At 59.5% G+C, this 56,037-nt stretch carries 58 protein-coding genes and 1 tRNA gene (2 of these 59 running past the window's edge); 30 read left to right on the forward strand and 29 right to left on the reverse strand.

Features of this window, described 5'->3' with window-relative positions; genetic code table 11:
• Together B8783_RS10765 and dapD are read right to left on the reverse strand one after the other, a co-directional pair.
• On the reverse strand, positions 1-135 hold the start of the coding sequence (locus B8783_RS10765; RefSeq protein WP_084420128.1) for a LytTR family DNA-binding domain-containing protein. It extends 669 nt beyond the left edge of the window; the window shows 135 of its 804 coding nt (coding positions 1-135); it begins with the start codon at positions 133-135; the stop codon falls past the left edge of the window.
• A gap of 12 nt (positions 136-147) precedes the next feature.
• On the reverse strand, positions 148-975 hold the full coding sequence (dapD, locus tag B8783_RS10770) for a 2,3,4,5-tetrahydropyridine-2,6-dicarboxylate N-succinyltransferase (RefSeq protein WP_084420129.1): 828 nt from the start codon (positions 973-975) through the stop codon (positions 148-150).
• Positions 976-1,136: 161 nt separating this feature from the next.
• Between dapD and B8783_RS10775 the strand changes: the two genes are divergently transcribed.
• The 3 genes from B8783_RS10775 (at position 1,137) to B8783_RS10785 (ending at position 5,006) form a co-directional block, all read left to right on the forward strand.
• On the forward strand, positions 1,137-1,796 hold the full coding sequence (locus B8783_RS10775; protein WP_084420130.1) for a potassium channel family protein: 660 nt from the start codon (positions 1,137-1,139) through the stop codon (positions 1,794-1,796).
• Between the two features lie 6 nt (positions 1,797-1,802).
• Positions 1,803-3,125 (forward strand): TrkH family potassium uptake protein, encoded by a 1,323-nt coding sequence (locus tag B8783_RS10780; protein ID WP_084420131.1) that lies wholly within the window; start codon positions 1,803-1,805, stop codon positions 3,123-3,125.
• Positions 3,126-3,251: 126 nt separating this feature from the next.
• Positions 3,252-5,006 carry a hypothetical protein gene (locus B8783_RS10785; protein WP_084420132.1) on the forward strand — a complete coding sequence of 585 codons (1,755 nt, stop codon included), beginning with the start codon at positions 3,252-3,254 and terminating at the stop codon, positions 5,004-5,006.
• Positions 5,007-5,041: 35 nt separating this feature from the next.
• Here B8783_RS10785 and B8783_RS10790 read toward each other — a convergent pair whose 3' ends face one another.
• The 5 genes from B8783_RS10790 to B8783_RS10810 all read right to left on the reverse strand — a co-directional run bounded on the left by B8783_RS10790 (position 5,042) and on the right by B8783_RS10810 (position 12,046).
• A complete protein-coding gene (locus B8783_RS10790) occupies positions 5,042-7,591 on the reverse strand; it encodes an alpha/beta hydrolase fold domain-containing protein (RefSeq protein WP_084420133.1) in 2,550 nt (849 codons plus the stop codon).
• A 130-nt stretch (positions 7,592-7,721) separates the two neighbouring features.
• Positions 7,722-8,111: a VOC family protein gene (locus B8783_RS10795; protein WP_084420134.1), complete on the reverse strand. Its 390-nt coding sequence runs from the start codon at positions 8,109-8,111 to the stop codon at positions 7,722-7,724.
• Between the two features lie 13 nt (positions 8,112-8,124).
• Complete coding sequence (locus tag B8783_RS10800; RefSeq protein ID WP_084420135.1) at positions 8,125-8,727, reverse strand: sigma factor; 603 nt, start codon at positions 8,725-8,727, stop codon at positions 8,125-8,127.
• Between the two features lie 31 nt (positions 8,728-8,758).
• A complete protein-coding gene (locus B8783_RS10805; RefSeq protein WP_084420136.1) occupies positions 8,759-10,744 on the reverse strand; it encodes a hypothetical protein in 1,986 nt (661 codons plus the stop codon).
• 75 nt (positions 10,745-10,819) lie between these two features.
• Complete coding sequence (locus tag B8783_RS10810; protein WP_084420137.1) at positions 10,820-12,046, reverse strand: ATP-grasp domain-containing protein; 1,227 nt, start codon at positions 12,044-12,046, stop codon at positions 10,820-10,822.
• A gap of 241 nt (positions 12,047-12,287) precedes the next feature.
• Between B8783_RS10810 and B8783_RS10815 the strand changes: the two genes are divergently transcribed.
• Positions 12,288-13,190 carry a phosphotransferase family protein gene (locus tag B8783_RS10815; protein ID WP_084420138.1) on the forward strand — a complete coding sequence of 301 codons (903 nt, stop codon included), beginning with the start codon at positions 12,288-12,290 and terminating at the stop codon, positions 13,188-13,190.
• A gap of 74 nt (positions 13,191-13,264) precedes the next feature.
• A complete protein-coding gene (locus B8783_RS10820; protein WP_084420139.1) occupies positions 13,265-13,438 on the forward strand; it encodes a DUF1328 domain-containing protein in 174 nt (57 codons plus the stop codon).
• 12 nt (positions 13,439-13,450) lie between these two features.
• Here B8783_RS10820 and B8783_RS10825 read toward each other — a convergent pair whose 3' ends face one another.
• The 3 genes from B8783_RS10825 to argB are packed head-to-tail and all read right to left on the reverse strand — an operon-like array spanning position 13,451 to position 16,111.
• Entirely contained in the window at positions 13,451-14,173 is a 723-nt protein-coding gene (locus tag B8783_RS10825; protein WP_084420140.1) for a pyrimidine 5'-nucleotidase, read from the reverse strand.
• Entirely contained in the window at positions 14,170-15,237 is a 1,068-nt protein-coding gene (locus tag B8783_RS10830) for a DUF1036 domain-containing protein (RefSeq protein ID WP_084420141.1), read from the reverse strand. The genes B8783_RS10825 and B8783_RS10830 overlap by 4 nt, the downstream gene beginning before the upstream one ends.
• Entirely contained in the window at positions 15,212-16,111 is a 900-nt protein-coding gene (argB, locus tag B8783_RS10835; RefSeq protein ID WP_084420142.1) for an acetylglutamate kinase, read from the reverse strand. The genes B8783_RS10830 and argB overlap by 26 nt, the downstream gene beginning before the upstream one ends.
• A gap of 212 nt (positions 16,112-16,323) precedes the next feature.
• On the opposite strand from argB, the gene B8783_RS10840 reads away from it, so the two are divergent.
• From B8783_RS10840 to B8783_RS10850, 3 genes are all read left to right on the forward strand, one after another.
• Complete coding sequence (locus B8783_RS10840; protein ID WP_084420143.1) at positions 16,324-18,768, forward strand: TIR domain-containing protein; 2,445 nt, start codon at positions 16,324-16,326, stop codon at positions 18,766-18,768.
• Positions 18,769-19,142: 374 nt separating this feature from the next.
• Positions 19,143-19,529, forward strand: a complete 387-nt coding sequence (locus B8783_RS10845) for a hypothetical protein (RefSeq protein WP_139792332.1) — start codon at positions 19,143-19,145, stop codon at positions 19,527-19,529.
• Between the two features lie 160 nt (positions 19,530-19,689).
• Positions 19,690-20,241 (forward strand): lipocalin family protein, encoded by a 552-nt coding sequence (locus B8783_RS10850; RefSeq protein WP_084420145.1) that lies wholly within the window; start codon positions 19,690-19,692, stop codon positions 20,239-20,241.
• Between the two features lie 17 nt (positions 20,242-20,258).
• Here B8783_RS10850 and B8783_RS10855 read toward each other — a convergent pair whose 3' ends face one another.
• Positions 20,259-20,732 (reverse strand): GNAT family N-acetyltransferase, encoded by a 474-nt coding sequence (locus tag B8783_RS10855; protein ID WP_084420146.1) that lies wholly within the window; start codon positions 20,730-20,732, stop codon positions 20,259-20,261.
• 174 nt (positions 20,733-20,906) lie between these two features.
• Between B8783_RS10855 and B8783_RS10860 the strand changes: the two genes are divergently transcribed.
• The 3 genes from B8783_RS10860 to B8783_RS10870 all read left to right on the forward strand — a co-directional run bounded on the left by B8783_RS10860 (position 20,907) and on the right by B8783_RS10870 (position 23,162).
• Positions 20,907-21,836, forward strand: coding sequence for a hypothetical protein (locus B8783_RS10860; protein ID WP_139792333.1), 930 nt, complete (start codon positions 20,907-20,909; stop codon positions 21,834-21,836).
• A 241-nt stretch (positions 21,837-22,077) separates the two neighbouring features.
• Positions 22,078-22,563, forward strand: coding sequence for a hypothetical protein (locus B8783_RS10865; protein ID WP_084420148.1), 486 nt, complete (start codon positions 22,078-22,080; stop codon positions 22,561-22,563).
• Positions 22,564-22,667: 104 nt separating this feature from the next.
• Entirely contained in the window at positions 22,668-23,162 is a 495-nt protein-coding gene (locus tag B8783_RS10870; protein WP_084420149.1) for a hypothetical protein, read from the forward strand.
• Positions 23,163-23,181: 19 nt separating this feature from the next.
• On the opposite strand, the gene B8783_RS10875 is transcribed toward B8783_RS10870, so the two are convergent.
• From B8783_RS10875 to rpmH, 5 genes are all read right to left on the reverse strand, one after another.
• The gene (locus tag B8783_RS10875) at positions 23,182-23,559 is read right to left on the reverse strand and encodes a glutaredoxin domain-containing protein (RefSeq protein ID WP_084420150.1); all 378 of its coding nucleotides are present in this window, start codon (positions 23,557-23,559) and stop codon (positions 23,182-23,184) included.
• 61 nt (positions 23,560-23,620) lie between these two features.
• Positions 23,621-24,265, reverse strand: a complete 645-nt coding sequence (gene yihA / locus B8783_RS10880; RefSeq protein ID WP_084420151.1) for a ribosome biogenesis GTP-binding protein YihA/YsxC — start codon at positions 24,263-24,265, stop codon at positions 23,621-23,623.
• On the reverse strand, positions 24,262-26,103 hold the full coding sequence (yidC, locus tag B8783_RS10885; protein WP_233355752.1) for a membrane protein insertase YidC: 1,842 nt from the start codon (positions 26,101-26,103) through the stop codon (positions 24,262-24,264). Before yidC ends, yihA begins: the two co-directional genes overlap by 4 nt.
• 36 nt (positions 26,104-26,139) lie before the next feature.
• Complete coding sequence (gene rnpA, locus B8783_RS10890) at positions 26,140-26,532, reverse strand: ribonuclease P protein component (protein WP_084420153.1); 393 nt, start codon at positions 26,530-26,532, stop codon at positions 26,140-26,142.
• A gap of 32 nt (positions 26,533-26,564) precedes the next feature.
• A complete protein-coding gene (gene rpmH / locus B8783_RS10895; protein WP_018148127.1) occupies positions 26,565-26,699 on the reverse strand; it encodes a 50S ribosomal protein L34 in 135 nt (44 codons plus the stop codon).
• 236 nt (positions 26,700-26,935) lie between these two features.
• On the opposite strand from rpmH, the gene B8783_RS10900 reads away from it, so the two are divergent.
• The 4 genes from B8783_RS10900 to B8783_RS10915 are packed head-to-tail and all read left to right on the forward strand — an operon-like array spanning position 26,936 to position 31,317.
• Positions 26,936-27,670 carry a DUF547 domain-containing protein gene (locus B8783_RS10900; protein WP_233355753.1) on the forward strand — a complete coding sequence of 245 codons (735 nt, stop codon included), beginning with the start codon at positions 26,936-26,938 and terminating at the stop codon, positions 27,668-27,670.
• Positions 27,671-27,712: 42 nt separating this feature from the next.
• Positions 27,713-28,462, forward strand: a complete 750-nt coding sequence (locus tag B8783_RS10905) for a TVP38/TMEM64 family protein (RefSeq protein ID WP_084420155.1) — start codon at positions 27,713-27,715, stop codon at positions 28,460-28,462.
• Entirely contained in the window at positions 28,459-29,895 is a 1,437-nt protein-coding gene (locus B8783_RS10910) for a dihydrolipoyl dehydrogenase family protein (protein WP_084420156.1), read from the forward strand. The genes B8783_RS10905 and B8783_RS10910 overlap by 4 nt, the downstream gene beginning before the upstream one ends.
• A 15-nt stretch (positions 29,896-29,910) precedes the next feature.
• Positions 29,911-31,317 (forward strand): sensor histidine kinase, encoded by a 1,407-nt coding sequence (locus B8783_RS10915; protein ID WP_233355754.1) that lies wholly within the window; start codon positions 29,911-29,913, stop codon positions 31,315-31,317.
• Here B8783_RS10915 and ggt read toward each other — a convergent pair.
• On the reverse strand, positions 31,314-33,089 hold the full coding sequence (gene ggt, locus B8783_RS10920; RefSeq protein ID WP_084420157.1) for a gamma-glutamyltransferase: 1,776 nt from the start codon (positions 33,087-33,089) through the stop codon (positions 31,314-31,316). The two genes, B8783_RS10915 and ggt, sit on opposite strands and share 4 nt — an antisense overlap.
• Positions 33,089-33,370: a hypothetical protein gene (locus B8783_RS10925; RefSeq protein WP_084420158.1), complete on the reverse strand. Its 282-nt coding sequence runs from the start codon at positions 33,368-33,370 to the stop codon at positions 33,089-33,091. Before B8783_RS10925 ends, ggt begins: the two co-directional genes overlap by 1 nt.
• 80 nt (positions 33,371-33,450) lie before the next feature.
• On the opposite strand from B8783_RS10925, the gene B8783_RS10930 reads away from it, so the two are divergent.
• On the forward strand, positions 33,451-34,443 hold the full coding sequence (locus B8783_RS10930) for a P1 family peptidase (protein WP_084420159.1): 993 nt from the start codon (positions 33,451-33,453) through the stop codon (positions 34,441-34,443).
• Positions 34,444-34,493: 50 nt separating this feature from the next.
• Positions 34,494-34,570 (forward strand) — tRNA-Arg (locus tag B8783_RS10935).
• Here B8783_RS10935 and B8783_RS10940 read toward each other — a convergent pair.
• On the reverse strand, positions 34,541-34,894 hold the full coding sequence (locus tag B8783_RS10940) for a hypothetical protein (protein ID WP_139792335.1): 354 nt from the start codon (positions 34,892-34,894) through the stop codon (positions 34,541-34,543). The genes B8783_RS10935 and B8783_RS10940 overlap by 30 nt on opposite strands.
• Before the next feature lie 88 nt (positions 34,895-34,982).
• The gene (locus tag B8783_RS10945; protein ID WP_084420161.1) at positions 34,983-35,471 is read right to left on the reverse strand and encodes a hypothetical protein; all 489 of its coding nucleotides are present in this window, start codon (positions 35,469-35,471) and stop codon (positions 34,983-34,985) included.
• Between the two features lie 328 nt (positions 35,472-35,799).
• On the opposite strand from B8783_RS10945, the gene B8783_RS10950 reads away from it, so the two are divergent.
• Complete coding sequence (locus B8783_RS10950) at positions 35,800-36,882, forward strand: hypothetical protein (protein WP_084420162.1); 1,083 nt, start codon at positions 35,800-35,802, stop codon at positions 36,880-36,882.
• Positions 36,883-36,968: 86 nt separating this feature from the next.
• Positions 36,969-38,150: a vWA domain-containing protein gene (locus B8783_RS10955; RefSeq protein WP_084420163.1), complete on the forward strand. Its 1,182-nt coding sequence runs from the start codon at positions 36,969-36,971 to the stop codon at positions 38,148-38,150.
• A gap of 32 nt (positions 38,151-38,182) precedes the next feature.
• Here the strand turns inward: B8783_RS10955 and B8783_RS10960 are convergent, their stop codons facing one another.
• Complete coding sequence (locus B8783_RS10960) at positions 38,183-38,542, reverse strand: hypothetical protein (RefSeq protein ID WP_233355756.1); 360 nt, start codon at positions 38,540-38,542, stop codon at positions 38,183-38,185.
• Between the two features lie 168 nt (positions 38,543-38,710).
• On the opposite strand from B8783_RS10960, the gene B8783_RS10965 reads away from it, so the two are divergent.
• Positions 38,711-39,649 carry an alpha/beta fold hydrolase gene (locus B8783_RS10965; RefSeq protein WP_084420164.1) on the forward strand — a complete coding sequence of 313 codons (939 nt, stop codon included), beginning with the start codon at positions 38,711-38,713 and terminating at the stop codon, positions 39,647-39,649.
• Positions 39,639-40,346, forward strand: a complete 708-nt coding sequence (locus B8783_RS10970) for a DUF4336 domain-containing protein (RefSeq protein WP_084420165.1) — start codon at positions 39,639-39,641, stop codon at positions 40,344-40,346. Before B8783_RS10965 ends, B8783_RS10970 begins: the two co-directional genes overlap by 11 nt.
• Positions 40,347-40,371: 25 nt before the next feature.
• Here the strand turns inward: B8783_RS10970 and B8783_RS10975 are convergent, their stop codons facing one another.
• Together B8783_RS10975 and B8783_RS10980 are read right to left on the reverse strand one after the other, a co-directional pair.
• On the reverse strand, positions 40,372-42,066 hold the full coding sequence (locus B8783_RS10975) for a DUF2207 domain-containing protein (RefSeq protein ID WP_084420166.1): 1,695 nt from the start codon (positions 42,064-42,066) through the stop codon (positions 40,372-40,374).
• On the reverse strand, positions 42,066-42,632 hold the full coding sequence (locus B8783_RS10980; RefSeq protein WP_084420167.1) for a LemA family protein: 567 nt from the start codon (positions 42,630-42,632) through the stop codon (positions 42,066-42,068). The genes B8783_RS10975 and B8783_RS10980 overlap by 1 nt, the downstream gene beginning before the upstream one ends.
• Before the next feature lie 106 nt (positions 42,633-42,738).
• Between B8783_RS10980 and B8783_RS10985 the strand changes: the two genes are divergently transcribed.
• The 6 genes from B8783_RS10985 (at position 42,739) to B8783_RS11010 (ending at position 48,696) form a co-directional block, all read left to right on the forward strand.
• A complete protein-coding gene (locus B8783_RS10985; protein ID WP_084420168.1) occupies positions 42,739-43,593 on the forward strand; it encodes a DMT family transporter in 855 nt (284 codons plus the stop codon).
• A 59-nt stretch (positions 43,594-43,652) separates the two neighbouring features.
• Complete coding sequence (locus B8783_RS10990) at positions 43,653-45,626, forward strand: S9 family peptidase (protein WP_084420169.1); 1,974 nt, start codon at positions 43,653-43,655, stop codon at positions 45,624-45,626.
• A 54-nt stretch (positions 45,627-45,680) separates the two neighbouring features.
• A complete protein-coding gene (locus B8783_RS10995) occupies positions 45,681-46,940 on the forward strand; it encodes a TCR/Tet family MFS transporter (RefSeq protein WP_084420170.1) in 1,260 nt (419 codons plus the stop codon).
• Positions 46,941-47,014: 74 nt separating this feature from the next.
• Positions 47,015-47,545: a D-glycero-alpha-D-manno-heptose-1,7-bisphosphate 7-phosphatase gene (locus B8783_RS11000; protein WP_084420171.1), complete on the forward strand. Its 531-nt coding sequence runs from the start codon at positions 47,015-47,017 to the stop codon at positions 47,543-47,545.
• Positions 47,542-47,982 carry a GNAT family N-acetyltransferase gene (locus tag B8783_RS11005; protein ID WP_084420172.1) on the forward strand — a complete coding sequence of 147 codons (441 nt, stop codon included), beginning with the start codon at positions 47,542-47,544 and terminating at the stop codon, positions 47,980-47,982. The genes B8783_RS11000 and B8783_RS11005 overlap by 4 nt, the downstream gene beginning before the upstream one ends.
• A gap of 12 nt (positions 47,983-47,994) precedes the next feature.
• Entirely contained in the window at positions 47,995-48,696 is a 702-nt protein-coding gene (locus B8783_RS11010; RefSeq protein WP_084420173.1) for an aspartate/glutamate racemase family protein, read from the forward strand.
• Here the strand turns inward: B8783_RS11010 and B8783_RS11015 are convergent.
• The 5 genes from B8783_RS11015 to B8783_RS11035 form a co-directional block, all read right to left on the reverse strand.
• Entirely contained in the window at positions 48,683-49,120 is a 438-nt protein-coding gene (locus tag B8783_RS11015) for an EVE domain-containing protein (RefSeq protein WP_084420174.1), read from the reverse strand. The two genes, B8783_RS11010 and B8783_RS11015, sit on opposite strands and share 14 nt — an antisense overlap.
• Positions 49,121-49,202: 82 nt before the next feature.
• A complete protein-coding gene (locus B8783_RS11020; RefSeq protein WP_084420175.1) occupies positions 49,203-49,706 on the reverse strand; it encodes a DUF4188 domain-containing protein in 504 nt (167 codons plus the stop codon).
• Positions 49,707-49,732: 26 nt separating this feature from the next.
• A complete protein-coding gene (locus tag B8783_RS11025) occupies positions 49,733-50,545 on the reverse strand; it encodes a heme-dependent oxidative N-demethylase family protein (RefSeq protein WP_139792336.1) in 813 nt (270 codons plus the stop codon).
• Positions 50,535-51,161 carry a class I SAM-dependent methyltransferase gene (locus B8783_RS11030; protein ID WP_084420177.1) on the reverse strand — a complete coding sequence of 209 codons (627 nt, stop codon included), beginning with the start codon at positions 51,159-51,161 and terminating at the stop codon, positions 50,535-50,537. Before B8783_RS11030 ends, B8783_RS11025 begins: the two co-directional genes overlap by 11 nt.
• A 3-nt stretch (positions 51,162-51,164) precedes the next feature.
• A complete protein-coding gene (locus B8783_RS11035; protein WP_084420178.1) occupies positions 51,165-51,866 on the reverse strand; it encodes a hypothetical protein in 702 nt (233 codons plus the stop codon).
• Positions 51,867-52,052: 186 nt separating this feature from the next.
• Here B8783_RS11035 and B8783_RS11040 point away from each other — a divergent pair, with 186 nt between their 5' ends.
• Genes B8783_RS11040 through B8783_RS11050 form a run of 3 tightly spaced genes read left to right on the forward strand, consistent with a single transcriptional unit; the run spans position 52,053 to position 55,556 of the window.
• The gene (locus B8783_RS11040) at positions 52,053-54,134 is read left to right on the forward strand and encodes a S9 family peptidase (RefSeq protein ID WP_084420179.1); all 2,082 of its coding nucleotides are present in this window, start codon (positions 52,053-52,055) and stop codon (positions 54,132-54,134) included.
• Positions 54,131-55,144 carry an adenosine deaminase gene (locus B8783_RS11045; protein ID WP_084420180.1) on the forward strand — a complete coding sequence of 338 codons (1,014 nt, stop codon included), beginning with the start codon at positions 54,131-54,133 and terminating at the stop codon, positions 55,142-55,144. Before B8783_RS11040 ends, B8783_RS11045 begins: the two co-directional genes overlap by 4 nt.
• Before the next feature lie 16 nt (positions 55,145-55,160).
• Complete coding sequence (locus B8783_RS11050; protein ID WP_084420181.1) at positions 55,161-55,556, forward strand: DUF1622 domain-containing protein; 396 nt, start codon at positions 55,161-55,163, stop codon at positions 55,554-55,556.
• Here the strand turns inward: B8783_RS11050 and B8783_RS11055 are convergent.
• Positions 55,553-56,037, reverse strand: partial view of a GNAT family N-acetyltransferase gene (locus B8783_RS11055; protein ID WP_169711780.1) — the 3' portion only. It continues 16 nt past the right edge of the window; only the last 485 of its 501 coding nucleotides appear in the window; its start codon lies off the right edge, out of view; its stop codon occupies positions 55,553-55,555. The two genes, B8783_RS11050 and B8783_RS11055, sit on opposite strands and share 4 nt — an antisense overlap.

Here is a 56,037-nt window from a genome sequence, read left to right on the forward strand (position 1 = left end):
GCCAAGCGTATTGCAGAGCGCGGCTGCGAAACATGCCAGTATTGGCTGATCAAGCGTGAGCAGGAAGGAAGCGAAATATCCCGCGAAAAGCGCTGCGAACGCCGCCAGGCCGAAGAAACGATCCTTTGACGACACCCAGGTGCGCCCCTAAGGCCGCAGAAGCTCGTTAACCCCGGTCTTCTCACGCGTGCGCGCATCGACCGTTTTCACGATCACGGCGCAGGCGAGCGATGGGCCGCCATTCTTGTCGGGCAGTGTGCCCGGCACGACGACCGAATAAGGCGGCACCTTGCCATAGGTGACCTCGCCGGTCTCGCGGTAGACAATCTTCGTCGATTGGGTGATGAACACCCCCATCGCGATGACAGAACCTTCGCCGACGATCACGCCTTCGACGACTTCAGAGCGCGCGCCGATAAAGCAATTGTCTTCGATGATCGTCGGGTTTGCCTGCAGCGGTTCCAGCACGCCGCCAATGCCTGTGCCGGCAGAGATGTGGCAGTTCGCGCCAACTTGCGCGCAAGAGCCGACCGACGCCCAGGTATCGATCATCGTGCCTTCACCGACATGCGCGCCGATATTTACGTAAGACGGCATCAGCACCGCATTCTTCGCGACATAGGCGCCCCGGCGCACAGCCGCCGGCGGCACAGCGCGGAAGCCTGCCGCTTCAAACTCAGCCTCGCCCCAGCCTTCAAACTTTGACGGCACCTTGTCCCACCAATTGCCTTGACCCGGCACGCCGGAAATCATGCCATTGGCGTTGAGGCGGAACGACAGCAGCACCGCCTTCTTGAGCCACTGGTTCACCGTCCAGCCGCCCTTGCCATCAGGCTCGGCCACCCGGCCCTTGCCGCTGTCGAGCAGCTCGATGGCCGCGTCCACCGCATCACGCACATCGCCCATGGTCGAAGTCGAAAGCTCGGCGCGGTCTTCCCAGGCCTGATTGATGGTGGTCTCAAGGTTCGCAGTCATGGCGCGCTCTCCGTCTGGTCTCGGTTCAAATCTCTGCCCTCCCATATAAGCTGAAGGCGTCTGGTCAATCCATAAGACGGGTCGCAAACTTCGCCGGGCACCTTTTCATCGCTCGAAGCGTTATGTCGTTTCAGTGCAGGGCATAGGGAAACCTTTCAGACATGGCCAATAAGCGCAGAACCGTCGCCATCATTGGGCTTGGCGCGTTCGGAACCGTCCTCGCGCGTGAACTGACGCGTATGGGGGACATCGTCATCGGGCTCGATCGCGACGAAAGCCGCGTCAGTCAGATTTGTGATGAAATCGAGTCGGCGATGCAGGTCGATGCGAGCGATATGAAATCACTGAAACAATGCGGCCTCGATGTCTGCGACTGCATCATGGTTTCGATCGGCGAAGACATGCAGGCAAGCATCCTCACCGCCATGAATGTGCAAGAGCTCGGCTGCCCGATCTTATGGGTCAAGGCGCAAAGCCTTGAGCACATCAAGATCCTGAAAGCCCTGGGGATCACGAATATCGTTCACGCCGAACAGGATTATGGGCTTCGTGTTGCCCAGGTGATTCATAACCCCCGCGTTTCTGATTATCTCTCGCTCGGCAAGGGCAAGTATATCGCGGAAATCAAAGTGCCAGAGCAGCTGACCTCCACGAAAATTGGCGATCTGCGCCTCGATCCGCACGGCCTTCGCTGCCTCGGCGTTTTCCGCGAGGGCGCCTTGCTGGAAACCGAGATTGCCAAAATCACACTCGTCGCAGATGACAGTCTCCTGATCTATGGAGAACGACCGGACCTTCGCCGGTTTGCGGACGAGTTTTAGACCATCATGCCGTTCCTGAAGGACCTTCCAGCACCAGCGCTTCTGGTCCTGGTCTATCTTAGCTGGATTGTGATCGGGACGGGGCTCCTCCTCCTGCCGGTCGCGTCAACGCAAGGCATCAGCCTGTCTGACGCCCTCTTCACATCAACCTCCGCCGTCACAGTGACCGGGCTGGCCGTTGTCGATACCGGCACGGCGTTCACGCCATTCGGCCAGGGCGTGCTGATGCTGCTGATCCAGCTTGGCGGCATGGGTCTGATGACATTCGCAGTCATGGTGCTGTCCTCGCTGGGCCTGAAGATCGGCATGGCGCACCGCCGATATCTGCGCGAGGAGATGGGCCTTGCGTCCATGGGCGGGGTGCTTGATCTGGTCTGGATCATCTTCCGCATCGTGCTCGTCTGCGAACTGCTCGGCATGTTCTTGATGGCGACCGTCTTCGTGCCGGAGTTCGGTTGGAAGCAAGGGCTCTGGCAAGCGGCATTTCATTCCATTTCGGCCTTCAACAATGCCGGTTTCTCGCTCTTCCCGGACAGCCTGATGGGCTATGTCGACAACCCGGTCATCATCTTCACCGTCTCTATCCAGTTCATGATTGGCGGCCTCGGCTTTGCCGTCCTCTCAGACATCATGGTGTTTCGCAAATGGAGCCGCTTTTCGCTTCATACCCGCCTGATGCTGGCTGGTACGCTCGCCATCGTCGCGGTGTCCTGCCTCACCTATGGCCTGCTCGAATGGACCAATCCTGAAACGCTGGGCGGTCTTCACTCATTGCAAGCCAAGCTTCAGGCCGTCTGGTTTGAAAGCGTTACACCGCGCACGGCGGGCTTCAATTCTATGAATACCGCCGGCATCCATGACAGTACCGCCCTCTTCACGATGATCCTGATGGTCATTGGCGGCGGCAGCACGTCCACCGCAGGCGGCATCAAGGTGACAACTGCCGTCGTGCTTTTTCTGGCCACGATTGCTTTCTTCAGGAAAACCGGCCGCATGCGCGCCTTCGGCTACAGCATCGGGCTCGAACAGGGCCTTAAAGTGATGGCGCTGCTCACTGTCAGCCTGTTTCTCATCCTGATCGGCCTCTTCATTCTGGTCGGTACGCACCATCATCTGGACTTCATCGACGCCGCCTTCGAAGTGACCTCCGCCTTTGGCACGGTAGGCCTCAGCCGCGGCGCGACCGGCGAGCTCAACGACATTGGCCGCCTCGTCATCTGCGCCATCATGTTCCTCGGCCGGCTTGGCCCGCTAACGCTCGGCTTCTTCCTCGCCTCAAAGACCCCGCCGCGCGTCAAATACCCCGAAGGACAGGTCTTCCTCGGCTAGTCTGTCTCGCAGAGGCGCTGCGCGTAGAGCATCATCATCCCCCTTGGGGGCTATGTCGCTTTTCGAAAGCGTCGGTATGATCGACAAGTCCAATGCGTTCTGACCGCGCGATTGAGGAATGTCCGAATGTCAAATCAAATCCGCAAGCTGGTACCAGCCCTCTTCCTTCTCGCAACGCTCGGCACCGCGATGCCTGCCAGTGCAGGCGGGCCCGGCGTCCAGTCATGGAACCCGCACGCCGAGCCCGGGCAGTGCGTCCCTATCGAACGCACGAAAGCCTGTGAGCGGACCGATCTTGTCTATCTCGTCAACAAGGCCGACGGATCCGGCACGACAAAAGTCGCGCTGATCGAAGACAAATCGCTTTCCTTCTCCAAGATTTCGAAGATGGCCAAGGCGATGGGCGAACCGTTTGACCGGAAAATAGGGTCTGAACAAAAGAAGGTTTTTGAGCGCAGATCCTGGCGCGGCGCCCGCCTGCCGGATGAAGGCAGGACAATCGAGCCAGCGCTTTACGAATATATGTTCCCGGTCTCCGACAAGGTCGCGCTTATCGAGCCTCATGACCTGGCCCCCAAACCGGACGACGACCTGCTCTATTTCGTCGCCCTCGACGGCAAGCTCGACGCACCCGTGCGGCCGGGCATCCCGAGGGACCGGCTCTACTATATTGGCGGCTATTACGGGAACATGCCCGCCCAGGTCTTTGAGCTTGTCAGCACGGATGAGGCGCGTGGCACGGCCACGCTCCGCCAGTTTGATGGGTATGGCAACGAGCGCGCCATCTTCGACAATATCGTCCTGCATCAGCGAAGGGACGATTTCGACTCCTTTGAGCTCGATTTTTTCGTCATCGGTCCACAGCATTTCGTCGTGTCCGCCCAGCATCCGATAACGGGCGAGCCCGCCTCTTTATGGTTTTCAGCGGATGGTTCGGTCATGGGCTATGGCGACCCCACCGAGCCGCGCACCATCACCCTGGCCGGCACGAAAGACCGTGAATGGACGAACCTTTTCTCCTTCGTCGGCGAGCTGCCCGTTTTCACCGGCCTCAAGGATAACCGGCTCTATTACCCACTCGACCGGAACGGCAAAAATGTCGACGCGCCAGAAAACTTCATTGGCATGGCGCGCATGTTCGATTGGCCCAGAAAAAACAGCGGCGGCGGTCTGACCCGCAATAATAACTATCGTGGCTGGCTGCTCGTCTATGAGCTTCCGACCGGCTATGGCTACAAGATCGCTGACCGCGCCAGGACAGACTCCGATCACCTATCAATGATCAGCGCACCGAATGTGCTTGGCACAGAAGACGACCTCATGATGCTGGCCGGGTTCGAAACTGCCGAAATCGAAGGCGATAGAAAGTCGGTCATCAGGCTGTTTGATCGATATGAAGCCGATGGCGTGACGCCCGCAGCCGGCGCCGTCCCGGCAGGCTGGCGCCAGGCTTACACCTGGTCGAACGATGGTCTGAGAATTACCGCCGCCACAGAGCTTGGCAAAGAGAGCTACGCCACCTCGAAGGAGGCCTTCGCCGCGCTCCGGCAAAAGGAATTGGAAGCTGCCGCAGAATATGCCCGCCGCGGAGAAATCAGCCGCCAGCAAATGCTGGCCTGGCAAGCAGAGCGCGAAGCGCAAGAGGCCCGCTATCAGGCCGAACAGCAGGCCCGCCTTGCACGCGAAGCCGCGCAGGAAGCCGAATGGGCCCGCAAACGCGCCCAGTACCGCCCCAAGACCGGCGCCGAGGAATATGCCGAGCGGATGGAAGAATACAAACGCCAACAAAGCCTCTCATCCGGCGTGCGCCCCCCCTTCAGGCGCAAGACCACCGAATGCTATGATCAGGGCGACGGCACGGAGAAGTGTTTCACCCGATAGACCGGCGGCAGGGGCGCATCGGCGCCCCGCTCGCCTCAGGCCGCCACGGCCGCCTGCTTCGCCTTTGACGTTTCAAAGCCGTGATAGCCGCTCGCCGCGATCTGGTCGCAGATGATGCGGTAGACATCGACCCCGGCAATATAGGCCATGAAGGTGCGCGGCTTTCCCGGCACATTCGCGCCGATATACCAGCTATTGGCCTGCGGGAAGAGCGTCTGCTCGGCCACCGCTTCATTGTGCTCGGCCCATTCATCCTCAGCCGCTTCGGTTGGCTCGATGGTTGCCAGGTCCTTGCCCCGCATCCAGCCAATACAGTCGGATACCCAGTCCACATGCTGCTCAATGGAGACCATCATATTGGAGAGAACTGACGGGCTGGACGGCCCGGTGATGGTGAAGAGGTTCGGGAAGCCCTCAATCGCAAGCCCAAGATAGGTGTGCGGCCCGTTCGCCCATTTGTCGGCCAGCGCGAGGCCGCCCTTGCCACGGATATCAACATTGAGGATCGCGCCCGTCATCGCATCAAAGCCGGTCGCAAAGACGATGACATCGAACGCCTCTTCGCCTTCGCTTGTCTTGATGCCCTTGGGCGTGATCCGCTCCATCGGCGTTTTGCGAAGGTCGACCAGGCTCACATTATCGCGGTTGAAGGTCTCGTAGTAATTTGTGTCGAGACAGGGCCGCTTGGTGCCGAACGGATAGGAGTATGGCGTCAGCGTTTCGGCGAGCTCTGGATCATCGACCCGCGCCTTGATCTGCTCACGAATGTAATTGGCCACAACCTCATTGGCCTCTTCATCGACCAGCGTATCGGCAAACTTCGTCGTGAGGCCGGTGAGCCCCTGAGTCCAGCCTTCCTCAAGCCGTCTCTGGCGCTCCTCCGGCGGGACCATGGCCGCAGGCTCGAGCTCCCGTTTCGGATGCGGGATACCGGCGAAATTATACTTCTGCTCCTCGCGGAAGTCGCGGTAGCGCTCCTTCATCTCGGACACTTCGGAATTGCTGAGCGGCCGGTTGCCCGCGGGCAGCGAATAGGCCGGCGTGCGCTGATAGACGGTGAGGTGGCTCGCCTGTTCGGCAATATGCGGGATCGACTGGATCGCCGACGAGCCAGTGCCGATCACGGCGACCTTCTTGCCGGTAAAATCGACACCCTCATGCGGCCAGCGCCCGGTGATATAGGTCGGCCCCTCAAAACTGTCCGAGCCTTCAATATCAGGCTCTTTCGGCACCGACAGACAGCCCGTCGCCATGATGTAGAACTGGGTCGAGATCGCCTCGCCGGTATCGGTATAGATGGTCCAGCGCTCTGTATCCTCGTCATAGATCGCGCGCGTGACGCGGGTCTCGAAAGTGATGTCCTTTTTCAGGTCATAGCGATCGGCCACATGCTGGGCATAGGTGAGGATTTCCGGCTGCGTCGCATAGCGCTCCGTCCAGCCCCATTCCTGCTCCAGCTCCGGGTCAAAACCGAAGGAATAGCCAAGGCTCTCAATGTCGCAGCGCGCGCCCGGATACCGGTTCCAGTACCAGGTCCCGCCAACCCCGTCGCCCGCTTCCAGAACACGGACTTTCAGTCCCATCTCGCGCAGGCGTTTGAGCTGATACATGCCCGCAAACCCGGCCCCGACGATCACCGCATCGGCCTCGGAAAAGCGGGCAATATGCTGGCTGATCTGGTCGCCAACATATTCAATCGCCTTCGCCTGCGCCGGCAATAGCCCCGGCATCGCGAAGAAGTTGTGCATCTGGCGATCGAACTGTTTGTGGGTGACCGGCACACCTGCCTTGCGAAGCGCCGCGGCATAAGCCTCGCTTTCTTCACGCAGAATGTCGTACTCAGCCGTGATCACCACGGCCGGTGGCAGTCCCGACAGATCATCGGCGCGCAGCGGCGAGGCATCGACATTCTTCCGGTCGTCTTCGTTTGGCGCGTAATAGTCCCAGAACCATTTCATCATCGGCGTATTGAGCAGAAGCTGGTTGTCCATGTCGGCATAGGTCGGGCGCGTCATGTCGCAATCGGTCACCGGATAGATGAGCAGTTGCATCGCAATCTCCGGCCCGCCGGCTGCTTTCGCCTTCTGGCAGACAATCGCCGCGAGGTTGCCGCCCGCACTGTCACCGCCCACCATCAGCGGCAGGTCCTTACCGCCCAGCTCTGCGCCATGGGTCGCCGCCCAGTTCAGTGCATCCCAGGCATCGTTCGGCGCGGTCGGATATTCAAACTCCGGCGCCTTGCGATAATCCACCAGCAACACGGTGCAGGCCGTCCGCTCAGCCAGTTGGCGGCCAACGCAATCATACTGATCGATATTGGAGAGGACCCAGCCGCCGCCATGATAGTAGATCAGCACGCCTTTGGGCGCGTCGACCGGCCGGTGAATGCGCGCGGGGATCTTGCCACCGTCACTCGCCGGGATCTCGATATCTCGCGTCTCGGCCATCTCGGGGCCATCGGGGTAAGCCCCCGCCATCGCCTCACCCACGAGGCGCGCCTCGTCCGGGCTCATCTCATGCATGGGTGGGCCGTCTGCTGAGGCAAATTGTGCCAACAGAGCCGTCGTCGCGATATCCAATTTCATGGCGTGTGTCTCCCTTATATTCTTTTGCCAGCATGGTTGCGCCAGACGACGTGTCTGGCAATCACCTACGCGGGGGAAACTTCACGCCTTAGTTGCGGGGGTGCGGGCTTTACCTGTTCTGGCGCGGCCCTCAGCGCGCCTTGTCCGCCTCTTGATAGAGCGACAGCGTATGTCCATCCGGATCGGCAAAATCAGCGGTCCAGCCGCCATCGGGGGCATGCGAAACCGGCGTCACGATTGTCACCCCCTTTGAGGCAAGGCCCTCCACGATGCCATCAATGCCGCCCTCGTCCAGATTGAACACGATGACCGGGCTGTCGCCGCGCTTGCCCTCCATCTGGAAGAAAATCAGGCTGATCCCGCCAACATCGGCCATCAGCCAGTCAGCGCCGTCAAACTCGCCTGCTTCCCCCTCCATACGCTGTAGCGTCAGGCCAAGCGTGTCCTTGTAGAAAGCTTCGGTTCGATCAATGTCGGCGACGTAGAAGACGATGGCGCCAATTCCGGTTTTATTGAGCATGATGTGGTCTCCTCTATGAGTGCTCACCGGTATGTTGCCGCGCGCCTCTGTTTTGTGAGCTGGCAAGAACAAAAAAATGTCCGTCCGGATCATGACTGGCGAGAAAGCCGCCCCGCTGGCGCAAACGCTCAACCATTGTTCGCCGCATGACGCCAAAGGGCAGTGCGCCTTTCAGCGTCAGATCAGCCTCAGGCGCGCGCTCAATGGCGCGCTTCAGCTGCGAAATCCGCTGGCGCAGCGCCGCATCCGACAGGCCCAGCAACCAGCCAATCTCCGCACGCGTCGCACCATTGAGCGACAGGAGCGCCGTCACGCGCAACGAGTTCGGCAGGCCAGAAAGGTCCGGCCCGGGCTCATCAGCGCAGGCGCCGTCATCGCGATCAGCCAGCCACCCAGCCTCCCGCGCCCGGCGGCGCACCGCGCTTCGCGCCGACATCCGGGCCTTGTTGCGCATCACGCCATGCAGCCAGGCTTGTGTTTCAGCTGAGGAAAAATCGGTTCGCCCTGTCTCAACGGCGGCAAGGCAAGCGGCCTGGACAAGGTCATCTGCCTCATCGGCGCGCCCGGCATAGCGCCGCGCCGCGGCCCCCAATTGTTTGACCCAGTTTTCGCTCATCGCTCACCCTACACCGCAAGCCAACGCTCACCTAGACGCGGTCGGCCGCCCAGCTTTCGATCGCCATCTGGCGAACCCTGTCGACCTCTGACTGTTCAACAGGCGACGAAGCCGCCTGCTCGAGCGGGTCCGAATGGAAGATATAAAGGCGGGAGACAAAATCGCCGATTGGCACCGAGGATTCGCCATAATATTCACCGTGCCCCGAGGTGGAGACATGCACGCCCGCGCCCCAGTCCTGGCCGCTGTCATTATTCGGGTTGAAGAAATAGACGCGCACCGTGCCGGACGGGTCCCGCGCCACACGAATGATCGCGATGGCGTGCCAGCCGACAAAACGGGCGGCGCTATCGGTCACGGCAATTCCCGCCGGGCTCGGGTGAATGACCGGCTGATTGCCATTATGATCAGGGTGGAAGGCGGCATAGAAGCGACGGATAAAGTCATCGGCATCGACCAGCTTTCCGGTCGGCACATCGACAACAATGTTGAACTTCCGCGCGACCCACCAGCCATGCATCTCCGGATTGATCCACTCATGCGGATCCCCGCCGCGCGGCGCGCAGAGCCGGCCCATTTCCAGATAGATGCGGTCCAGATGCGGCGCGAGAATCGCCGACACCGGGTCGACATCGAGCAGCTCTCCTTGCGCCAGTCCCGCCGATAGCGAGGCGGACGAAATCGAGGTGCCTTCAAATGGCATGTGAATTTCATTGTCGCGCGCCGCCCAGGTGACGAGCTGCAATAGATAGTCAGGGTCAGTATAGCCCCACATGGCGATGGCCCGCGCCGCCTGGCAGGTCGGGTTGTTGCCCTGCCCCACGCCGAGCGGCTGGCCCAGCACGCTGATCACCCCGGCCAGCAGCCGGGTTTCCGCCGATACACCCGCGCCATAAGTCGCCAACAGGCGCTCACGAACCACAGGATCAAGCGTCAGCCCGATCTGCCGCCACAAGGCCGGCACGGTTGGCGGCAGATGCAGGATTCCGCGCTCAAGCAGCAGCGACAAACCATAGACGGCCTGCGCGGTTTCAGGGTGCACGGCCTTGTCGATGAGGGCATGCGTCAGCTCACTATAGGAGCGCAGGCTATTTCGGCCGGATGCCGTCAGGCCGAGACATTCAGGAATAAGGTCCGGCTGCTCGCGGGCCAAATAGCGCAACAGCACCGCATGATAGGCTGAAACAAGACCGGTATCGTACATGGCGCGCGCCATGCCCGCCGCTTCCTGACCCAGCGATTGCTCATCAAGGCCGGACAGGCGCGCCTCATAGGCATCGATGCCAGGGTCCTCGCGGGTTTCATTGGTCGGCCCGAATAGCGCGCTGATCAACCGGTCTGCGCCCCAGCCGGACTGCGATGTGTCGGTAGAGCCTTCCCTGATCCACAATGACAGCTGCAGGATCATCGACTTGATCCGACCCGTCTCGATCGGGCGCTGCGCAAGGATACGCCAGATTTCCGCAATCACGGAATCGAAGATCTGGCCGTAGCCAATTTCCTCTGCGATCAGCTCGAACAGGCGGCGCAACGTCCCGGACCAGGCGGGGTCGGCCATGCGGGACACTTCAGTGCTGGCGCCAAACAGGCGCTCAAGGTTCAGCCCCAGCACGCGCGCCAGGAAGTCCTGTGCCGCCTCCGGCGTCATCGCCGCGGACGCCATCTCCCCGCGCGCAATCGCCAGCAGGCGCAACTCACTCAACGTCTCGAGGACAAGCGTCAGCGGCTGACCGCTTTCCAGCGTCTGGCGCACCAGTACGGCTTTCAGCTTTTCAGGACTGTCCCAGTCGGTGCCGGCAAAAATGCCCCCATGGGTCAGCGCTTCAATCCGCGCATAACAGGCGGCCACGCCGCCCGGCTGATGCAGCACTTTTTCGCACTGCTGCAGGGTCGGCTGCACATGGCGTACTTTCAGCTTGTCGCTGGCTGAGCCAAGCCTCTGGATCGCCGCATCCAGCCGCTTCAACAGCACTGGATCGACGACGATCTCTTGATTGCCTGATCCGGCTTCGTTCACGGCGCATACCCTTTTCGATTCGCCCTCTGGGGCGAGCCTAATAAAGACCTGTAAGTCTGACTACTGAGCGATGCGCTAGACGTAAAAGTCCACGTCTTCCTGCGCTTTCAGCAAGTCGCGCAGCGTGATGGCATCTTCACCGTGAAAGTAGACAAGCCCCCAATGAGTGCCGAAGGCTGACCGTTTGGCCACCTTGTTCTCCATCGGCTCGCCCAGCTCATGCCAGTCGAAATAGGGGTGGTCTTCGGTCTCTTTCGGGATTTCGAGGCGCGAAACGACCTGATTTCTCGGATAGACGCCGAAACAACCAGCATAGCCATTGGCATCCTTGACCGGTGTCGGGAAGAACGCCTCGATCTCTTCTTCGGTGGTCTTCGGGTCGAACATCATGACCATGCCCTGATAGGCATTGAAGCCATAGACGCGCTCCAGAAGCTCGAACACCTTGAAGCCTGGCGGGCGATAGGCAACCTCGCCGAAGTACATCACATCATCTGGCCCGATGAAGTATTCCGGGTGGATGAAGCCGAATTTGATATCAAACGTCTTGATCAGCTTCTCAATCTCGGCCTCGACCTTGGCGCGCATGGCTTCAAGCTCCGGGCTCGCCGGTACGAAGACCGAATAGCCAAGCCGGACATATTCAGAGATGTTCAGAAAGCGGATCTTGCCATCATGGATCCAGGCCTCGGCGGCATATTCCCAGCCATCGAGGTGGCTTTCCATCAGCACCGGAAAATCGCTGTCCGGTATCTCGCCGACATCATCGACGGTGCGCACGACGCGGTGGCCCATACAGCCTGCAAGGTCAAACGCCTTGATGTGGATCGGATCGTTTTCATCGCCTTCCTGCTTCAGCAAGGTCTGGTTCACCCGCTTCAGGAAGCGTTCGACATCGCCGCGGTCATGGGCTTCCTCAAAGATGCCGACGCGGATACCGCCAAGCTGGGCCCGGCGCTTCATCAGAGACTTGTCGCGGAACAGCATGGACTGGCCGAGCAGACGCGGCTGGTCGAGCAGGACCGCATTGATCGCGCCGGCCCATTCCACCGTTTCCTCGTAAAGCGGGACGGCGACGTCGACGCCTTCATCCTTCAGCATCTGCGCGATCTCGAAAGAGTTCTCGTTCAGCCGCTCAAAATTCCACGACATGAAAGGAATGTCGTGCTTGTCCGCATAATCCTTCGCCCAGCTGGGCGCGACAATGATATAGCGCCGGTCGAACTTCTCCATCGCGTCGATGGCGTTCAGGCTCCAGCCTAGAAGCGCGATATAGCCTTTGTCGGGATTGTAATCAGTCATGAGACTCCATTGTGTCTGTGTGGTGCATCTGGTTCTGGCTTGGTCTTGCCTCAGCGACCTGCCGCAGAAGCGGCTGGATCAGCGTGCCGCACGCGTTCGGAGTGCGCGCGGAAGGCCGGACGCATGGCCCGGCCACTGACAACAAGAAAATTCTCTATACCCCAAAGCTAGGGGGTTGCGCCCGAGAGTCAAACGCGCGCCCCTCTTGCCTCTCCTGGCGCAAACCGGCGATAGCTGGTGAATGCAGACCGGCCGCGACAATAGACAGGAAGAGATTGCCCGCATTGTTGGGCACCATCTACCCAAGGCAGAACTGCGCGGCGCCGAACGGCTGACAGGCGGGGTCTCAGCCGACGTCTACCGTCTCGATATATGCGGCGCCGACGGCAGGGAGGAAGCGCTGGTCTTACGCCTTCACGGGCCAACTCATGGCGGCCATGATGCGTCGCTGGAATTTGCGCTGCTCGACAGCCTGCATACGGCCGGCGCCCCGGTGGCGAAGCCCATCCTCGCCGACACGTCCGGCACGCTCTGCCCGCATCCTTTCGTGCTGACGACCTTCGCCGCGGGCACGACAGCGCTGCCGGAAGAGCATCTGGCCTCGAGGGTCGCCGCGATGGCACAGACGCTGGCTGACCTTCATGCTTTGCCTCTGTCCAACCTGCCGGACCTGCCCGCCCGCCTTGATCCACGCCCGGAGCTGTTGCGCTGGCTGGAAGACGAAAGCGGGCAAGGCCCGGCAGACGCCTATCGCAAGACCATCGCCGCACTTGGCGAGACGCGTTTCAATGGCACGCCCACCCTGCTCCACGGCGATTTCTGGCCCGAGAACATCATCTGGCAGGGCAATAAAATCACTGCCGTCCTCGACTGGGAGGATGCGGCCATTGGCGACCCGCTGTCCGATATCGCCTGTACCTGCCTGGAGCTGCGCTACATCTTCGGCAAGCCCGCCATGCGTGCCTTCGAAGCCGCCTCCGCCACCCACCGGCAAATCGATCCGCAGAGGCTCGCGCTCTGGCTCGCCTATGTTTCAATGGCGGCCCTGCGTCACATGGGAGACTGGCGGCTGCCGGCTGAGCGCGAATCCCGCATGCGGCGCGAAGCGACAGCGACGCTAAGAGAAGCGATGTCCTGCTTTTAATCATCTGCCGGAACGATGAGCGCGCCTGAACGGTTCTATTCCCAGCTATTCAACCGGCCGACAGGACCCCACACATGATCAAGCTCGCCCTCGTCTTTCTCGTCATCGCCATTATCGCAGGCCTTCTCGGCTTTACCGGCATTGCAGGCGCCGCCGTCAACATCGCGACATTCCTGTTCTTCGCGGCGCTGATCATCTTCGCTGTGTTGCTGGTGCTCGGCCTGACCGTGATGAAGAAAGTCACCTGAGGCCGCGCAGCCCTACTCCGCGCGTGACTTCACCACATCTTCGAGGAAGCCCGTGAGGTTGCCCGTCACATAATCGATGAAAGGCTGGCTCTCATCCGCAGCCCCGGCAGGCCTGGCCTCAATCGGCTCATGGCTCCAGTCCTTGGCCGAGTGCACGAGCACCGTGGCAAACCCCATCTCATGCGCGGGCTTCAGATTGCGCGCCATGTCCTCGAAGAAGACCGCCCTCGCCGGATCAACATCATGCTGGCGGCAGAACGCTTCATAGGCCGGCACGGCAGGCTTGGGCACAAAGTCGCTATCCTCGATGCCGAACAGGCCATCGAAACTTCCCGCAAGACTCATATAATCGGTGATCCGCCGCGCATGCTCGCGGGAGCCATTGGTGTAGACCAGTTTGCGCCCGGGGAGCGCATCGAGCACCGTGCAGAGCTCCGGCATATGCGGGATGGGCGAGAGGTCGATATCATGCACATGCGCCAGAAACTCGTCCGGCGACATGCCATGCATCGTCATCATGCCTTTCAGCGTGGTGCCATGCTCGGCATAATAAGCCTTCTGCAGCGCCCGCGCCTCGGCCCGCTCCATGCCGAGATAGCTCGCGACAAAGTCCGTCATCCGCACATCAATCTGCGCGAACAGGTCACACTCGGCCGGATACAGCGTATTATCGAGATCGAAGACCCAGATATCGCGCGCCGTCAGCTTCGAGAGGTCCGCGCCGCCCGCGCTCATGAGGGCGTCTCATTGAAGTCGCGCTCAAAGAACTCAAACAGCAGCCGCCGGTCCTGAGCCGCCTTGGTCGCGGCGAACAGGCCAGTGCGATAGGCCGACGCCTCGCAGTCCTTGCGGCCATTGATGACAAACTGGACCCGCGCCACGCAGAACGGGTCGCTCCCCTTCTTCAGTGTACGGAACTTGCCGTCCTCAGTCTCCATTTCTGCAAACACGAAATGCTCCGCCGTCAGCAGCGGCTCGTCGATCGCGCGCGCACAGCCCCCGCTCTCCAGCAGCCACCAGCCGCGGCTCTCCCAGCCATCGCCCTTGCGACGGGCAATCGCGCTCCAGATGCGGTTATGCGTGCGGTTGCAGAGGGTGAGGCCAATCTCGCTGCCGCGCTTCTGCGCCATCTGCTCCAGCACATCGACCAGGTCGCCATCGGCGGTGTCGGCTGGCAAGTCATTCTGCTTCAGAAACTCAGCGATGGCCGCGCGGGTCTTGCGCCCGATATGCCCGTCAATACTGCCATTGAAGACGCCCGCATCGGCCAGCAAGCGCTGCACGCCGGCGCCAGCCGCCTCGTCCGGGTCATACTCTTCGGTCTCGGTAAACTTGGTGCGCCAGCGTTTGGCATTCTCGATCAGGATCGGCCGGAAATCGCGCGACTCCAGCCCCATCGCCGAACAGTCCTGCGGGCTCTCGACAGAGAAACTACCGGTCGGATCAACGCAAAGCGGCTTGTCCCCGCCCCAGATCTTGCGCCCGCCCCGATGCGCCGTGGATGAGCGCGCGAAGAGATAATGCACGCCCGGCTCAAGCGGTCCGGTCAGCGCCATGGTGCACATGCCTGGCCGCAGGCGCTTCCACCCCTCAACCGTCACGCCCTGGCCTTCATAATGGCCGACAGCCGCCTCGATGACATAGCTTGTCCGATTGCACAGAGACCAGCCATCCGGCGGCGAACCCGCGCCCGCACTGCCCTGCGCCGACGCAGTGCCGCCCACTGCAAAGACCAGCGCAATAACGCCAGATGCGATGACGCCCAGCGCCGCCCTAAAGAATGATCGTGCCAGCACCATGTTCGGTAAAAAGCTCCATGAGCAGGGCATGCTTTGCCCGGCCGTCCAGTATGACAGCCCCGCCAACCCCATTCTTGACGGCTCCGGCAGCGGTTTCAAGCTTCGGTATCATACCGCCCGACGCCGTCCCGTCGCGGATCAGCGCCGGCACGTCATCGGCGCGGATCTCCCGGATCAGTTCTTTCTTGCCATCGAGCACACCGGCGACATCGGTCAGCAGCAACAGACGCATCGCGCCCAGCGCCTCGGCAATGGCGCCAGCGGCGGTGTCCGCATTGACGTTATAGCGCTTGCCCTCGGCATCGAAGCCGACCGGCGCGATCACCGGAATGAAGTCATGATCGTAATTACCCAAGAGGTTCAGCACCGACACATCGACCGCTTCCGGCTCACCCACGAACCCCAGATCGATCACCTGCTCGACATGGCTGTCAGGGTCCCGCGAGGTCCGCGTTGCCCGGCGCACGCGCATCAGGTCTGCGTCAGAGCCAGAGAGGCCCACCGCCTTGCCGCCCGCCTTGTTGATCGCGCGGACAATCGACTTGTTGATCGGCCCGGAGAGGACCATCTCGACCACTTCCATTGTCGCATCATCGGTCACGCGCAGCCCGTCGCGAAACTCTGACTGGATGCCGAGCCGCGACAGAAGGCTCGCAATCTGCGGCCCCCCGCCATGCACGATGACCGGGTTCACGCCCATATGTTTGAGCAGCACGACATCACGCGCAAACGCCTCGGCCAGCCCCGCATCCACCATCGCATGGCCACCATATTTGATGACAACGGTCTGGCGGTCATACCGCTGAATAAAAGGAAGGGCTTCCGACAGCGTCGCCGCCGTAAACTGCGCAGGATTAGGGGTCTTTTCGCTCATGGCGAGCGTTTAGCGGGTTTTGCGCGGAGGGGGAAGGTGGGGGACAACTTGAGCGCCAGTACCGAGTACAACAATTGGCTTCCCACCGCCGATCGAACCCAATCTGACGGCATTCCCTTAACCTAAATTGGAAATGCTTTTGCAAACACCTCGATTTAGTTAAAGAATGAATTTGATAGCTAAAACAAGATCCGTAGACAAGCAGTGCAATTATGAAGTGTTTTCTCTCTCACAGTAGCAAAGACAAACTCAGCTACGCTTCCATTGTTGCAAACGCTTTGAAGCCGAACGTTGAGTATGATGAATACACCTTCGAAGAGGGAATGGAGAACTTTGAAGAGATTCTGCGGGCACTGGAGCGGTCAAGCGTATTCGTGCTGTTGATCTCCGATCATTCTTTGAATTCTGAGTGGGTAAGGAGAGAAATATCGGAAGCCCAGCATCGGTTAAGCACAGGAGATCTGAAGCGCTTTTTTCCAATCATCATCGACCCAAACATAGCGCATACAGACCCACGCATCCCGGATTGGATACAGACTGCGTATAATCTGAGGCCGATTACCAGACCTACCATAGCTGCAAAACGGATTAAGGAACGCCTAGTCGAAGTTTCGTGGCAGACCCACCCGATGTTAAAGAAGCGCGACCAAATATTCGTAGGTCGAAACGCGCAACTACAGGAGTTCGAGCAGAGGTTTGATGATGTAACGAGGAGGCAGCCAATCGCTGTTTTCGCCTCCGGCCTGCACGAAATCGGACGCAAAACTACGATTATACACGCACTCCGGAAAGCAAACGTTGTACGATCAACATATGAGCCAATTCGATTAGATTTGAATCGCGACGATAATATTGAGGGCTTCATAGTAAAACTCTATGATTTAGCCATATCCGAAACTAAAGATATCGAAAATTTGCTATCAAAGAGTGTTGAGGAAAAGACTCGCATTTGCGCCGTACTTTTGAATGATATCGCGGCACAGAAAGAGATAATCGTTATTGACGATAATTATTGTATAGTACGATTTGAGGGAGAAATTGCACCTTGGTTCGAGAGTGTTTTGAGCCATCTAAAAAGCGACAAAGTATTATTGTGTATCGCAAGCTCAGCACGGCCCCTCAAATACAAGTATCGGAAAGACGAGCTTTTTTTCATAAGCGTTCCAGAACTCGATAAAACTGAAAGTGTCGGGCTCTTTAAAAGATATACAGAGATCTTGGGAATCAACCTTTCAGAAAAGGAGTATGAAAACTTCCTACCGTTACTGAAAGGGTTTCCAGAGCAGGTTACTTATGCAGCATCACTCATATCCGACCTTGGAACAGAAAAGGCGCTACAGAACTCACATGACATAGCGAATTTTTCCATCTACCGAGCAAATATTGTTATAAGGCACTTCGAAAACGATCCAGATCTAGTCGACTTTTTACGATTTATTTCATCATTTGAATTTGTCTCAATAGATTTTATTTCAAAAATTGGAATATTGATACAAAAATCCATAACCGATTACATCGATATACTTTTGCAGCACAACGTTTGCGAAATTATCGGACCCAATGGAAATTATTTTCGAGTGAACGAAGTCATCAGAGATGCAATTATTCGAGATCGCTATGAGATTCGAGACGACTATGCATCTGCGTTGAAGGACTTTGCAGAAGAATTTGTAAAATCTTCGCCGGAAGAGGTTTTTGACGTATCGGAATATCAGATTGCTATCAAAGAAGCATTAGCTTCAGACACGCCTGTTCCCCACCAAAAACTAATTCCCGCGCACTTCCTTCAAACCATGCGCCAACTGTACGGTGACAGAAATTACTTGGAGGTGATACGTCTTGCTGATCGCGTTCTACTGAATAAAGACAACTTCGACAATCATACTGAACAAGATATTCGTTACTATCTTTGTCAGTCCTTGGCTCGGCGGACTAGTGATCGGTTCTTGACCGAAGTCCAAAAAATATCCGGTCCTGAGCACGATTTCTTGTTGGGTTTTTACTATCGTCTGAAGCGAAGGTTTCCCAAAGCTTTGCAGCGGTATCATGCTGCGATGAAACATCGCAGAACGGAACAGAGAGCGAGACGAGAAATCGTGTTCGTGCTACTCACAACAGAAGATTACGATGCGGCTATTTCTTTAGCTCGAGAGAACTTTGAGCGATACCCACACAACCCCTATCTTGCTCAAGCTTTTTTTAATTGTGCGATAAACAACCGAGATAAAGAACGAGCGAAACTTGAAACGTCCGAAATACTAGAGGCTTTGACCAAAATAGGTGGCGACCGAGCCACTGAAATGGCGGCGAGCCTCCAAGCTCGCTTCGAATTTGAGTTCGGCGACAAAGTAATAGCCTTCGAAAAAGTTGACAGCGTAATCAAGGCCTATCCGGACATAATCTATCCCCGGCTCACGAAACTTGAAATGGCTACCGCATATGAAGATTTGGCTTTGCTCAAAGACACTATCAGTGAGCTGAAGAGCCAAAACCTGGGAGCAGGCCATCGGTCTGCCATCACCAAAGCTGAAGCGGTGGTTCTAAGCTTATCAGGGGATAAAGACCGGGCTCTACGAATGCTGGATAGGGAGCTGTCTGATTTGAGCGACACCGCTAAGGAGAGGCTGCGGCGTCGAATTGAGCGAACCCTCAATTAGGATCTTCATACTTACGCAACCAACCAATCCCGTCCTCGCGCGTTCCCTGCTCTCCCGACACGCTCATCAAGGGAAAGCCCCATGCGCAAATGCTATCTCGCCCTGCCCCTTCTCGCCCTTCTTCCGCTCGCGGCGGCCTGCGTCCTTGCCCAGCCGGACCATTGAGGACACCAAAGCCGGTTGAGAAAATTTTCGGCGCTCCAGAAGTTGTGATTTTGAAGGTGCAGCTCACTTGGCTTCATCCTTCGACACGCTCAGCATGAGGGCCACGTTTACACAATACGCACCGGCCTCCTGTCTTCCCGGGCAGAGGGCCGCCCCACCCAAAAACAAAATTCATCCCCGCCCCCACGCCCACGCCTACACTTCGCGCCATGCTCGATTGGCAGACGATCCTCTGGTGCCATACTCGCGTGCCGGTCTATTACTGGCCGGTGCTGTGGTATTGGCTGCACCGGCTTCAAGACACGATCGAGGTCTACAAGCTCGAAGGGCGCCGCTTCTTCAGCTGGCAGCTGGAGCGTGATGGCCGCATCTGGGTGAAATGGTGCGACGAGTCTGATGACGAGCGCGCCCAGCGCGGCGCCCTGTCCCCCGCTTTTGATCGCACACCCTGGACGCGCATGGCCCCGGCAGATGAGGGCTATGGCCCCTGCCCGGCCCGCATGGGTGTCGTCGCACTCCAGGCATCCGCCCCGGCCTTCATGCCACGCGCAGCGGCACCCGCCGCAAACGCGCTCGCCTGCCTCCGCCCGCCCTAACGCCACCCCCAACATACCCGCCACACCTATGCCGCACGGCCCGAAACCAGGGTCTGCGGCCGCACCTGCTGCGACAAAGCTACACCTGCCTGCCACCTTTCCCCACCTCCGCGCGTTACCTCATCTCGAACACCACTTTTGACCTCGATGAGAGCCCGCCATGCGTAAAGCCTATCTTGCCCTTCCCCTCCTCGCCCTGCCCCTGATCGCGGCAGCCTGCATGACCCGTCAGCCGTCCTATCGCGACACCGGCGGCGAGCCGACCACGGTCGACCGGGTCAACCTCACCCGCTATGCCGGGACCTGGTATGAAATCGCCCGCTATCCGAACGGGTTTGAGAAAAACTGCGTGAAGCCCACCGCCGAATACTCGCTGAATGAGGATGGCACGGTGAAGGTCGTCAACACCTGTATCGACACGGAAACCGGCAAGGCCGACCGCGCCGAGGGCACCGCCCGCGTCGTCGAAGGCTCGAACAATTCCAAGCTGAAAGTGAAGTTCGCGCCAGACTGGGTGCCGTTTGCCTCTGGCGACTACTGGATCCTCGCGCTGGAAGAAGACTATTCCGCCGCGCTCGTCGGCTCCCCCGATGGCAAATATCTCTGGATCCTTGCCCGCGAAGCTCAGCCGGACCAGACCGTGATTGACCGGATGCTCGCGGCCGCAGAGGCCAAGGGCTTTGAAACCGAACCGCTGATCTACACCCAGTAGGGGCGCGGGGCGGCACCTCAATCGGTGGTCAGCGCCTTGTGCATGAACACCGAATTGGGGTCTTCGATATAGCCTGCAAACGGCCCGCACTTGGCAAAGCCGTGGCGCTCATAGAGCCGCCGCGCCGGGGCGAAGGCGGGCTGCGCGCCGGTCTCAAGATAGAGGTCGCTATAATAGCGCTCGCGCGCGGCGCTCATAATATGGCCGAGCATGGACTGGCCAAGGCCACTGCCCCGGAACTGGGCCACGGTGTGCATCGACTTGATCTCACCGGCCCTGCCTCCCTCCATCGCCTTCAGCGCGCCGCAGCCGACCAGCTTGTCATCATGGCGCATCTCCCAGACGGTGAGGCTCGGATCTTTCAACCCGTCGATCAGCAGGGCATGCGAGCTTTCCGGCGGGCTCGTCTCCAGCATCAACGCCTTGTGGGCGCCGATCAGCGCATGAAAATCGGCAGCATCAAGATTGGCGGGCTGGATGATCAGGGACATTGAGGCGAGAAATGACCGATCATGCGAACGCTGGCAAGCACCCCGCGCGAAAGATCATCGAAAACCTTTACCAACGCCCATCAGCTGTCATTCCTTAACGCGCGTTCATCCTGCAGTCAGGCGGCGCCCCCTAGGATGAACACAGAATGATCAAAACGACCGACTGGAGAAATGATGACCCATAAGAGCGCCACACTGTTGAGACGCGCCGGCATCGCACTTGGACTGGTTACCGCTGGCCTGTTCGCGACGGGCTGCACCACCTACGGCTATTACGATGATTATGGTTATGCCGATGACGGGTATTACGGCTCAAGCGGCGGCTATTATGACGAAACCTATTATGGCGAGGGCTACCAGCCCAACGGCTTCTATGGTGGCGGCTATTATGGCGACGGCTATTATTATTCCAACGGCACGGTCGTGTATTCCCAGAACGTCTATTATCCGACACGGGTCGCCTATCAGAACCGGCTCAACCGTTCCTATCGCCACTATGACGCTGTCCCCTACCATCTAAGAGATCAGCGCCCACGCCATCACGGGACAAATGATAATCGCGACTGGCGTGACCGCGGCGGTGATCACCACGATCGCGACCAGCGCGACCGGTATCACAGAACCCGGGACCAGCAGCGCGACCATCACCGCGATAACGACGATCGCGGTCGCGACTGGCACGGTAATAATCAGGGCGGTGACCGGGGGCGCGATGGCAACAGAGGCCATGACGGCGATAAAGGCCGTGGCGGCAGTTGGGGTCGAGGCGGTGACAGCGACCGCGATGGGAACCGCGGGCGCGGCAGCTATGGCCAGACACCGCCCGTGTCGACGCCTGCAACCGTCGGTGGCAATCGTGGCGGCACGCCATCCACCAATCCGCGCCGGGATCACCTGCTGGGCGGCGCCCGTCAGGAAAACAACCTAGGCCGGGCCACCCTTCCCACGCAGCAGAGCAGACCTCAGCCCCAGCCCCAGCCCACGATACGCCCGCAGACGCCGCGTTCAGAGGCACCGCGCCCCGCACAGCCGCTCGCCCGCAGCAATGAAGATCGCCAGCGCAGTGGCATGCGTTCAGGGATACGTGACCAGCGAGACCGGTAATAAACAAATGACTCGGCCCCCCCTACGGGCCGGGCAGCATGAGAAGAGTTGAAAGCGCTCATTGAAGCGTCCAGACTGACACCGGACGTCGTCTACCTGCATCCATGTTGCGGCCAGAAAAGCCGCCAAGCTGTCTGCAAAAACGTCGTCACTATCCCGGCGCCAATGATGGCCCGGATCATGCGGACGGTCAGCAAGCTTTCAGACCCTTGCCAGACCAGCCTGACAGGAACGCCAATTTATGAATGCCGCCAGACTCTCTCCGCTGCCAGCCATCGCCATCGTCGCCGCGGGGCTGGTCTTTGCCCACGCCTGCAGCACGCCAAAGCCCGAGGGCTACCGGTACGTCAAAACCGAAGAGATCGCGAACGCTGCCTACGACAAACGTTACGTCTCGTCCGATCCGTCTGAGACGGCGTATGACGGCCCCTACTGGTCGCCGGATCGCTTCGCCAATCAAGGTGCATGGCCTGAGGGCTATGAACTCGGCCAGGAAACCGGCGCGAATGCCTGCCTCACAACAGGCGACACCTATGTCTGCGACACGACCGGCGACGGCCTTGCCGATGTCTACGGCAATCGTGCGGACGGCTCCTACGCCGAAGCCTCGCATTATGTGAACGCAAGCGGTGAAGCCTATGACTGGGATCGCTGGTGCAAATGCTGGAAGCGAACATCCGCAAAGGATGGGCCTTACATTCCGCAGGTGCTGACCGGGTCGGACTAGGCCCACCCCCTCAAAAAAGTTTCCGCCCCCGGCGTCGTAAATATACAATTCAAGAGATCGGCCGGTGCTTATCGTCTTGGCTTGCAAACGGTGGAGATCTCTAAATGTCAGCCAATCATCTTTTCGCTCTGGCGCTGGGTGCGTGTGCACTCACTGCGGCACCAATCGCTCTGGCGGAGACGGCGACAGGACTGGAGCCTGCCATCTCTCAGCAGGACTACAACGAAGTGATGTACTGCATCGGCCGCAATGAAGGGGAGATGGATATGACGCGGCGTGTCGCGCCCAACATGAAGGACCCTGAAGCCTTCATGGGTATTGTTCGTGCGAATGAGCCAGCTGAAAACCTCTTTAAGGAAGTGATGCAGCTTGCCTCGCATCCATCGAACCGACTTGATCTCACCGCCGGAGAGGCTGAACGCCAACGGGGTCGCAAGATCTTCGAGGATCATGCCGACAACGGATCGCGCGCTGAATATGACTTCCTCGTTTCCAATACAGGACTGACAAAAGAGTGCGTCACGGCGCTATCGGTCGCCGAGGCGCTTCTGTCCGCACATGCAGAAACGCGTGAAAAACTGGCGGCAGTTTCCGACTAAACGGCAGGCCTCTCAAGCGCTAATCGAGCTGCTCTTTTAGCGCCTGATTTTCCTCAAACATGTCGAGGATGAAGGGAAAGACGCCATCTTCATAATAGGACAGGAGGGTCAGGCCTTCGCGATCGATCTTGTTTGCTTTTGCATAATGGTCGATCAGGTCATCGCTGCCGGACATGAACTCGCCCTTTGCAACTTCGACCGTGGGAAAGCTCGCTTCGCCCAAGGTCTCTTCAAGGATACCTCGAACTTCCTCATATTCAGGCGTATCGCCCTTGACCGTGAGATAGCGAAACTCGTCCTTTAGACCTGCCTCGTTCAGGAAGATCACGAGTTTCAGGCAGAACGGGCATTCCTTTTTCAGGATCACACGGGGCGTAAATTTCGTCTTGGCGGGCATAGGTGGCTCCATCAGGTTTCTATCAGCAGAGCGCGGGGGCCTATGGCTTGGTTCCGCCTTGTCAGACAGTCAGGCCGTAGATTTCGGCTCGCAGCTCAGGCAGGCCCCAGCCTTTTTCAGCTGATGTCATCCGGATTACGGGGTGCGCCGCCGGATGTTTCTTCAAGGCGGCCTGCACCTTGTCACGCGTCGCTTCGGCTTCGGTCTTCTTGATCTTGTCCGCCTTGGTGAGGACGATCTGATAGTTCACGGCAGAGGCGTCGAGCATGTCCATGATGTCGATATCGGTATCCATCAGGCCGCGGCGGCTATCGACCAGCAGGAAGACCCGGCGCAGATTGACCCGCCCACGCAGATATTGCCGCGTCAGCTTCATCCACGTCTCAGCCTGGGTGCGGGACACCTTCGCATAGCCAAAGCCTGGAAGGTCAACCAGCCACATCTTGCCTTCGCCAAGATCAAAATAGTTCAGCTCACGCGTACGGCCGGGCGCTGCCGAGGCACGCGCAAGGTTCTTGCGGTTGAGCAGCGCATTGATCAGGCTCGACTTGCCGACATTGGATCGTCCGGCAAAGGCGATCTCGGGCCGGTCAGCCATAGGCAACTGGACGAGACCAGCTGCCCCGAGAAGAAAGTCACAAGGGCCCGCGCACAGCACGCGCGCAGCTTCCAGCGTCTCCTCGGTGAATTCGGGCGTCTCGCTCACACGCCGTCCTTCTTGCCGCCAAAGATGCGGCCAAGCAGCTTGTCAAACTCCGTCTCGACGCCGTTACGGCGCATGATGAAGTATTGCTGGATCAGCGACAGCGTGTTCGACCACACCCAGTACATCACGAGGCCCGCAGCAAATCCGGCGAACACGAACAGGAAGATCAATGGCAGGAAGCGCATGATCATCTTCTGCGTCGGGTCGGTCGGTGGCGGTGAAAGCGCCTGAATGGCCGCCATCGTCACACCGTAGAGGATCGGCAGGATACCGATGCCGAGAACGATGCCCGCAATCGGGATGTTTTTCACATCAGCCGCCGCCCATGGCAGCAGGCCGAACAGGTTACCGATCGCAGACGGATCCGGCGCCGAGAGGTCCTTGATGTACAGGAATGGCGCGTGGCGCATCTCGATCGTCACATACAGCACCTTGTAGAGCGCGAAGAAGACCGGGATCGTCAGCAGGATCGGGATACAGCCGGCAATCGGGTTCGCCTTCTCACGCTGATACAGCGCCATGATCTCTTTCTGGCGGCGTTGTGGGTCTTCCTTGAACCGCTCCTGGATTTCCTTCATCGGCTCAGCCAGATTCTTCATCTTGGCCATCGACTTGTAGGACTGGTTGTAAAGCGGAACGAGCGGCAGACGCACGATCACGGTCAGCGCGAGAATGGCGAGGCCAAATGTGCCGACCATACCTTCAAGCCAGCGCAGCAGCGCAAAGAGCGGCTTGGTGATGTAATAGAGGATATTCCCCCAGTCGATCGAGTCGTCGAAACGCGGCACGCCTGCGTCCTTGTACGCGTCCAGAACGGCAAGCTCCTTCGCGCCGGCGAAGATGCGGTTCTCCGAAACGATGGACTCGCCAGGCTCAATAACACGTCCCGCACTCGCAGCCGTGACCTGAATAACCGGGCCCGTATCGCGTGACAGGCGCTGGAAACGCCCGGCAAACTCATACTGCTGCTCAGGGATGAGCGTCGCCATGAAATATTTGTCGGTGAAGCCGATCCAGCCGCCCTCGTTCGCGCGCCGCACGCCGTCAGAGCCAGCATCCTTGATGCCTTTGCCCTTTTCGAGGTTCTTGTAGCTTCGCCAGGTCAGCTTGTCGTCGAAGACGCCGATCAGTCCCTGTAGCGCCATGCCGGATGTGCGTGAGGTGCCGGGGTCTGTCGCGTCGAGGAAGGCTTTCCATTCCCCCTGCCTGCGGATCGACCCGAGCGGCGCCAGCGTACGCGGCTCAGCGCCGGTATTGGTCACGCGGTCGGTGTAGGTGAACATGTAATTGTCGTCGACGGAGATGGTCCGCTCGATTGAAACACCTTCGCCCTCATAGGTCATCGTGACCGGCGAACCGGTCGTCAGCTCTGCATTTCCGTCAAGCTGCCATTGAGCGGCCGGGCCAGCTACAGGCGAATTGCCGTCGAACCAGTACCAGCTGGCATAATAGCCATTGGCCACATTGGTCGGGCGCAGCAGCCTGAGCTCATTTATTTTCTCAACGGTTGTGAAATGATCTTTCAGCTTCAGGTCATCGAGGATCGCGCCAGTCATACGGATCGATCCGTCCATGCGCGCGGCATCAACCGTCAGGCGCCGGTTGGTGGTCAGCGCCTCATCTATCGATTCAATAAGCTTCGGGGCGGTATCAACAGGCGTCGATACGTCAGCGGGTGCGCCTGGCTCCTGTCCGGCTTCGGCCTGTTCCTGGGCCTGCTGGCGCTGCTTCTGCTGCGGATTGACGATAAACGCCTGATACCCAAATACGAAGGCAATCATCAGCACCATGGCGATGATAAAATTGCGCTGGTCCTGAGGGTCCATCCCGTTATTCATATCTTTTGTCCGCCAGGTCTCAATAAACGAAAGGGGTCAGGCCGGGCCCGACCCCGCTTCAAAGGTTGCGCGGAGGCTTATCAGCGCGCTTTCCATATCGTCAAGCAGACGCTGCCAGCCAATATCAGCCGTATCCCTGCGGGCGATGAACACATAATCCATACCCGGTAGCCCATACTGTGGCAGCAATTGCCTGGCTGCCTCTTTCAGACGACGGCGCGAGCGGTTGCGAATGACTGAATTTCCGACCTTTTTCGTGGCCGTATAGCCTTCGCCAATTCGGACGGGCTGCGCGTCTGCTGGTCTCGTGCGCCGGGCCTGAATGACAAGGCTGCGTCGGCGCTCGGACAATCCGCCGCGCACAAAAAGAAACTGAGGCCGCACGGTTAGCCGTACGACCTCAGCATCTGAATCATTACCATGTGCCATGGGGAAACCCCCGACCGGCGCAGGCGCGGCGACTAGGCCGACAGGCGCTTGCGGCCCTTGGCGCGGCGGCGTGCCAGCACCTTGCGGCCATTCTTGGTGGCCATGCGGGAGCGGAAGCCGTGGCGGCGTGCGCGCTTCAGGCGGCTTGGCTGGAAAGTACGTTTCATGGGCGTCGAGCCTCATTCAAGTGTTGACCGAATTCGGAAAACGCGGCTGATACAGGCTGTGTCCCAATGGGTCAAGGCCATCTTGCCAGTCACGGCGCTTCACAAGTGTTTGATCGCACGCGATCAGCTTGTGACATGCTTTACTATCTGACCAGACTATATCAACGGACATGACAGTTCCAGATTTTATATCTCCCAGCCCACACCTGAAGTGCGCGATACTTGGCGCCATCCTCTTGTCCGGAGTACCGACCGCCTTGGCGCAGAACACTTCCATCTCTCATGAAGCCTGGGGAGATTTGCTGGAAACTTATGTCCAGCAAAGCAAGGATGGCGTGAACCGCGTCGATTATGGCGCCCTGAAAGCCAACTCGGCCGACCGCACGAAGCTGGACAATTATATCGATCAGTTTGCTGAGCTGAGCTTCGATGACCTGACCCGCGACGAGCAGTTTGCCGCCTGGGCGAACCTCTACAATGCGGTGACGGTGCAATACATCATTGGCGAGTATCCGCTGGACTCGATCAAGCCATGGTATTCGACCGGCCCATGGAAGAAGATCAAGGTTGAGGCCGATGGCCGCGAGCTCTCGCTCGATGCGATTGAACACGATGTTCTGCGCGTGAAATGGTCTGATGATCCGCGTCTTCATTATTCAATCAATTGCGCCTCCTATGGATGCCCGAATCTCCGCCGTGAGCCATGGGTCGCTGAGACGCTGGACGAAGACCTCGATGCAGCCGCTCGCGATTATGTAAATCATCCGCGCGGCGTTACCGTCCGCGAGCGCGGCGGACTGGAGGTCTCCAGCATCTATGACTGGTTCCAGAAAGATTTCGGCGGCAGCGAAGCCAGCGTCATCGAGCATTTGCTGAACTATGCCGATGACAGCCTTGCAGCAGACATCCGCGCCAATAACGACATTCGCGGCTACGAATATGACTGGTCGCTCAATGGGACCGGTAAATAAATGACATCTCCCACAACGCCGGCAAACAAGGCGGCCCGATCAATGACTGACGAAGACGCATCTCAATCCTCGACCTCGATATGGGTGCGGCTCTGGCCGGTCTACCTGATTGCGGCCGGTCTCGGCACGGCCTGGTATATCGGCCTGTTCGACTATCTCTCTATCGAGACGCTGCAGCGCCAGAACGAAACGCTACAGGCCTTTGTGACAGAGAATCTGCTGCTGGCGATCGCCGCCTATATCGCAATCTATGCGCTCGCAACGCTGTTCATGCTGCCCGGGGCATTGTGGATCACCGTGGCTGGCGGGCTGCTCTTCGGCCTGATTGGCGGCACGCTGGCAACCGTCACAGGCGCCACGCTGGGCGCGAGCTTGCTCTTCTTTGCGGCCAAGACGTCACTTGGCAAAATTCTCGGTGAGAAAGCCGGTGGCTTCGTGAAGAAGATGGAGGCCGGGTTCAAGGAGAATTCGATCTCCTACATGTTTGCGCTGCGCCTTCTTCCGCTCGTTCCGTTTCCCGTCGCCAACATAGCCCCTGCGCTTCTCGGGGCGCGTTATCGGAACTTCCTGCTGACCACTGCGCTTGGCATCATACCTGGTGTGCTGGCCTACACCTGGATTGGGGCGAGCCTCGGCGCGACATTCGATGCAGGCGAAACGCAATCCCTGCTTGGCGCCGTGACAAACTTCATACCGGCATTCGTCGCCCTCGGCGTCGTCGCCCTGCTGCCGGTGGCCTACAAGAAATTCTTTGGCAACAAGGCAGCCAAACTCGAAGAGGCCGCACAATGACCAATACACATCAAAAGCTCCAGGCTGATCTCGTCGTCATTGGCGCAGGGTCTGCCGGCCTGTCGGCCGCCTCTGGCGCCGCCCAGCTGGGGCTTAAAGTGGTCCTGTTTGAGAAAGGCGAAATGGGCGGCGATTGCCTCAACTCCGGTTGCGTGCCCTCAAAAGCGCTGATCTCAGCAGCCAAATACGCCGCAGCGGCCCGTGAAAGCCACAGATTCGGCGTCGTGTCCGGAACACCAGTAGCCGACTGGCAGAAGGTGAAGGCGCACATCCGCAGCGCCATCGACACCATCGCGCCCGTCGACAGTCAGGAACGGTTCGAAGGCCTTGGTGTCACCGTGATCCGTGAGCACGCCAAGTTCATTGACGAAGATGTGATCAGCTCACCCTCCGCCACCGTGCGCGCCCGCCGCATCGTGGTTGCAACCGGGTCGAAAGCCGCAATCCCACCGGTGCCGGGCCTCTCCGACGTCACCTATCTGACGAATGAAACAATCTTCGAGATTGATGAGCTGCCCAAGCATCTGATCATTCTGGGCGGGGGACCGATCGGGATGGAGATGGCGCAGGCCTTCAGACGTCTCGGCTCCGATGTGACCGTGATTGAAATGAACAGGGTTCTCGCGCGCGCTGATGCCAGCCATGCGGCGATAGCCTCGGAGGTGCTGCAGGGTGAGGGCGTAAACATCCTCGAAAATCACAAGGCTGCTGGCGTCTCTCAGAAGGACAGCACCATTGTTGTTGAGGCCGAGGGCGGTGATGGCAAAGTGTTCGTTGAGGGCAGCCATCTTCTGGTCGCCGCAGGGCGGTCAGCCATCACTGACGGCCTTGGACTGGAAACCGCAAACGTCGAAACCGACAAAAACGGCATCGTCGTCGGTGACAATCTGCGCTCATCGTCAAACAAGCGCGTCTGGGCGCTGGGAGATGTCGCCGGCCAGGGCCAGTTTACGCATCTCGCCGGTTGGCACGCCTCGGTCCTGGTGCGCCGCGCCTTTTTTAAACAGCGCACAAAGGCCTCGTCCCTGCCCCTGCCTGCTGTCACATATACCTCGCCCGAAATTGCGCAGGTCGGCCTCACCGAGGCTGAAGCGCGCGACAAGCACGGCGACAAAATTGAAACCTCATGCTTTGCCTTTGAAGAGAATGACCGCGCCATTGCCGAGGGCAAGACCGTTGGCGAATGCAAGCTGATCCTGCGCAAAGGCAAGCTGGTCGGCGCGTCGATTATCGGCGAAGGCGCAGGCGATATCATTCAGCTGATTGGGTACGCCATGTCGAATGATATGAAGCTGACATCCCTCACCAATTTCATCTCGCCCTATCCGACACGGACCGAAGTGGTGAAACGGGCAGCGAGTGCTCATTTTCAGGACGCGGTGTTCGGCAAGCCCGCCCGCACGCTGGTAAGCTTGCTTCAGCGCATCCCCTGACGTAACTGCACCCGCGTGGATGACGCTGAAATCCTCTCGAAAAAACAAACGCGCTCCGGCCTGTTTGACAGTCTGAGCGTGCGGCTGTTCGCCGTGACGGTGGCCGCTATTCTGATTGTTGAATTTCTGGTCTTCCTGCCAAGTGCCGCAAACTACCGCGCAGGCTGGCTCGACCAGCGTGTTCAGGCGGCCCGGGTGGCCGCGCTGTCGCTTGATGCCGCGCCGAGCCGGATGGTGTCTGATGAGCTGTCGAACGAGCTCTTGATGCGCGCCGAAGTGCTCGCCGTGACCGAGATTGAAAACGGTCAAAGGTCAGAGGTCTTGCCGCCCGCTATGCCTATTGGCGGCCCGATGAAGACGGTCGATCTGATGGGCGAGGGGTTTTTCAATTCGATCACGCAGACCCTCGCAACCTTGTTTGCCCCCGAAGGCCGCACACTTGTCGTGCGCACCATGGGGTCAGCGCCCGGACGGGTCATGGAAATTATCGTGCCTGAAGCACCCCTCAAAACCGGCCTGACCGCTTTTGGCGCGCGCATCCTGATCATTTCGCTGCTGATTTCCTTCCTCGCAGGCATACTGATCTATCTCTTGCTGATCTTCCTCGTCGTTCGGCCCATGCAGAAGGTGACCCGTTCGGTCATCCAGTTTCAGGACAATCCGGGCGGGTGGACGCAGCGCCTCACACCGACACGCCGGAACGATGAAATCGGCCGCGCCCAAAATGCGCTCGCAGATATGGAAACGGCGGTCTCCGACAGTTTCCGCCAGCGTGAGCGGCTGGCCCTGCTGGGCGAGGCCGTTGCCAAGATCAATCATGACCTGCGCAACTCCCTCGCAACCGCTCAGATCGCTTCTGACGCGCTCTCTGCCTCGGACGATCCCCGGGTGCAACGCTCGGTGCCCCGGCTTGAACGGGCGCTTGAGAGGGCCATTAATCTGGCAAGCGACACGCTGAAATATGGCCGCTCCAGCACGCCCATTGCGCGGCTTCAGGAGGTATCGCTTGGGGACATTATCAGCGAGGCCGCCCTGGAAGCGCTCGGCCCCTATCCGGACGTCTCCCTGACGAACCAAGTGCCGGAAGGCGTACGCGGCAGGGCGGACCCGGATCATCTTTATCGCATCGCCGCCAATCTCATCCGCAATGGCGCTGAAGCCATGGATGGTCAGGGCCGTTTTCGAGTGACGCTTGAAGATGGGGCGCTGGCGTTCGCCGATACTGGCCCCGGCCTGCCCCAGAAGGCGCGCGACAACCTCTTTAAACCCTTCGCCGCCTCATCGCGGAGGGATGGCACCGGGCTCGGCCTCGCGCTCTCGCGGGACCTTGCCCGCTCCATGGGCGGTGATCTGGAACTGGTCTCAAGCGATACGACCGGCACGGTGTTCCGGCTCACTCTGAAATCGGGTGAGGCCGCCTAGTCTGGCGACCGCGCAACGCCCTCGCGGCGTGGGTCAGCTGCGCCTTCCAGTCCGTCCTCGCGCACAACAATCACGTGCAGGCCTGAGTTCTCGCCGGTGCGTTCCTCAACCTCATAACCCATATCAGACAGCGCATCGGCCCAGTCCTGACCGCCGGGTGTGTCGACTTCGACCCCGACACTGCGTCCCCGCGCGATGACATTTGGCAGGTTCACAGCATCCTGCGCCGACATATCCCATTCGAGCACGCCGATCAGCGTCTTGGCGACATAGGCAACGATGGAGTTGCCGCCCGGCGACCCGGTCACCATCAGCAGTTTTCCATCCTTGTCGAACACGATGGTCGGCGACATGGACGAACGCGGACGCTTCCGGCTGCCGGGCGCGTTCGCGACCGGCAGATTGCCGAGACGCGGCTCTCGCGAGAAGTCCGTCAGCTCATTGTTGAGCAGATAGCCGTTTACCATCCGCGAATTGCCAAAAGGCGACTCGACGGTTGCTGTCATGGACACGGCATTGCCGTAGCTGTCCACGATCGAAAAATGAGTCGTGCCCGGTGTTTCATCTGTCATGTCGCGGCCCCAGAGCCCCAGCATTGGGCCACGACCCAGCACCTCACCCGGGTCACCAGGCTGAGGCGTCGCATCAACTGGCGCAATCTGCTCGGCGCGTGCATCGAGATAGACAGGGTTGATCAGATCGTCCGATGGAACCTGCACGAAGTCTGCATCGCCGACATAGTAATCGCGGTCGGCATAGGCGAGGCGCTGGGCATCGACAAATACCTTCAGCTTCTCCTCGTCCGTAAGGTCCTCACCCTCCGGCAACATGCGGTCATAGAGACCGACGATCATGTTCTGGGTAATCCCACCCGAGCTTGGCGGCGGCGCCGAACAGATCCGGAAGTCATCATGGTCACTGCACAGCGCACGGCGAATTTTGACTTGATATTCAGCAAGATCCTCAACGCTCATCGCGCCGGGGCGCGGCGCTTCACCAACGGCCGCGACAATCGCGGCTGCATTGCTGCCCTCATAAAACGCCTTCGGCCCTTCATCGGCGACCGCCTGAAGCGTGGCCGCATAGGCCGGATTATCACGCACGGTGCCGACGCTGAGCGGCTTGCCATCTGGGAAGAAATAAGCCGCGCTGTCAGGGCGTTTATCAAGGTCGATCGCCGAAATCAGGCGCTCATTGGCGAGCAGGCCCGCCAGACGCGGCGAAACTTCAAATCCGTCAGTCGCAAGCTCAATCGCTGGCGCAAACAGGTCAGCCCATTCGGCCTTCCCCGCCTGATCATGCGCGCTTTTATAAAGGGCAACTATGCCCGGAACGCCCGTCGACAGCCCTGACTGCCAGGCTGGCAAATAGGAGAGAACTTCCCCGTCCTCGATGAACAGGTTTTCGGTGGCAGCTGCAGGCGCTGTTTCGCGCCCGTCAAAAACAGTCAGCTCATCAGCTTCAAAGTCGTAATAGACCATGAAAGCCCCGCCCCCGATGCCAGAGCTTTGCGGTTCGACGAGGCCTAGCACCGCATGCACGGCAATCGCCGCGTCAACGGCGGTGCCGCCATCGCGCAGGATCTCAAGGCCCGCCTCAACAGCCCGAGGATCAGCGGCGGCGACCATCGCCCCCTTGGTCCACTCGCGCTCTGGCGCGGCGGTGCGGCCGGTCTCCTCAAGAGTTGGGCGTTCAGGAATTTCAGCTTTTGGCTGACATCCCGCCAAGGCGGTAAGCGCGAGAAGGCTGGAGACGGTAAGGCTGGTTTTCATTACTGGGCAGGCTCCGTTTGGGTGTCCGTGTCAGACGTCTTCGAAGGCACATCGACCGGATCGCCAGACCCGTCCGGGTTCGCCTCAATGAATTGTGAGATCTCGTCTACATTGGCTTTGACGCAGGCATCAAGCGCGTCACTGTCGCCAGTATCGACGCTGGAGAGACAATCGGACAGTGTCGGCATTTCTTCATCGGCCTTGTCTGACGCGCCTTGCGCGAAAGCAGTTCCGCTTAGTCCTAAAGCGGCCAGCGCCACAATCCGGAATGCAATTGCCATGCGTTCAACTCCTTCGATACCTTGGCCTTACTACAGCGACACACTACAAGCAGCCCTCTGAAATGAAAGGTCTTAGAAGTATGTCACACCCCGGCCCGAAAAATCTGATCACTGACGTGCCCGGCATCGAGGTGGGAAATGCAGAGAGCTTCAGCGTGCTGACCGGCGCGACGGTGATTGTGGCAGATGAGCCGGCGGTCGCGGCCTGCGCCGTCGCCGGGGGCGGGCCGGGCACGCGGGAGACCGATCTGCTGCGCGCCGACACGATGGTCGAGCAGATTGACGCCGTCGTGCTGTCGGGGGGGAGCGCCTACGGGCTCGCCGCGGCTGATGGGGTCTCGGCCAAGCTTGGCGCGATGGGTCGCGGCTTTGGCCTGAAGGACCTGCCGGGCGTACCGAAAACGCCGATTGTGCCGTCAGCCATTCTCTATGACCTTGCCAATGGCGGCGACAAGGAATGGGGCGAGCGCCCACCCTATCGCGAGCTCGGCGAGGAAGCCTTCGAGAACCGCGCCAAATCCTTCCCGCTCGGCAATGTCGGATGTGGTCTGGGCGCAAATGCCGGCGCACATGCAGGCGGACTGGGGTCTGCCTCGCTGCGGACAAATGACGGCATCACGATTGGTGCAATTGCAGGGGTGAACTGTTTCGGGTCTGTCTTCATGCCGGGCACAACCTGCTTCTGGGCCTGGCCATATGAGATCAATGGTGAGTTTGGCGGGCATCGCCCACCGCGCGATTATGAGTGCGACGCTGATGATTGGGGTGACGCAAAAATGAGCCCGCAAATCGGGCAGAACACAACAATTGCCTGCATCGCAACGGATGCCGCCCTGACCCCGGCGCAAGCGCAGCGTGTCGCGCAAATGGCGCTATCGGGCTTTTCGCGTTCGATTCGCCCGGTTTTTGCGCCCTTTGATGGCGACGCGCTCTTTGTGCTGTCGACGGGTAAGGTGGCGCTGGAAGATCCAACGCCGATTTCACTGACAAGAATCGGCGAACTGGCGGCTTCGACCCTTGCCCGGGCAGTTGCACGCGGGGTATATGAAGCAGATCAGAAGGTTACAGCATAAGCGCTTGCATCGGACACGATGCCCCGCTATGTGTCCGCCCTCTCAACGGAGCACCCGTAGCTCAGCTGGATAGAGCACCAGACTACGAATCTGGGGGTCAGAGGTTCGAATCCTCTCGGGTGTGCCATTTTTCTCCATCATTGTCCTGGATCTCAGCCTGCATGTCATTTGACATGCCTTGATGGCGTTCTTCTGCTTCGACCTTCAGGCCTTCCAGTTGTCCCAGAATGTTTTCATAACGGCGCCGGTCCTTGTCCTGGACCTGGCCGCGCGATTCGAAATCGCGCCAGGCCGTCTCAAGGGACCGTATTTCGGCATTCACGTCTTCGATGTAGTCTTCGAACGCTTGGGGCGTGGAGATACCAGAGGGGATTGCGGCCGGACTTACTGAATCAGAACGGTATTTAAATGGCATGGGAGGTAATCTTGTTGTTTTTTTGTATATGCTCATGAATATCAATTCATGAATGCGGTATTTCGTTCCGCATTTTATTATACAAAAGCATCACACTCCACCACCAAATCATCAATCTGCGGCGTCAGACAGCATCTCCGGGCGTGACTCGTGCGATTACATGCCGAATAGCCAGAAACAGGCGAACAACGGTGGCTGTCAGCAATGCGCAGACGAGCACAGTCAGCGCAAAGATGATTTCATACATCATTCGATACCAGCCTTCCGGCATCTTCTCGAATTCGCCGACCGGCAGAACGAGCATGAGCAAAAGAATGACAGCGCCCACAAGGCTGACCGTGGACAGCCAGGCGACCTGCGAAATGCTCTTGTAGACGCCCGCATCGAAATCAGTGCGCGCCTGACTTGTGAGGCCCAGCAAGGTCAACATTAAGGCCAATGTCGTGGCAGACGCGCCGGCAATGGCCGAGCCAAGATAAAGCCCGGTTTGCGTCAGCGAAGAGATGAGGTTGGTCGCTTCGGCCTCGCTATAGACATTGCCGATCGCAAATCTCGCGCCCACACCGATCAGCACAATGAGGGCGGTCGTCAGATAGACGGCGATAAATCTCATATGATGTGTCCCCATTAGCTTTCAGAAAGCCAATGCGGCGACAAGGCTGCAGTTCCATTCAAGACCATGTCGAAGAAACCAGTGCGGCCTCAATCCTCGATGGGGCAGTTCGCGTTGTAATGAGTTGAGGTGGCGGTCTGCAGGCGCCGCACCTGCTTATTCACAGGCGGTATTTTCGATAGCGAACCCATCAATGGTCCTGCGCCCAATCAGGCCCCTCAATCGGTGGCGACAGACGGTTGAGCGCCTCGCCCACACAAACAAATCGGAACACCCGGCGCTCCTGCCCGTTTTTTCTTCAAGCCATAACAAAAGAAGGAAATTGCCAATGACCACGCCCGCACTTGAAGAATTCAAGCAGACGTTTTCGGAATTCTCCGACAAGACTGTCAGCGTTTACATTCCCCGCCCAGCCGTAGAAACAGGCGGCGAGAAGTGGCGCATCCTTCGCAAGAACGTAATTGATGCGGTTGAGTCGCACGCGCCCAAATCATCATTCATTCTTGAGCGCCTCGCCAATTTCGAACTTGCCGACTTCCGCGCCAATGGCATCGCGCTGTTCGATGATGGGGAGCATCACCGGATGGCCCATCTGTCAGCCCGGCCGGTGGCATCCATCAGCACAGATGAACCGCCTTTTATCCTGCCTCTGCTCGCAGACATGCAATCGCACTCAACCCATTGGGTCCTTGCAATCACCAAGGGCAAACCGAAACTCTTCCTCTATGCGAATGGCTTCGCAAAAGACATGACCGACCGGCTGGACGCGCCGGGCTACAGATCGGTCGAAGCCCGTCGCCAGATTCAGGATGATGTCTTCTTCCATTCAGGATCGCGCGGCCGCGAAGCGGCGCGAGACGGTCAGCCCATGTATCATTCGCTTGGCTCAGACCAGAGCGAAGAACGCGAAAAGACCGATGAAGCGTTTTATCACGACGTCTTCAACGCCGTGGAAGAAGCGCTGCCACCGCAGACCCAATCGCTACACGTCATCGGCGAAGAGGGCACTGTCGGGCATTTCGCCAGCATTGCCGCCAATGGCCGGTTCGACATCGTCCAGCACCATGCCGGTGGCCAGGACGATCTGGAAGCCAAGATCGTCGATGCTTTCAAGGACGAAACATCGCCTGAAACCGATCTGCCTGCCCCGCAGCCGGTGCCAGACCTCGAAACCGCCGCGCGCTCCGGCCAGATTGGGACGCTCTACGTTCCAACCGTGCACGCCCTTCTCGAAGAGATGCACGAAAATGCCGACGAGCATGTGAAACTGCGCGACTTTCCGGAAGGCAGCGACGAGATGTCTGACAACCGGACGGCCATGCTCGCCATCATGAACGGTGCGGACATCATGTGGTACACCGCTGAGCGCCATGATGCCGTTGCGGAACTGCGCGCAGATATGCGCTGGTAGGCACCAATTTCGGTTATCGCGCCGCGTCAGCCCTTGGATAAGGCTGACGCGCGCGCTAATCTCCGGCTCAGAGATCGGAGACCCTCATGTTCCTAAACTTCTTCAACGAGCTGCGTTCGGCCAAAGTGCCGGTGACCCTGAAGGAATATCTCGTCCTTCTGGAAGCGATGGAGAAGGACGTGATCGAGATGGAAGTCGAGGACTTCTACTACCTCTCGCGCGCCGCCTTGGTGAAGGATGAGCGAAATCTCGACAAGTTCGACAAGGTGTTCAGCCACGTCTTCAAGGGCCTCGATACGATGGAAGACGCGGTCAATGTTCAGGACCTGCCTGAAGAGTGGCTGCGCAAGATGTCGGAAAAATTCCTGACCAAGCAAGAAATGGACGAGATCGAGGCGCTGGGCGGCTTTGAAAAGCTGATGGAGACGCTGAAAGAGCGCCTTGAAGAGCAGAAGAAGCGCCACGAAGGCGGCAATAAGTGGATCGGCACGGGTGGCACATCGCCGTTTGGCGCCAATGGCTACAACCCGGAAGGCGTGCGGATCGGGCAGGAAAAGTCCCGCCATCGCCGCGCGGTAAAAGTCTGGGACAAGCGCGAATTCAAGAACCTCGATGACAGCGTTGAGCTCGGCACGCGCAACATCAAGGTCGCGCTGAAGCGCCTGCGCAAATGGGCCCGCGAGGGCGCCCAGGAAGAACTCGACCTCGACAACACGATCCGGAAGACCGCCAAGCAGGGCTATCTCGACATCGAGATGCGGCCCGAGAAGCGCAATACGGTGTCGGTCCTCTTGCTGCTCGACATTGGCGGCTCAATGGACCCGCACATCAAGGTCTGTGAGGAGCTGTTCTCGGCCGCGCGCTCTGAGATCAAGAATCTCGAACATTTCTACTTCCATAACTGCCCCTATGAGGGCCTCTGGAAGGACAATCGCCGCCGCCATAATGAGCGCATCCCGACCTGGGACGTGCTGCACAAATACCCGTCCGACTATAAGGTCATCATCGTCGGTGATGCCACGATGAGCCCTTATGAAATCACCTATGCCGGCGGCTCGGTTGAGCACTGGAATGAGGAGGCTGGCGGCCTCTGGATCCAGCGTTTCGTCAACCAGTTTCCAAATCTTGTCTGGCTGAACCCGGTCAAATCCGGCGCGTGGGAATACACCGGCTCAATCAAGCTCATCAATGAGCTGATCGGCCCCGGACGGATGTTCGAGCTGACCCTTCAAGGCCTGGAAGATGCAATGAAGGAACTGGGGCGGTAGGCTCGCCCTTGCCATTCCCTATTGCTGGCCCCCTACTCGTATTCGGCGCAGAAATCCGGATTGCCTGACGTATCGCCAAAGCCGCAACCGCGTTTGATCTCACCTCGGATCATCTCGCAGCTATTGGCAACGTTGCAGGGCGGATGGGTCGCTGGTGACATCATGATGCACTGATCGACCAGAACCTGCGCGTCGGCTTGACCGATTTCGTCGGCGCAAGATACCGGCTCGGTTGGCGAGGCGGCGTCCGGCGTCTGCGGCGCATCGTCTGCTGATTGGGTCTGCGTTGCCGTAGACGTCTCTTGAGGTTCAACCGATTGCGGCTCTTCGGCTGGCGCGCAGGCACCGGCGAGAACAAGCACGACGAATGATGTGATAAACAGGCGTTTCAAGATAAAGTCTCCGGCTGGGCTGCATCCGGATAAAGTCCGGCACACCGCACCCTAAGGGACAACACGCCTGCGCGTCTAATTACACTTCAATAATTCCAGACCCTCCCCTTGCCACTGCAGGATGAGCGGCGCAGTTTGCCAAAAAACGGATCAGTGGAGGACACAGCGATGGCGCGTATCAAGGCCAATGGAATTGACATCGAGTACAAGGAATATGGATCGCCGGACGACCCGATGTTTCTGCTCGTGTCCGGCTTCTCAGGCCAGATGATTACCTGGCCTGAAAGCTACCTTGAAGGGCTCGCCGCTGCCGGCCGCCGCGTTGTGATTTTCGACAATCGCGACATCGGGCTGTCGACCGAGTTCACCAATGAGATCCCCCCTGCGCCCGGCGATATCATGAAGGGCATCGCCGCGGGCGAGGATATGAGCGCAAAAGTGCCTTATGTGCTGGACGATATGGCGGCTGACGCGGCGGCGCTGATCAGCGCACTCGGCGCGGAGAAAGCCGATGTGATGGGCTACTCCATGGGCGGCATGATCGTGCAGCTGATCGCGCTCAACCATCCTGAGAAAGTCCGCTCGCTCATCCCGGTCATGACGACATCCGGCGACCCGTCCCTGCCCCGCTCGACTGAGGAAGCCCAGAAAGCCCTCACCGCGCAGCCAGTCACCCGCACGGCCAATGAAGTGGCCGACATTGCCGCCGCATCCCGGCGGGTCATCGGGTCAGCTGACGGCGTGCGCAACAGCGATGAAGCCGTCCGCGCCATGGCAACCAGATGCTTCAACCGGTCCGACCGGCCAATGGGCGTCGCGCGCCAGTACGCCGCCATTCTGGCGCAGCCGCGCTGGCATGAGCGTCTCTCTAGCCTTGATGTGCCGACGCTGGTTCTTCATGGCGCGATCGATCCGTTGATCCGGCCTGCGGCAGGCGAAGACATTGCGCGCCGCATCCCCGGCGCCGAGATCGAGATCATCGACAAATGGGGTCACGACATGCCTGAAAAGATGGTGCCCGTTCTCCTCGAGCGGATCTTGCCTTTCCTCGAAAAGCACGCCCCGGAAGACGCCCGCGGCGACCTCGGTGGCCGTCATGGCGCTTGAACAGCTCGACGCTGATATCTGGCTTGCTGAAGGGCCGATTGTCGACTTTTACGGCTTTGCCTATCCAACGCGCATGGTCGTTGTCCGGCTACCGGATGGCGGTCTATGGGTCTGGTCGCCAATTTCACTGTCTGACGACCTGAAGGCCGAAATAGAGGCATTGGGGACACCCCGCCACCTCGTCAGCCCCAACAAGATCCACCATCTTTTCCTGTCTGAATGGCACGAAGCCTGGCCAGAGGCGACGCTGTGGGGACCGGCCTCGACCATCGAAAAACGCAAGGACCTGCCCTTTGCCGCGCCCTTGACCGATACCCCGCCTGACGCCTGGCAAGGCGTGTTTGAGCAGGCCTGGTTCCATGGCTCTTTCTTCATGGATGAGGTCACCTTCGTCCACCGGCCGAGTGGAACGCTGATCCTTGCAGACCTGTCAGAGAATTTCGGAGACGGCTTCCTGCAGCGCCACTGGAAGGCCTGGCAGCGGGCCGGTGCGCGGGTCTGGGGTATTGTCGAAGGAAAGGGCTACGCACCGCTTGAATGGCGCCTATCCTGGTGGAAGCGCGGGCCGGCGAAGGCCGCCCTTACCAGGATCCTCGACGCCAAGCCGACGCGCGTCATCATGGCTCATGGTGAGCGCATCGAAGACAATGCGGATGCCTTTCTGCGCAAAGCGTTCGGGTGGCTCTTAAAAAGCTGAGATATCAGGCCCGCTGAACGCCGCGTTACCAGCCGCCGCCGCCGCCTCCACCACCGCCCCCGCCGGAGAAGCCACCCCCGCCTGAGCCGGAGCTACTGGAGCTTTGCGGCATGGAACTGCTCACCGCAGAGGTGATGTTCGATGTGATCGTACTGTTGAGGCGGTGAAGCGAGCTCTGCCCGTAAGCATAGTGTGACCAGCCCGGGTTGTAAGCTGCCGCTTCCGTCGGCAGGACAGTCTCGAAATGCTTGGTCCAGGGCTTCTCAACGCCGAGCGCAATCGCATAGGGCAGGAATTTCTCATAGCGTTCCGTCGTCATCGGGGGCGGCCTGTCTGTGCCCACCTCAGCCGCATTCAGCTGCAGTTTCTCGGCCTTTTCGAGATACAGCTTGAAGCCTTCAATCTCTGTACGCACCTTTTCGCCCATCGCTGTTGGCGCTGGCATGAGATACATGAAAAGCCCGTTGAGGAGCGCCATGGCGATCACAAGTGCTGTCAGCCAGATCGACCAGGACGCCGCCAGCTTGATCGCGATAACAATTGCAATCGCGGACATGACAATCGCCACCAGCGTGTAGCCGATATTCCAGCGGAAGTAGTCCCGACCGAACTTGTCGGACACTTTCTTCCGGAATGTCTGATAGGCGCTTGTGAAGGACGGATTGTATTTGTCCCCCAAGGTGACGGGGCCGGTGAAAAACAGCCGCTGCTCCAGCGTCGCTTCTTCGGCAGGCAGTTTCGATACGTGCCCCTCTTTCGGCGTAAGGAGCGTCTCTTTCTTGTCGCGCGCATCAATATCGATGAGGCCCTTGATACCGAGATTGACCAGCGTCGCGATCAGCGCGTCATGATCGTGGAAGCCGCGATGATAGATGTGGTGCACGGCGGCTGGGGAATAGCCGCGCGGGGCTTCATAGCGCGCGAAAACGGGGCCCTTTGGAGGGTCACGGCCGACCTTGTTCCACGACCTATAGAGGAAGGCAAACACCCCGACGAGCGAGGCAAGAAGCACTGCCAAAGCGCCGTGACGCTGTAGCCAGAGCGAGCGTTTGTCGCTTGCCGATGGAGGGTCGATGACGCCCTTCTCAACGGCGACAGCGACCGTCAGTCCTTCCCGCGGCCCGAGCGGCGAGGTCGTCTCGAAGACATACGCATTGCCCGCTCTGCTGAAATCATAGGAAGAACCGCTGGCGCCCTGAGCGCCGGTATAGGCCTTCTCCTGAACCATCCTCGCGCCGTCCGGGAAAGTGATGCGAGCGCGCGCGCGCTGGATCGGGAACTGCCAATAGGACCCTGTTACGTTCCAGTAGAGCTCATCATAGTCATCGAAATAGCGGATCTGGTTTTTGACTCGATAGATGATTTGATAAGTGTGCGGACCAATTGGGATACGCACGTCCGGGTCACCAATGCGAATACGCCAGGCATTGCCTTCGGTCGTGGTCTCGTACGGCTCCTCTCGTCCATCGCGCTGGACATCAATGACTTTGTAGTCATAGCGAAGCTTGTCGCCGTCATTCTCGAAATAGCGCGGCAGGTCCCGGAAGATGCCCCGATTGATCGCATTGTGCTCGGCGCGCAGATCAATCGTCTCTTTCACGATGATATCACCGCTCGTCTCGACGTCGATGGCGACATCGTAGCTGATAATCTCTTCCTGGGCGGCCGCGCTGAGCGAGAGCCACAGCGCAACGAACAGGCAACCAAGCAAACGCGCCATTATTTTTGCCCTCCAAAGTCCACCCCTGGCATGGCGCGGTCAGCCGTCTCAATCTCGAAATAGGCCGCTTCCTCAAAGCCGAGCGGCCCGGCGACGACATTGCCGGGAAACGTCTCGACGGCGGTGTTCAGTTCACGCACGGCGCCATTATAGAAACGGCGCGCCATCTCGATCTTGTTCTCAGTGTCCGAAAGATCGCGTTGAAGGTCCCGGAAATTTTCGCTGGCTTTGAGGTCCGGATAGTCTTCAGCAACGGCGAACAGCTTTCCAATCGGGCGCGACAGCTCGCTCTCGGCCTGCCCGCGGGCGCGCGGCTCATCACCGGCCTTAGCGGCCTGATTGCGCTTCTCGACGACCTCTTCGAAGAGCTGTCGCTCATGGCCTGCATAGCCTTTGACCGTCGCTATGAGAGAGGGGATGAGATCAGCCCGGCGCTTTAGCTGAACATCAATGTCAGCCCAGCCATTGCTCACCATCTGGCGCTTCGCGACCAGCGAATTGTAAATCACGATTGCGCCGATCAGCAGCAAAGCTGCCAGACCAAGCAGGATATAAACCAGCGTCATTTCATTCCCCCGAACTGAACGCATTTCACAGCGCAGACTATCGGCCAATCCGGCGGGCCTGTTAAGGGGAGATTGGGTCATCATCCTGAAAAGCCGCCATCGCCCCATGTCCGTTACGCTTCGTCTCTTCGCATTGACCGCGCTCGCCATGACCGCATTTGCGGCCAATTCGGTGCTGGCGCGTCTCGCCATGGCGACCGGGGAGGCCGGGCCATGGACATTTACAGCGCTGCGTATTCTCTCCGGCGCGCTGGTGCTGGTTTTGCTGGCGGGGCCGCGTCAGGCGATTGGGCATGGCAGCTGGCTCTCGGCGCTCGCCCTGCTCGGCTATGCCGGGGCGTTTTCATACGCCTATCTTTCACTTCAGGCCGGGACCGGGGCGCTGATCCTCTTTGCCCTGGTTCAGATCACGATGATCGGCTGGGGGTATGTGCTGGGCGAGCGGCTAAGGCTCTTGCAATGGGCCGGACTCTTTATGGCTGTGGCAGGTCTTGTCTGGCTTCTTCTGCCAGGCCTTGGCGCGCCGCCGTTGATCGGCGCGGGCCTGATGGCGCTGTCTGGCATTTCCTGGGGCGTCTATTCGTTGCGCGGGCGCGGGCAGAGCGCGCCGACCGCCAGTACGGCCGGGAATTTCGCGCGCGCCGCGATCCTGGCGCTCCCGATCACCCTCGCTGTCTTTTTCATCCACCCTGAAGCCAGCCCGAGCCTCGAAGGAGCCGTCTACGCCATCATCTCCGGCGCAGTGACGTCAGGCCTTGGCTATGCGATCTGGTACGCCGCTTTGCGGGGCCTAACGGCGAGCCTTGCCGGGATCGCGCAGCTTACCGTTCCGGCGCTTGCGGCGGCGGGCGGCCTCACCTTCCTCGCCGAACCGCTCACCCTTCGCTTCCTGATGGCCACCACTGCCATTCTGGCAGGCGTCGCGCTCGCCAGCCTCTCGGCACGGCGACGCAAGGTTTGACTTCGCGGGCCGCGCCCCGCACCAAAGCAACTTGTCTGATTACCTGCAGGAGATACCGCATGATCCGATCCGTTCTTTTGTCCGTCTTTGCAGGGCTCGCAGCACCAGCGGTCTCCATCGCGCTTGCACAAGCGGGCGGCGAGAACGGGCCAGATCTTTCCATCGAGGCTATTTCACCTGACAGCGAGAGCGTGAATGTCGGTCTTGCCGGGCAGGACCCGGCGAATATCGCGCGCTATCTTCTGGCCAATGGCGCGGGCACGACCTTCATTTCGCCAGACGGCAAGACGATCGCCTTTTCTTGGGACATCACCGGCAAGCCGCAACTCTGGACGATGCCGAGCGCGGGCGGCCAGCCGCATCAGCTGACCTTCGGCAATGGCATCACCTTCTTCCGCTGGACGCCTGACAGCACCGCGCTGGTCTATGGCGCGGACAATGACGGCAATGAGCAAGAATCCTATTACCGAATCCTCGCAGACGGATCCGAAGAAGCGCTCGTCCTCGCCGCCGTCGAAGGGGGCTTCCGCGAGTTTGGCGACATCAGTGCCGACGGCAAGACCATCGCCTTTGCCTCCACTGAGCGAAACGGCCTCGACTTCGATATCTATACGGCTGACCTCGCAACCGGCGAAACGACGCGTCTTTATGAAGGCGTTTTCGGCTTCTCGGCCCATTCGCTCTCGCCCGATGGCAAAAAGCTCATCGTGACCGAAGCCGTCGGCGAAGACTCCGACAATCTCTACCTGCTTGATGTGGACACCCGCGAGCTGACGGAGATCGCCAAGCCTGACCCGCGTGCCAATCACACCAATGGCGGCTTCGTCTGGCTACCCGACAGTTCAGGCTTCTACTTTTCCTCAAATGAGCGTGGTGAGTTTTCAGCCCTGACAGGCTATGGCGTCGCCTCTGGCACAACCGACGTTCTGGAAAAGACATCACATGACGTCGCGGATGTTCACCTCTGCGGCAAGGAAGGCGAATATCTTGTCTGGACGGAGAATGTCGACGGTTTCGATACGCTGAAGATCGACCGCAATGGCATCTTGCTGGATGTCGACACATCAGATCTGCCCGAAGGCGTCTATCAATTGAGCTGCGCAGCGGAGACCAACCAGCTCACCATCCAGGTCAATGGCTGGCGCACCCCCGGCGACATCTATCTGATGGATATCGAAACCGGAGAGATGTCGCAGGTCTTCGCTTCCGACTATGCCGGCCTCGACCGCGACCGCCTCGTGCGCCCGCAGAGCATCCGCATGACGGCGCGCGACGGCGTAGAGCTGCAAGGCCTGCTCTATCTGCCGGACGCCACCTCAAGATCCGGCACACAAAAGCCGCCTGTCCTGTTTGAGGTTCATGGCGGACCGACCGGCCAATCCGTGGCGAACTTCAATCCGGTGATCCAGTATCACCTTGATCGCGGCATTGCCGTCTTCCAACCCAATGTGCGCGGCTCAACCGGCTTTGGCCGCACCTATACGACGCTTGATGACCAGACAAAGCGCCGCGACAGCGTCCGCGATCTCATCGACATGCTGGAAGCGCTGGAAGAAGGCGGACAGGTCGACACCAGCCGCGCCGCGGTCTCTGGCCAATCCTATGGCGGCTACATGGTCAACGCCGTTCTCGTGCTCTATCCGGACGCGTTCGACGCCGGCGTTGCGCGTTATGGCGTCGGCAATTGGGTGACCGCGCTGCAGGTCGCGTCGCCGGCGCTAAAAGCCTCTGACCGTATCGAGTATGGCGATATCCGGGAGCAGGAATGGATCGACTATTACACCGAGAACTCTCCCGTGGCCCTCGCCGACCAGATCAAGGTTCCGGTGCTCTATTCTCATGGCATTATGGATCCGCGGATCGACATCTCAGAGACGGAGATCATGGTCAAAACCCTGCGCGAGAACGGCATTGATGCGCCCTATATCCGTATCCCGGACGAAGGCCATGGCTGGCGCAAGCTGTCCAACCAGCTGTTCTATTTCCGACGTCAGGCTGACTTCCTGGAAGAGCAACTGAACGCGGCTGATTGAATTGCAGACCAAGCTGATTGACGCGCCCCTCAATCAGGGCCATTGCCTTCCCGCATGACTGAGGCCCCAGCCACAAAAAAGCACGGAAAGAATGCCTTCCTGTTTGTCATCGTCTGCGTGGCGATCGACATGCTTGGCTTTGGCATCATCATCCCGGTCCTTCCATCCTTGCTGATGGAGCTCTCAGGGCGAGGGGCCTCTGAAGCTGTTGAGATCGGCGGTCTGATCGGGGCGGTGTTTGGCCTGATGAACTTCATCGCCATGCCGTTCCTGGGCAATCTGTCCGACAGGTATGGACGCCGTCCGGTGCTGCTCGCTTCAATCGCGACCCTCGGCATCGACTTCATGATCATGGGCTTTGCCCATTCGCTCATCCTTCTCTTCATCGGCCGGGCACTTTCAGGCATTTCATCGGCCACCTATTCTACCGCCAACGCCTATATCGCCGACACGACAGAGCCAGAGGAACGCGGCAAGGCGTTTGGCATGATCGGCGCCGCCTTTGGCTTTGGCTTCGTCGTCGGACCGGTGATTGGCGGATTTCTTGGCGATATACACACCCGCCTGCCCTTCTTCGCCGCTGGCGGCCTTGCCTTCCTGAACTTTCTCTACGGATACTTCGTCCTGCCGGAGTCGCTTGCGAAGGAAGACCGGCGCCCGTTCGATATCCGCCGCGCCAATCCCTTCGGCGCGTTCAAACACTTCTCGAAGCTGCCCAAAGTGGCCTGGTTCATTGCGACAATCGGTCTGTTCAGCCTCGCGCATTCGGTCTACCCGTCGACATGGAGCTTCCATGGCGTCATTCGCTATGACTGGAGCGACCGCGAGATTGGCATATCCCTCGCCTGCGTCGGGGCGGGCTCCGCCATCGTTCAGGCCGCGCTGATCGGCCCGATCATCAAGCGCTTTGGACCGGTGCGCACCGCCGCTGGGGGCCTCTTTATCAATGTCGTGGCGCTCGTGCTTTACGCCTTCGCTGACCTGCCCTGGATGGTCTATGCGATCATCCCGATTGGCTCTCTGGGGGGCGTCATGATTCCGGCGATCAACCAGATCACTTCCGGCATTACCTCACGGCGCGAACAGGGCGAGCTTCAGGGCGCGACGGCCAGCCTGCAATCCCTGATGTTGATTTTCAGCCCGATCATCATGACGCAAACCCTGCATGCCTTTTCGGCCGATGACGCACCGATCCATTTTCCGGGCGCCGCCTTCATGCTGGCGGCAATCATCACGGCGCTGGCGGCCATCCCCTTCATCCTTGGCGTGCGCGCAAATCGTGCAAAAGTTTCCGAGCTCACCGCATCTGAATAGGCAAGCTGCGTCTGCCGGAAATCTCAGGCGCGCAGGACTGGTCGAGCGCCGCAGGCTCGACTAAGGAAACGTGGATGACCGTCATGCGCCCTGCCCTCTTCCTTGACCGCGACGGCGTGTTGAACGTCGACAGGGGCTATGTGAGCCGCATTGAGGATTTCGAGTGGATCGAGGGCGCGAAGGAGTGCGTCGCGACCTTCAAGGCACGCGGCTGGTTTGTCTTCGTCGTCACCAATCAGTCGGGCATTGCGCGCGGGTTCTATACCGAAGAAGACATGGAAAAGCTGCACGCCCATATGGCCGAGGAACTTGCCGAACACGGCACGGCCATCGACCGCTATTACCACGCCCCCTGGCATGAAGAGGGCGAGATTGCCCGCTATCGAAAGCACAGCATCGACCGCAAGCCGGGGCCAGGCATGCTGCTGCAGGCGATGGCCGACTTCCCCGTCAATCGCGAGCAGAGCTTCCTGATCGGCGACAAGCAGACAGATATCGAAGCAGCCCACGCAGCGGGCGTCGGAGCTTTCCTTTTCAAGGGCGGTAATCTCGCGACCTTTGCCGAATGGGCGCTGGCAAGTTTTGAAGACGGGATGCGCGGATGAGTGTGGATGTACGGCCTTTAACGGCCAACGACGAGCAAGCTTGGCGTTCGCTCTGGCGCGGCTATCTCGACTTCTACGAAACCACGGTTTCTGAGGACGTGTATGCAGCGACCTTTCGGCGTCTGACTGATCCCGATACTGCTGACATGGCCGCACTTGTCGCCGAACAGGATGGCAAGGTCTGCGGCCTGGTCCATTACATCTTCCACCGCCATTGCTGGCGGGTCGAGGATGTCTGCTATCTTCAGGACCTGTTTGTGTCGCCTGATGTTCGCGGCGGCGGGGTTGGCCGCGCCCTCATACAGGCGGTCTATGACGCAGCGGACGCAAACGGCACGCCGTCGGTCTACTGGGCGACGCAGGAGTTCAACTATCGCGGGCGCATGCTCTATGATCAGGTCGCCACGCGGACACCGTTCATAAAGTACCAGCGCTGAAAGCGGCCCGGCATGAAACGTATCGGCATTATCGGCGGCATGAGCCCTGAAAGCACGGTGATCTATTATCGCCAGCTCAATGACGGCACGCGGCGCGCCTTAGGGCCGCTTGCGACAGCCGACTGCCTGATCGCCTCCCTGAATTTCGGCGAGATACAGGCCCTCCAGAAGGCCGGCGACTGGACGCGTGCGGGCGAGGTGCTTGCCGATGCCGCAAGCCGGCTTGAAGGGGCTGGCGCCGAGCTCATCATGCTGGCGACCAACACCATGCACAAATGCGCTGACGCAATCGAAGCGGCTGTGTCGGTGCCATTCCTGCACATTGCGGATGCAACCGGGCGGCGTCTGCAGGCGGATGGCCGAACGGCGCCGCTTCTCCTCGGTACGGCGTACACAATGGAGCAGGACTTCTACAAAAAGCGCCTTCTGGGCGCTTGCGGCATAGAAGTCATCGTTCCAGACGCCGAAGACCGGGCCTGTATCCACGCCATCATCTTCGACGAACTCGTCAACGGCATCGTGACCGAGGAAAGCCGCGAGGCCTATCTCGATGTGGTCTCACGCTATTCAGACCGAGGAGCTGACAGCGTCATCCTTGGCTGCACGGAAATCGGCATGCTGCTGGACAGCGGCAATTGCCCGCTGCCGGTGTTCGACACCGCCCTCATTCACTGCGATGTCGCCCTGGACCTCGCGGCCCTCAAAGAGGCTTGAGCGTTTTCCCGTTGAGGCCGCCCATCCGGCAGACCTCCATCCACTCGTCTTCTTTCACCGGCTGAACCGACAGTCTGAAGCTCGTGACAAGCGCCATATCTTCCAGCGCCTCATTTGCCTTCACCGCTTTTAGCGTCACCGGCTTAGGCATGTCGCAGACGGCCTTGATGTCGACGCAGTCCCAGCGCTCATCATCAGTAGTCTTGTCCTGCGCGCTTTCGGCGCAAATCTCGACGATGCCGACAACTTCGAGGCCTTTATTGGAGTGGTAGAAGAAGCCTTTATCGCCGACCTTCATGTCCCGCATGAAGTTGCGCGCCTGATAGTTGCGCACGCCGGTCCACTGGGTGCCCTTTTCGCCGGCTTCAGTCTGGTCGTCCCAGCCCCACTTGAACGGTTCGGACTTGAATAGCCAGTATGCCATTACGGCCTCCTCTCAATCTCATTCGAGAGGTGACATAGGGCGGTTTGCCGTGATTGCGAAAGGGGCGCGCGTGCGATTGCGATCAAACGCCGTCCGGGGCGTCGCCCCCGTCTGTTTCCTTCAGCCGTCCGCGCGCAGACTTGCGCCGGCCTTCCGCCGCGACGGGGGTGCCCGCATTTGCGAGCCCGGTGAGCGGCACGCCGTTGTAAACCGCCTCATAGGCTCCGGCCTTCACCAGATAGGTTTCGTGCCAGATGCCAACATCGCCGCTCGTCCCAACCTTGTTGTTGAAGGCCTTCCAGGCAGGAAGGTGCTCGGCCGTGCGGTCGGTGGCATAGGCGTGCAATTGCTCGAAGCTTCGCCAGTACTGGATCACCATCGTCCCCGGAAAGCCGAAGACGGTGCGGGCGTGGAGCAGCCCGAGCTCAGGCTGTTTGGCAAGTTCGATCAGCATGCGCGGCATGGCCATCATGACCGGCCACCATTTCCAGACTTTCCAGGCCCGGTTGACCCGCATCCCGATCAGAAAGACGACAAAGTCGCCCTCGATCTCTACGGTCATCCGCTTGTCGATCCGCTTTGCCATCCCCTACGCCCTCCCTTGTTGTGATTTCAGCCTGTAGCTGCCGATTGCAGGCAGGCCTCCCGGACAAGATGTTCCAGATCATCCCAGCCCTTATAGGCGCGCAGGGCCCGGTCGGTCCCGATCCACGCATCCTCGAAGGCCTCTCTGAGGTCATCGTCGCGCAGGATCGGCAGCAGCGGATCAAGGCAGACACGGATGGTGAAACAGACCGCCCCGGTTTCAGGCAGCTTACGGATCGTCTGGCGTTCGACACGCAGGTGCAAATCCTCTGGATCGGCACCGGATGCGTCCGGGCGCACTGGCGTATAGCGGGCATTGCCAGCCTGGACGGTCCAGTTGAACCGCTCCAGCACTTTACCCTCGCCAAGCCCGTCAAATATACGATTTATACGCCGCGCTAACTGCGGGTCACCGCCTGGGACAGGCCCATGTAGCCCGCCCAGCGTCAGACCGATTTGCTCTGACAATCGCCAATAAGTCGGCGCAGCCACGGCACCGGCCTCCAGCACCCATTCGCCATCTTCATCGCGTTCCAGCAGGCAGAGATCGTCCGACACCAGGGCCGCGGCCATGGCGAGCGGGTTTGTCCAGTCCTCGCAGGTGCGCAGGCCTGAGGCTTCGCCCACCATCGCAAGAAGCTCAAAGGCGGCGCGGCCATCAATATCGCCGAGGACGGTATCATCCGGCTGATTTTCCATCAGGATTTGTTTGGCGAGCAGCCATTCATCCGCTTCGCTATCCGGCATCAGCCACTGGCGTTCTGCAATCGGCCTCAGACCGGGGGCAACTCTGGGAGGCCCCAGCAGGAACGGCAGATACGGCGGCTGTCTATGAGGCACGGGCCGATCCCCAGCTCACAAAGCCTGCGAAGCGTGGCGTGTTGGGAAGATACATGGTCTGCGTATCGTCTAGCGTGAAGCCTGCTTCGCGCAGCATCGCTTCGGTATCGCGGGTCAGATGACACCCACCGACAAGCGGCTTCCAGACCGGTTCGATCCGCTTTTGCCACTTCGTCACATCCTCATCGGGGGCAAGGCCATGTTCAGAGAAAAGAATAATCCCGCCGGGCTTTAGCACGCGGCGGATTTCCGACAGCGTCGCCTGCCAGTCGGGGATCGTGCACAGCACGAAGGTCAGCACGACGGTATCGATGGAATTGTCTTCCAGCGGCACGGCTTCGGCGCCCGCCTTGATGATCTCGATACGATCTGCCCAGCCCAGCATGGAGGCTGCCTTGCGGGCCCGCTTGATCATGCCGGATGAAGGTTCCAGCGCGTACAGTCGCTCGACCTTCGACTGGTCATAATAACCAAAATTCGTGCCCGCCCCGCAGCCGACTTCCAGAATAGAGCCTGCCGCCTGAGGCACGACCTTGGCACGCTGTTTCATGATGGGCTTCGTGGCGCACGCGCAGGAGACGAGCGGCGGCACAACATATTTTCCCCACAGGCCCATCTTTCAATCTCCCGGTTGCATGAGCCGCTTGGTGGCCGGATTGGCTGGATCCAGAGTCAAACCAGTTTGAGTCAGCACTACTTTGTAAGACAAGCCGTCGCCCATTGGCGCGTACACTGCCGACCCAAATTGCTTGCCGTTCACGCCAAGTCGATCACCCTGCTCCTTGGCAAGTGCATAGACATCTAGTCCCGGATTTTCCGACAAAGCGAGCCCATTGCTGGTCGCGCTGGTGACAGACCCGGTCGTGTAACGCTGATTGTTTCGCCCCTCGACATATTCCAGGCGATAGACGCTGTCATAGCCGAGCATGTTGGCCATCGGCTCAAACGTGATGACCTGTGCGCCCATGGAAAATTCGTCGCCCCGCAGGACGCAGGGCTGGTCCACCTCACCCGGCACGAAGCAGTTGATATCGTCGCCCTCAGGCACGGCAATGGTGACGGCATAGGCATCCTCTTCGCCATCAACCGCCGCAAATGAGATCTCAGCAACCGGCTGCTCATAGGTGAGGCGCTTATAGGTCTGCAGGTTGAGGCCCGCGAAGGTGCCAATACCCGCAAGACCGAGAAAGCCGATCCCGAACAGGAAGCGGAGCCCGCCTGTCATCAGGTTCAGCTTCATCAACCGGCCCATTCCGGCAAAAGTGAGCAACAGCCCGACAATGCCGGCAGCGCCTGGAATGATCCACCACAACAGATCCATGCCGTATCTCCATCCCATCGCAGGGCTGCGACCCTGCTGTGTGGAACGAGTCTTAACTCACAGTGCCCGATTGCCAAACTGCTGATTGTGATACGGCCTGCTATCTCGCCAATCAGGTGCATTCACTTTGCAGCCCGGCGTGCTAGCTTGACCGGGAAATGCCCAATAAGGGGAGGCACACGATCCATGAAACTCGTCCGTCTATTGAGCGCTGGCGCAGCCGGCCTGGCCCTCATCTTACCTGCCGTCGCGCAGGACAATGACACCGATGATTCCAGGCGTTTCACCGCGGAACGTGTCTTCGACATCGAGTATGCAACGTCTCCTCAGATTTCGCCGGACGGGTCAAAGATCGTCTATGTCCGCCATTCGATGGACCGGATGAAGGATCAGGACCGGGGCGACCTCTGGATCATTGATGTGGACAGCGGCGAGCAACGCCCTCTGGTGACCGGCGGCGCATCTGCGAGCAGCCCTGTCTGGTCGCCCGATGGCACGCGCCTCCTCTACACCACATCCGGCAATGGCAAACCGGAACTACGCCTGCATTATCTCGACAGCGGCGACAGCTTCTCCCTCGCGCAATTCGAGCAAGGCCCGTCGGGCGCGAAATGGTCACCCGATGGCAAGCTCATCGCCTTTTCGATGTTCGTCGCCGACGACAAACCAAGCTTCGCCACCCCCATCGAACAGCCTGAAGGCGCCGAGTGGAACGCGCCGGTCAGAGTGTTCGATGACCTGACCTTCCGTTTCGATGGCGCTGGCTATCTCGAAGACGGATATGACCAGGTTTTCGTTCTGTCTGCCGATGGCGGCTCGCCGCGCCAGATCACCGAAGCTGATGGTGGCCTCTCCGGGCCGGTCTGGCTGGACGCTGACACCCTGCTTGCGACCGGTAACCTCGATGAGAACCGCGACATGCAGCCGGTCGAGAGCGAGATTTACGCGGTTGAGCTTTCCGACAAGTCGGTCCGCGCGCTCACATCGCGCGAAGGGCCGGACTACAGCCCCGCCGTCTCACCAGACGGGAAGACCATCGCCTTTCGGGGCTTTGACGACCACGTCAAAGCCTATGAGGAGGACAATCTCTACCTGATGAATGCCGACGGCTCGAATGTCCGTGAAATCGCCGCCAACTATGAAGGCGCCTTTGGCCCGCTGCGCTGGGCGGAGAATGGCCGCAGCCTCTACTCGCTGGTCGAGAATGCAGGCATCCTCGAAATCGTGGACGTATCGCTGAATGGCAATGTCTCGACTGTGATCTCCAATGTAGGCGGTGAATCCATCGGCCGGCCTTATGCGGATGGCTCGTTTTCCGTCTCCGACACCAGCCGCCCCATCTTTGCCTACACATCGGCCTCTCCGGACCGCCCGTCCGACGTCGCCGTCGCTGGGCGTGATGTCCAGGACCGCGTGCTGACCGATCTCAATGGCGACGTCCTGCCGTATCTCGACATGGCGAAAATTGAGGAGATCAAGGTCTCCTCCAGCGCCGATGGCCGCGAGATCGAGGCCTGGGTTGCCCTGCCGCCGGACTTCACCGCCGACGGCAGCTTCCCGATGATCCTCGAAATCCATGGTGGCCCCTTCTCCATGTATGGGCCGTTCTTTGCGAGCGAGATCCAGCGCTATGCCGCTGAAGGCTATGTCACCGTCTGGGCAAACCCGCGCGGCTCCACCGGCTATGGCGAGGAATTCGCGCAGCTGATCGACAAGAAATATCCCGGCAATGACCATGATGACCTTATGAGTGTCGTCGATGAGCTGGTCGCCCGCGACTATGTCGACCCTGACCGTCTCTTCATCACAGGCGGCTCAGGCGGCGGTATCCTGACGGCCTGGGCGGTCACCAAGACGAACCGGTTTGCGGCAGCCGCCTCGGTCAAACCAGTCATCAACTGGATGACGATGGGCCTTGCGAGCGATATCGGGCCTTACGTCAACAAGCACTGGATAGGCGCCAATCCGTGGGAAGAGCCGGAAAAATTCCTCGCTCTGTCGCCGATCAACTATGTCGGCAACGTGAAGACGCCGACGCTGATGATGGTGGGCGAAGAGGACTTCCGCACGCCCGCCTGGGAAGCTGAACAATTCTATTCCGGCCTCAAGCAGAACGGCGTCGACACCGCCCTCATCCGCGTGCCCGGATCGCCGCATTATATCGCCAGCCGCCCAAGCCGCCTGATTGCCAAGACGGACAATATCATGGGCTGGTTCGCCAAATATGACCCTGCCAAGCAGGACGATGAAAAGGACGACGCTGAATGAGCAACCTAAATGCCCTGATCGAGGCCCTGCCAAAGGCCGAGCTTCATCTTCATCTGGAAGGCAGCCTAGAGCCTGAACAGCTGATGGAGTTTGCCGCCCGTAACGGTGTCGACATCCCGTTCAAGACGCTGGAAGAGGTGCGCGCGGCCTATGAGTTCTCGAACCTACAGGACTTTCTCGACATTTATTATCAGGGCATGTCGGTGTTGCAGACCGAGGCAGACTTTCACGACCTGACAGACGCCTATCTGCAGCGCGTTGCGGCCGACAATGTCCGCCATGTCGAGGTGTTCTTTGATCCGCAGGGCCACACTGATCGCGGCATTCCTTTCGACGTGCCGATCAAGGGCATCCTCAGAGCGCTGGATGCGGCCGAAGCGAAATACGGCATCACCTATCGCCTTATCATGTGCTTCCTGCGCCATCTCTCGGAGGAAGACGCCTTCGAGACATGGGAGCAGGCCCAGCCTTGGCTGTCCAAAATCCACGGCATCGGCCTTGATAGCTCAGAGAATGGCCACCCGCCGTCGAAATTCACGCGCATCTATGAAGCGGCCCGCAAGGCTGGCCTGAAACTCGTCGCGCATGCCGGCGAGGAAGGCCCGCCATCCTATGTCTATGAAGCGCTGGATGATCTGAAGATCGACCGCATCGATCATGGCAACCGTTCGCTGGAGGACGACGCACTCGTCGCGCGCATCAAGGAGGCCGGTCTGACGCTAACCGTCTGCCCGCTCTCGAACCTCTCGCTCTGCGTCGTCGATGACCTCAAGGATCATCCGATGAAACGCATGCTTGAGCTTGGCCTGAAGGCGACGATCAACTCAGATGATCCGGCCTATTTTGGCGGCTATATGAATGAGAATTACCGCCAGACCGCTGAGGCCGTCGGCCTGACCCGCGAGGAGATTATCACCATCGCAAAGAACGGGTTTACCGGCTCCTTTTTGTCGCCCGAAGAACAGGCGCGTCACCTCGCCGAAATAGACCGCATCGCATCGGCGCACTAAGGCAGGACAACGCGTTTTGGAAAACCTCTCCGGACATATCGATGTCGTCCTGGAAACCGCGTCCTTCGCGATTGAGCTCGTCTCGGCGCTCATCCTCGTGATCGGCGCCCTCGTTTTCATATTGACGGTCGGGCGGGGGATCGCCGCCCCCGGCATCACCGTCTCGACAGCGCTCAAGCGCGGCCGTCTGAAGCTTGGCACCTATATCCTCGCTGCGCTCGAATTCCTCATTGTCGCCGACATCCTGTTCACCATCGTCCACCGGACCCTGGACGATGTCATCGTGCTGGCGATCGTGGCGGGTGTGCGGACGGTGGTGAGCTATTTCCTCGGCAAGGAAATCGAGGCGCTTAGCCAGGAAGACAGCGAAGCCATCGGCCTTTCAAAAAGTACAAGCCGCGACGCCGTTTAAGGACCAGCGAGCCGCGTCTGGTCCGGCCGGGACGGGCGCGCATTGACCTTCTCACTCCAGCCAAGCGCGCGATAGGCGCGGATGGCGCCTTCATTCTGAAGATCGACATCGAGCTGTAGGGGCGAGCGGGCAAGGTCGCGCGCAACTTCCAACAGACCGCCGCCCACGCCGCAGAGGCGCCAGTCACGATCAACAAACAAGTGCGGAACATAGGCATTCGCTGTCTCGAGCGTCAGAAACCCGATCAATCCAGCCGTCTTTTCTTCGGCAACAAGGCATGGCCCGGTACGGATGCACTGGCGCAATCTGACCGTCTCGTCCGCCTTGTTTCCGCGCCAGGGAAAATCAACGAGACAATCGAGAAAAAGCGACTCCAGTGACACATGGTCATCGCGCCGATAAGGGCGGATCTGCCAACCGGCTGCGGGGTGGGTCATCAGGGCCATTGACGCAAAGCTACGCAAAAACATCCGTTTGCGGA

It is taken from the genome of Henriciella litoralis, from assembly GCF_002088935.1.
Lineage (GTDB): Bacteria > Pseudomonadota > Alphaproteobacteria > Caulobacterales > Hyphomonadaceae > Henriciella > Henriciella litoralis.

Excerpts from the sequence above, each read along its gene's own strand:
- dapD (WP_084420129.1), bottom strand. The coding sequence starts at position 975 with ATGACTGCGAACCTTGAGACCACCATCAATCAGGCCTGGGAAGACCGC.
- B8783_RS10775 (WP_084420130.1), top strand. The coding sequence starts at position 1,137 with ATGGCCAATAAGCGCAGAACCGTCGCCATCATTGGGCTTGGCGCGTTC.
- B8783_RS10780 (WP_084420131.1), top strand. The coding sequence starts at position 1,803 with ATGCCGTTCCTGAAGGACCTTCCAGCACCAGCGCTTCTGGTCCTGGTC.
- B8783_RS10785 (WP_084420132.1), top strand. The coding sequence starts at position 3,252 with ATGTCAAATCAAATCCGCAAGCTGGTACCAGCCCTCTTCCTTCTCGCA.
- B8783_RS10790 (WP_084420133.1), bottom strand. The coding sequence starts at position 7,591 with ATGAAATTGGATATCGCGACGACGGCTCTGTTGGCACAATTTGCCTCA.
- B8783_RS10795 (WP_084420134.1), bottom strand. The coding sequence starts at position 8,111 with ATGCTCAATAAAACCGGAATTGGCGCCATCGTCTTCTACGTCGCCGAC.
- B8783_RS10800 (WP_084420135.1), bottom strand. The coding sequence starts at position 8,727 with ATGAGCGAAAACTGGGTCAAACAATTGGGGGCCGCGGCGCGGCGCTAT.
- B8783_RS10810 (WP_084420137.1), bottom strand. The coding sequence starts at position 12,046 with ATGACTGATTACAATCCCGACAAAGGCTATATCGCGCTTCTAGGCTGG.
- B8783_RS10815 (WP_084420138.1), top strand. The coding sequence starts at position 12,288 with ATGCAGACCGGCCGCGACAATAGACAGGAAGAGATTGCCCGCATTGTT.
- B8783_RS10820 (WP_084420139.1), top strand. The coding sequence starts at position 13,265 with ATGATCAAGCTCGCCCTCGTCTTTCTCGTCATCGCCATTATCGCAGGC.
- B8783_RS10825 (WP_084420140.1), bottom strand. The coding sequence starts at position 14,173 with ATGAGCGCGGGCGGCGCGGACCTCTCGAAGCTGACGGCGCGCGATATC.
- B8783_RS10830 (WP_084420141.1), bottom strand. The coding sequence starts at position 15,237 with ATGGTGCTGGCACGATCATTCTTTAGGGCGGCGCTGGGCGTCATCGCA.
- argB (WP_084420142.1), bottom strand. The coding sequence starts at position 16,111 with ATGAGCGAAAAGACCCCTAATCCTGCGCAGTTTACGGCGGCGACGCTG.
- B8783_RS10840 (WP_084420143.1), top strand. The coding sequence starts at position 16,324 with ATGAAGTGTTTTCTCTCTCACAGTAGCAAAGACAAACTCAGCTACGCT.
- B8783_RS10845 (WP_139792332.1), top strand. The coding sequence starts at position 19,143 with ATGCTCGATTGGCAGACGATCCTCTGGTGCCATACTCGCGTGCCGGTC.
- B8783_RS10850 (WP_084420145.1), top strand. The coding sequence starts at position 19,690 with ATGCGTAAAGCCTATCTTGCCCTTCCCCTCCTCGCCCTGCCCCTGATC.
- B8783_RS10855 (WP_084420146.1), bottom strand. The coding sequence starts at position 20,732 with ATGTCCCTGATCATCCAGCCCGCCAATCTTGATGCTGCCGATTTTCAT.
- B8783_RS10860 (WP_139792333.1), top strand. The coding sequence starts at position 20,907 with ATGACCCATAAGAGCGCCACACTGTTGAGACGCGCCGGCATCGCACTT.
- B8783_RS10865 (WP_084420148.1), top strand. The coding sequence starts at position 22,078 with ATGAATGCCGCCAGACTCTCTCCGCTGCCAGCCATCGCCATCGTCGCC.
- B8783_RS10870 (WP_084420149.1), top strand. The coding sequence starts at position 22,668 with ATGTCAGCCAATCATCTTTTCGCTCTGGCGCTGGGTGCGTGTGCACTC.
- B8783_RS10875 (WP_084420150.1), bottom strand. The coding sequence starts at position 23,559 with ATGCCCGCCAAGACGAAATTTACGCCCCGTGTGATCCTGAAAAAGGAA.
- yidC (WP_233355752.1), bottom strand. The coding sequence starts at position 26,103 with ATGAATAACGGGATGGACCCTCAGGACCAGCGCAATTTTATCATCGCC.
- rnpA (WP_084420153.1), bottom strand. The coding sequence starts at position 26,532 with ATGGCACATGGTAATGATTCAGATGCTGAGGTCGTACGGCTAACCGTG.
- rpmH (WP_018148127.1), bottom strand. The coding sequence starts at position 26,699 with ATGAAACGTACTTTCCAGCCAAGCCGCCTGAAGCGCGCACGCCGCCAC.
- B8783_RS10905 (WP_084420155.1), top strand. The coding sequence starts at position 27,713 with ATGACTGACGAAGACGCATCTCAATCCTCGACCTCGATATGGGTGCGG.
- B8783_RS10910 (WP_084420156.1), top strand. The coding sequence starts at position 28,459 with ATGACCAATACACATCAAAAGCTCCAGGCTGATCTCGTCGTCATTGGC.
- ggt (WP_084420157.1), bottom strand. The coding sequence starts at position 33,089 with ATGAAAACCAGCCTTACCGTCTCCAGCCTTCTCGCGCTTACCGCCTTG.
- B8783_RS10925 (WP_084420158.1), bottom strand. The coding sequence starts at position 33,370 with ATGGCAATTGCATTCCGGATTGTGGCGCTGGCCGCTTTAGGACTAAGC.
- B8783_RS10930 (WP_084420159.1), top strand. The coding sequence starts at position 33,451 with ATGTCACACCCCGGCCCGAAAAATCTGATCACTGACGTGCCCGGCATC.
- B8783_RS10940 (WP_139792335.1), bottom strand. The coding sequence starts at position 34,894 with ATGAGCATATACAAAAAAACAACAAGATTACCTCCCATGCCATTTAAA.
- B8783_RS10945 (WP_084420161.1), bottom strand. The coding sequence starts at position 35,471 with ATGAGATTTATCGCCGTCTATCTGACGACCGCCCTCATTGTGCTGATC.
- B8783_RS10950 (WP_084420162.1), top strand. The coding sequence starts at position 35,800 with ATGACCACGCCCGCACTTGAAGAATTCAAGCAGACGTTTTCGGAATTC.
- B8783_RS10955 (WP_084420163.1), top strand. The coding sequence starts at position 36,969 with ATGTTCCTAAACTTCTTCAACGAGCTGCGTTCGGCCAAAGTGCCGGTG.
- B8783_RS10965 (WP_084420164.1), top strand. The coding sequence starts at position 38,711 with ATGGCGCGTATCAAGGCCAATGGAATTGACATCGAGTACAAGGAATAT.
- B8783_RS10970 (WP_084420165.1), top strand. The coding sequence starts at position 39,639 with ATGGCGCTTGAACAGCTCGACGCTGATATCTGGCTTGCTGAAGGGCCG.
- B8783_RS10975 (WP_084420166.1), bottom strand. The coding sequence starts at position 42,066 with ATGGCGCGTTTGCTTGGTTGCCTGTTCGTTGCGCTGTGGCTCTCGCTC.
- B8783_RS10980 (WP_084420167.1), bottom strand. The coding sequence starts at position 42,632 with ATGACGCTGGTTTATATCCTGCTTGGTCTGGCAGCTTTGCTGCTGATC.
- B8783_RS10985 (WP_084420168.1), top strand. The coding sequence starts at position 42,739 with ATGTCCGTTACGCTTCGTCTCTTCGCATTGACCGCGCTCGCCATGACC.
- B8783_RS10990 (WP_084420169.1), top strand. The coding sequence starts at position 43,653 with ATGATCCGATCCGTTCTTTTGTCCGTCTTTGCAGGGCTCGCAGCACCA.
- B8783_RS10995 (WP_084420170.1), top strand. The coding sequence starts at position 45,681 with ATGACTGAGGCCCCAGCCACAAAAAAGCACGGAAAGAATGCCTTCCTG.
- B8783_RS11000 (WP_084420171.1), top strand. The coding sequence starts at position 47,015 with ATGACCGTCATGCGCCCTGCCCTCTTCCTTGACCGCGACGGCGTGTTG.
- B8783_RS11005 (WP_084420172.1), top strand. The coding sequence starts at position 47,542 with ATGAGTGTGGATGTACGGCCTTTAACGGCCAACGACGAGCAAGCTTGG.
- B8783_RS11010 (WP_084420173.1), top strand. The coding sequence starts at position 47,995 with ATGAAACGTATCGGCATTATCGGCGGCATGAGCCCTGAAAGCACGGTG.
- B8783_RS11015 (WP_084420174.1), bottom strand. The coding sequence starts at position 49,120 with ATGGCATACTGGCTATTCAAGTCCGAACCGTTCAAGTGGGGCTGGGAC.
- B8783_RS11020 (WP_084420175.1), bottom strand. The coding sequence starts at position 49,706 with ATGGCAAAGCGGATCGACAAGCGGATGACCGTAGAGATCGAGGGCGAC.
- B8783_RS11030 (WP_084420177.1), bottom strand. The coding sequence starts at position 51,161 with ATGGGCCTGTGGGGAAAATATGTTGTGCCGCCGCTCGTCTCCTGCGCG.
- B8783_RS11035 (WP_084420178.1), bottom strand. The coding sequence starts at position 51,866 with ATGGATCTGTTGTGGTGGATCATTCCAGGCGCTGCCGGCATTGTCGGG.
- B8783_RS11040 (WP_084420179.1), top strand. The coding sequence starts at position 52,053 with ATGAAACTCGTCCGTCTATTGAGCGCTGGCGCAGCCGGCCTGGCCCTC.
- B8783_RS11045 (WP_084420180.1), top strand. The coding sequence starts at position 54,131 with ATGAGCAACCTAAATGCCCTGATCGAGGCCCTGCCAAAGGCCGAGCTT.